The sequence below is a fragment of the Pseudomonas sp. GM102 genome, from assembly GCF_000282555.1.
Classification (GTDB): Bacteria; Pseudomonadota; Gammaproteobacteria; order Pseudomonadales; family Pseudomonadaceae; genus Aquipseudomonas.
On sequence record NZ_AKJB01000057.1, the window covers coordinates 1 to 56,807 of the forward strand.

Annotated in this window: 53 protein-coding genes, 2 tRNA genes and 2 pseudogenes (1 of these 57 running past the window's edge); 28 read left to right on the forward strand and 29 right to left on the reverse strand. The window is 54.6% G+C overall.

Annotation, left to right across the window (positions count from 1 at the left end):
• Window positions 1–58: 58 nt before the first annotated feature.
• Entirely contained in the window at window positions 59–1,369 is a 1,311-nt protein-coding gene (locus tag PMI18_RS16570) for an ABC transporter substrate-binding protein (protein ID WP_007899966.1), read from the reverse strand.
• A gap of 323 nt (window positions 1,370–1,692) precedes the next feature.
• Between PMI18_RS16570 and PMI18_RS16565 the strand changes: the two genes are divergently transcribed.
• The 11 genes from PMI18_RS16565 to PMI18_RS16515 all read left to right on the forward strand — a co-directional run bounded on the left by PMI18_RS16565 (window position 1,693) and on the right by PMI18_RS16515 (window position 11,340).
• Window positions 1,693–2,598, forward strand: coding sequence for a helix-turn-helix domain-containing protein (locus tag PMI18_RS16565; RefSeq protein ID WP_007899967.1), 906 nt, complete (start codon window positions 1,693–1,695; stop codon window positions 2,596–2,598).
• 354 nt (window positions 2,599–2,952) lie between these two features.
• A tRNA-Cys gene (locus PMI18_RS16560) sits at window positions 2,953–3,026 on the forward strand.
• A gap of 195 nt (window positions 3,027–3,221) precedes the next feature.
• Window positions 3,222–3,308, forward strand: a tRNA-Leu gene (locus PMI18_RS16555).
• Window positions 3,309–3,468: 160 nt separating this feature from the next.
• Complete coding sequence (locus PMI18_RS16550; RefSeq protein WP_007899970.1) at window positions 3,469–4,782, forward strand: tyrosine-type recombinase/integrase; 1,314 nt, start codon at window positions 3,469–3,471, stop codon at window positions 4,780–4,782.
• Entirely contained in the window at window positions 4,779–5,441 is a 663-nt protein-coding gene (locus tag PMI18_RS16545) for a hypothetical protein (protein ID WP_007899972.1), read from the forward strand. The genes PMI18_RS16550 and PMI18_RS16545 overlap by 4 nt, the downstream gene beginning before the upstream one ends.
• 72 nt (window positions 5,442–5,513) lie before the next feature.
• Window positions 5,514–5,735, forward strand: a complete 222-nt coding sequence (locus PMI18_RS16540) for a helix-turn-helix transcriptional regulator (protein WP_007899974.1) — start codon at window positions 5,514–5,516, stop codon at window positions 5,733–5,735.
• Between the two features lie 122 nt (window positions 5,736–5,857).
• Entirely contained in the window at window positions 5,858–8,332 is a 2,475-nt protein-coding gene (locus tag PMI18_RS16535; RefSeq protein WP_007899976.1) for a toprim domain-containing protein, read from the forward strand.
• On the forward strand, window positions 8,332–8,622 hold the full coding sequence (locus PMI18_RS16530; protein WP_007899978.1) for a hypothetical protein: 291 nt from the start codon (window positions 8,332–8,334) through the stop codon (window positions 8,620–8,622). Before PMI18_RS16535 ends, PMI18_RS16530 begins: the two co-directional genes overlap by 1 nt.
• 255 nt (window positions 8,623–8,877) lie before the next feature.
• The gene (locus PMI18_RS16525; RefSeq protein WP_007899980.1) at window positions 8,878–9,222 is read left to right on the forward strand and encodes an HNH endonuclease; all 345 of its coding nucleotides are present in this window, start codon (window positions 8,878–8,880) and stop codon (window positions 9,220–9,222) included.
• A gap of 43 nt (window positions 9,223–9,265) precedes the next feature.
• Window positions 9,266–10,060 (forward strand): GIY-YIG nuclease family protein, encoded by a 795-nt coding sequence (locus tag PMI18_RS16520; protein ID WP_007899982.1) that lies wholly within the window; start codon window positions 9,266–9,268, stop codon window positions 10,058–10,060.
• A gap of 284 nt (window positions 10,061–10,344) precedes the next feature.
• Window positions 10,345–11,340: a GIY-YIG nuclease family protein gene (locus PMI18_RS16515; protein ID WP_007899984.1), complete on the forward strand. Its 996-nt coding sequence runs from the start codon at window positions 10,345–10,347 to the stop codon at window positions 11,338–11,340.
• A gap of 418 nt (window positions 11,341–11,758) precedes the next feature.
• Here the strand turns inward: PMI18_RS16515 and PMI18_RS16510 are convergent, their stop codons facing one another.
• Window positions 11,759–12,991, reverse strand: a complete 1,233-nt coding sequence (locus PMI18_RS16510; RefSeq protein WP_007899986.1) for a hypothetical protein — start codon at window positions 12,989–12,991, stop codon at window positions 11,759–11,761.
• 1,169 nt (window positions 12,992–14,160) lie between these two features.
• Between PMI18_RS16510 and PMI18_RS0129520 the strand changes: the two genes are divergently transcribed.
• Window positions 14,161–15,162, forward strand: coding sequence for an SEC-C metal-binding domain-containing protein (locus PMI18_RS0129520; protein WP_007899988.1), 1,002 nt, complete (start codon window positions 14,161–14,163; stop codon window positions 15,160–15,162).
• 369 nt (window positions 15,163–15,531) lie between these two features.
• Here PMI18_RS0129520 and PMI18_RS16505 read toward each other — a convergent pair whose 3' ends face one another.
• Window positions 15,532–16,158 (reverse strand): hypothetical protein, encoded by a 627-nt coding sequence (locus PMI18_RS16505; protein ID WP_007899991.1) that lies wholly within the window; start codon window positions 16,156–16,158, stop codon window positions 15,532–15,534.
• Window positions 16,159–17,305: 1,147 nt separating this feature from the next.
• Between PMI18_RS16505 and PMI18_RS16500 the strand changes: the two genes are divergently transcribed.
• Window positions 17,306–18,235, forward strand: a complete 930-nt coding sequence (locus PMI18_RS16500) for a DUF4365 domain-containing protein (RefSeq protein ID WP_007899993.1) — start codon at window positions 17,306–17,308, stop codon at window positions 18,233–18,235.
• Window positions 18,236–18,554: 319 nt separating this feature from the next.
• Here PMI18_RS16500 and PMI18_RS16495 read toward each other — a convergent pair whose 3' ends face one another.
• The 3 genes and pseudogenes from PMI18_RS16495 to PMI18_RS31530 form a co-directional block, all read right to left on the reverse strand.
• On the reverse strand, window positions 18,555–20,381 hold the full coding sequence (locus PMI18_RS16495; protein ID WP_007899994.1) for an ATP-dependent nuclease: 1,827 nt from the start codon (window positions 20,379–20,381) through the stop codon (window positions 18,555–18,557).
• Between the two features lie 317 nt (window positions 20,382–20,698).
• Window positions 20,699–21,628, reverse strand: a complete 930-nt coding sequence (locus tag PMI18_RS16490; protein WP_007899995.1) for a hypothetical protein — start codon at window positions 21,626–21,628, stop codon at window positions 20,699–20,701.
• Between the two features lie 270 nt (window positions 21,629–21,898).
• Window positions 21,899–22,441, reverse strand: a pseudogene (locus tag PMI18_RS31530) (tyrosine-type recombinase/integrase).
• Window positions 22,442–23,183: 742 nt separating this feature from the next.
• On the opposite strand from PMI18_RS31530, the gene PMI18_RS31060 reads away from it, so the two are divergent.
• Together PMI18_RS31060 and PMI18_RS16485 are read left to right on the forward strand one after the other, a co-directional pair.
• The gene (locus tag PMI18_RS31060) at window positions 23,184–23,435 is read left to right on the forward strand and encodes a hypothetical protein (protein ID WP_007899997.1); all 252 of its coding nucleotides are present in this window, start codon (window positions 23,184–23,186) and stop codon (window positions 23,433–23,435) included.
• A 483-nt stretch (window positions 23,436–23,918) separates the two neighbouring features.
• Window positions 23,919–25,268, forward strand: a complete 1,350-nt coding sequence (locus PMI18_RS16485) for a hypothetical protein (protein WP_007899999.1) — start codon at window positions 23,919–23,921, stop codon at window positions 25,266–25,268.
• Between the two features lie 284 nt (window positions 25,269–25,552).
• Here the strand turns inward: PMI18_RS16485 and PMI18_RS16480 are convergent, their stop codons facing one another.
• A complete protein-coding gene (locus tag PMI18_RS16480) occupies window positions 25,553–28,123 on the reverse strand; it encodes a sialidase family protein (protein ID WP_007900001.1) in 2,571 nt (856 codons plus the stop codon).
• A gap of 259 nt (window positions 28,124–28,382) precedes the next feature.
• The gene (locus PMI18_RS16475) at window positions 28,383–29,459 is read right to left on the reverse strand and encodes a nucleoside hydrolase (protein ID WP_007900003.1); all 1,077 of its coding nucleotides are present in this window, start codon (window positions 29,457–29,459) and stop codon (window positions 28,383–28,385) included.
• Window positions 29,460–29,852: 393 nt separating this feature from the next.
• Here PMI18_RS16475 and PMI18_RS31890 point away from each other — a divergent pair.
• Window positions 29,853–29,974 (forward strand): annotated as a pseudogene (locus PMI18_RS31890) (inositol monophosphatase family protein); the annotation flags it as partial.
• Window positions 29,975–30,095: 121 nt separating this feature from the next.
• On the opposite strand, the gene PMI18_RS16470 reads toward PMI18_RS31890, so the two are convergent.
• A complete protein-coding gene (locus tag PMI18_RS16470) occupies window positions 30,096–30,932 on the reverse strand; it encodes an NAD(P)H-binding protein (RefSeq protein ID WP_007900014.1) in 837 nt (278 codons plus the stop codon).
• A 180-nt stretch (window positions 30,933–31,112) separates the two neighbouring features.
• Between PMI18_RS16470 and PMI18_RS16465 the strand changes: the two genes are divergently transcribed.
• Window positions 31,113–31,778 carry a TetR/AcrR family transcriptional regulator gene (locus PMI18_RS16465; RefSeq protein ID WP_007900015.1) on the forward strand — a complete coding sequence of 222 codons (666 nt, stop codon included), beginning with the start codon at window positions 31,113–31,115 and terminating at the stop codon, window positions 31,776–31,778.
• Window positions 31,779–31,802: 24 nt separating this feature from the next.
• Here the strand turns inward: PMI18_RS16465 and PMI18_RS16460 are convergent, their stop codons facing one another.
• From PMI18_RS16460 to PMI18_RS16425, 8 genes are all read right to left on the reverse strand, one after another.
• The gene (locus tag PMI18_RS16460; protein ID WP_007900016.1) at window positions 31,803–32,087 is read right to left on the reverse strand and encodes a hypothetical protein; all 285 of its coding nucleotides are present in this window, start codon (window positions 32,085–32,087) and stop codon (window positions 31,803–31,805) included.
• Between the two features lie 304 nt (window positions 32,088–32,391).
• Window positions 32,392–32,622: a hypothetical protein gene (locus PMI18_RS16455; protein WP_007900017.1), complete on the reverse strand. Its 231-nt coding sequence runs from the start codon at window positions 32,620–32,622 to the stop codon at window positions 32,392–32,394.
• Window positions 32,623–32,752: 130 nt separating this feature from the next.
• Window positions 32,753–33,010, reverse strand: a complete 258-nt coding sequence (locus tag PMI18_RS16450) for a hypothetical protein (RefSeq protein ID WP_007900018.1) — start codon at window positions 33,008–33,010, stop codon at window positions 32,753–32,755.
• 68 nt (window positions 33,011–33,078) lie between these two features.
• Window positions 33,079–34,116, reverse strand: a complete 1,038-nt coding sequence (locus PMI18_RS16445; RefSeq protein WP_007900019.1) for a DNA topoisomerase IB — start codon at window positions 34,114–34,116, stop codon at window positions 33,079–33,081.
• Between the two features lie 75 nt (window positions 34,117–34,191).
• Window positions 34,192–35,271 (reverse strand): molybdenum ABC transporter ATP-binding protein, encoded by a 1,080-nt coding sequence (modC, locus tag PMI18_RS16440; protein ID WP_007900020.1) that lies wholly within the window; start codon window positions 35,269–35,271, stop codon window positions 34,192–34,194.
• Between the two features lie 3 nt (window positions 35,272–35,274).
• A complete protein-coding gene (gene modB / locus PMI18_RS16435) occupies window positions 35,275–35,955 on the reverse strand; it encodes a molybdate ABC transporter permease subunit (protein WP_007900021.1) in 681 nt (226 codons plus the stop codon).
• A complete protein-coding gene (gene modA, locus PMI18_RS16430; protein WP_007900022.1) occupies window positions 35,956–36,714 on the reverse strand; it encodes a molybdate ABC transporter substrate-binding protein in 759 nt (252 codons plus the stop codon).
• 294 nt (window positions 36,715–37,008) lie between these two features.
• Window positions 37,009–38,070 carry an NAD(P)H-dependent flavin oxidoreductase gene (locus PMI18_RS16425; protein WP_007900023.1) on the reverse strand — a complete coding sequence of 354 codons (1,062 nt, stop codon included), beginning with the start codon at window positions 38,068–38,070 and terminating at the stop codon, window positions 37,009–37,011.
• A 160-nt stretch (window positions 38,071–38,230) separates the two neighbouring features.
• Between PMI18_RS16425 and acuI the strand changes: the two genes are divergently transcribed.
• Together acuI and PMI18_RS16415 are read left to right on the forward strand one after the other, a co-directional pair.
• Window positions 38,231–39,214, forward strand: a complete 984-nt coding sequence (acuI, locus tag PMI18_RS16420; protein WP_007900024.1) for an acrylyl-CoA reductase (NADPH) — start codon at window positions 38,231–38,233, stop codon at window positions 39,212–39,214.
• 53 nt (window positions 39,215–39,267) lie between these two features.
• Window positions 39,268–39,756, forward strand: coding sequence for a GyrI-like domain-containing protein (locus PMI18_RS16415; protein ID WP_007900025.1), 489 nt, complete (start codon window positions 39,268–39,270; stop codon window positions 39,754–39,756).
• On the opposite strand, the gene ada is transcribed toward PMI18_RS16415, so the two are convergent.
• The 5 genes from ada to PMI18_RS16395 all read right to left on the reverse strand — a co-directional run bounded on the left by ada (window position 39,720) and on the right by PMI18_RS16395 (window position 42,891).
• Window positions 39,720–40,793 carry a bifunctional DNA-binding transcriptional regulator/O6-methylguanine-DNA methyltransferase Ada gene (ada, locus tag PMI18_RS16410; RefSeq protein WP_007900029.1) on the reverse strand — a complete coding sequence of 358 codons (1,074 nt, stop codon included), beginning with the start codon at window positions 40,791–40,793 and terminating at the stop codon, window positions 39,720–39,722. The two genes, PMI18_RS16415 and ada, sit on opposite strands and share 37 nt — an antisense overlap.
• 87 nt (window positions 40,794–40,880) lie before the next feature.
• A complete protein-coding gene (gene alkB / locus PMI18_RS16405; RefSeq protein ID WP_007900030.1) occupies window positions 40,881–41,561 on the reverse strand; it encodes a DNA oxidative demethylase AlkB in 681 nt (226 codons plus the stop codon).
• Window positions 41,551–42,261, reverse strand: coding sequence for a 2OG-Fe(II) oxygenase (locus PMI18_RS16400; RefSeq protein WP_007900031.1), 711 nt, complete (start codon window positions 42,259–42,261; stop codon window positions 41,551–41,553). The genes alkB and PMI18_RS16400 overlap by 11 nt, the downstream gene beginning before the upstream one ends.
• 128 nt (window positions 42,262–42,389) lie before the next feature.
• On the reverse strand, window positions 42,390–42,560 hold the full coding sequence (locus PMI18_RS31170; RefSeq protein ID WP_162131372.1) for a hypothetical protein: 171 nt from the start codon (window positions 42,558–42,560) through the stop codon (window positions 42,390–42,392).
• Window positions 42,561–42,588: 28 nt separating this feature from the next.
• Complete coding sequence (locus tag PMI18_RS16395; RefSeq protein WP_007900033.1) at window positions 42,589–42,891, reverse strand: DUF1883 domain-containing protein; 303 nt, start codon at window positions 42,889–42,891, stop codon at window positions 42,589–42,591.
• 212 nt (window positions 42,892–43,103) lie between these two features.
• Here PMI18_RS16395 and PMI18_RS16390 point away from each other — a divergent pair, with 212 nt between their 5' ends.
• Both PMI18_RS16390 and PMI18_RS16385 read left to right on the forward strand, forming a co-directional pair.
• A complete protein-coding gene (locus PMI18_RS16390; RefSeq protein ID WP_007900034.1) occupies window positions 43,104–43,460 on the forward strand; it encodes a hypothetical protein in 357 nt (118 codons plus the stop codon).
• A gap of 71 nt (window positions 43,461–43,531) precedes the next feature.
• The gene (locus PMI18_RS16385; protein ID WP_007900036.1) at window positions 43,532–43,762 is read left to right on the forward strand and encodes a hypothetical protein; all 231 of its coding nucleotides are present in this window, start codon (window positions 43,532–43,534) and stop codon (window positions 43,760–43,762) included.
• Between the two features lie 141 nt (window positions 43,763–43,903).
• Here PMI18_RS16385 and PMI18_RS16380 read toward each other — a convergent pair whose 3' ends face one another.
• Together PMI18_RS16380 and PMI18_RS16375 are read right to left on the reverse strand one after the other, a co-directional pair.
• Complete coding sequence (locus PMI18_RS16380) at window positions 43,904–44,182, reverse strand: hypothetical protein (RefSeq protein WP_007900037.1); 279 nt, start codon at window positions 44,180–44,182, stop codon at window positions 43,904–43,906.
• Between the two features lie 138 nt (window positions 44,183–44,320).
• Window positions 44,321–44,509 (reverse strand): hypothetical protein, encoded by a 189-nt coding sequence (locus PMI18_RS16375; RefSeq protein WP_007900038.1) that lies wholly within the window; start codon window positions 44,507–44,509, stop codon window positions 44,321–44,323.
• Window positions 44,510–44,790: 281 nt separating this feature from the next.
• On the opposite strand from PMI18_RS16375, the gene galU reads away from it, so the two are divergent.
• Together galU and gorA are read left to right on the forward strand one after the other, a co-directional pair.
• The gene (galU, locus tag PMI18_RS16370) at window positions 44,791–45,630 is read left to right on the forward strand and encodes a UTP--glucose-1-phosphate uridylyltransferase GalU (RefSeq protein WP_007900040.1); all 840 of its coding nucleotides are present in this window, start codon (window positions 44,791–44,793) and stop codon (window positions 45,628–45,630) included.
• Between the two features lie 129 nt (window positions 45,631–45,759).
• Window positions 45,760–47,118: a glutathione-disulfide reductase gene (gene gorA, locus PMI18_RS16365; protein WP_007900041.1), complete on the forward strand. Its 1,359-nt coding sequence runs from the start codon at window positions 45,760–45,762 to the stop codon at window positions 47,116–47,118.
• Here the strand turns inward: gorA and PMI18_RS16360 are convergent.
• Entirely contained in the window at window positions 47,115–48,134 is a 1,020-nt protein-coding gene (locus PMI18_RS16360; protein ID WP_007900045.1) for a DNA-binding protein, read from the reverse strand. The two genes, gorA and PMI18_RS16360, sit on opposite strands and share 4 nt — an antisense overlap.
• 177 nt (window positions 48,135–48,311) lie before the next feature.
• On the opposite strand from PMI18_RS16360, the gene PMI18_RS16355 reads away from it, so the two are divergent.
• The 3 genes from PMI18_RS16355 (at window position 48,312) to ahpF (ending at window position 51,640) form a co-directional block, all read left to right on the forward strand.
• Window positions 48,312–49,250, forward strand: coding sequence for a site-specific integrase (locus tag PMI18_RS16355; RefSeq protein WP_007900046.1), 939 nt, complete (start codon window positions 48,312–48,314; stop codon window positions 49,248–49,250).
• Between the two features lie 138 nt (window positions 49,251–49,388).
• Window positions 49,389–49,952: an alkyl hydroperoxide reductase subunit C gene (gene ahpC, locus PMI18_RS16350; protein WP_007900047.1), complete on the forward strand. Its 564-nt coding sequence runs from the start codon at window positions 49,389–49,391 to the stop codon at window positions 49,950–49,952.
• Window positions 49,953–50,077: 125 nt separating this feature from the next.
• A complete protein-coding gene (ahpF, locus tag PMI18_RS16345; RefSeq protein ID WP_007900048.1) occupies window positions 50,078–51,640 on the forward strand; it encodes an alkyl hydroperoxide reductase subunit F in 1,563 nt (520 codons plus the stop codon).
• Window positions 51,641–51,826: 186 nt separating this feature from the next.
• On the opposite strand, the gene gloA is transcribed toward ahpF, so the two are convergent.
• Window positions 51,827–52,348: a lactoylglutathione lyase gene (gene gloA, locus PMI18_RS16340; RefSeq protein ID WP_007900049.1), complete on the reverse strand. Its 522-nt coding sequence runs from the start codon at window positions 52,346–52,348 to the stop codon at window positions 51,827–51,829.
• 156 nt (window positions 52,349–52,504) lie between these two features.
• On the opposite strand from gloA, the gene PMI18_RS16335 reads away from it, so the two are divergent.
• The gene (locus PMI18_RS16335) at window positions 52,505–53,008 is read left to right on the forward strand and encodes a DUF4946 domain-containing protein (protein ID WP_443200869.1); all 504 of its coding nucleotides are present in this window, start codon (window positions 52,505–52,507) and stop codon (window positions 53,006–53,008) included.
• A 174-nt stretch (window positions 53,009–53,182) separates the two neighbouring features.
• Here the strand turns inward: PMI18_RS16335 and PMI18_RS16330 are convergent, their stop codons facing one another.
• The 3 genes from PMI18_RS16330 to PMI18_RS16320 form a co-directional block, all read right to left on the reverse strand.
• Window positions 53,183–53,548 carry a histone-like nucleoid-structuring protein, MvaT/MvaU family gene (locus PMI18_RS16330; RefSeq protein ID WP_007900052.1) on the reverse strand — a complete coding sequence of 122 codons (366 nt, stop codon included), beginning with the start codon at window positions 53,546–53,548 and terminating at the stop codon, window positions 53,183–53,185.
• Window positions 53,549–53,781: 233 nt separating this feature from the next.
• Entirely contained in the window at window positions 53,782–55,317 is a 1,536-nt protein-coding gene (locus PMI18_RS16325; RefSeq protein ID WP_007900054.1) for an EAL domain-containing protein, read from the reverse strand.
• 99 nt (window positions 55,318–55,416) lie between these two features.
• Window positions 55,417–56,289, reverse strand: coding sequence for a LysR family transcriptional regulator (locus PMI18_RS16320; RefSeq protein ID WP_007900056.1), 873 nt, complete (start codon window positions 56,287–56,289; stop codon window positions 55,417–55,419).
• Window positions 56,290–56,367: 78 nt separating this feature from the next.
• Here PMI18_RS16320 and PMI18_RS16315 point away from each other — a divergent pair, with 78 nt between their 5' ends.
• Window positions 56,368–56,807 carry the start of a DMT family transporter gene (locus PMI18_RS16315; RefSeq protein ID WP_007900059.1) on the forward strand. Its footprint extends 508 nt past the window's final position, so 440 of the gene's 948 nt are visible here — the first part of the coding sequence; it begins with the start codon at window positions 56,368–56,370; the stop codon falls past the right edge of the window.

Genomic DNA, 56,807 nt, shown 5'->3' on the forward strand with positions numbered 1-56,807 from the left:
AAGCCTCGCTCCTACAGGTTCTCCCACTGGTTCTGCGTCTTGATTTATCGGTATGTTGCTATTTGGGATAACCAGCGCGTTTCATCTCGCGTTCGGTGGTTTGCTGGGCCGAGGCCAGGGCCTGCTCAACCGGCATCTGCCCGGTGAGCGCCGCAGACAGCAGCTTGCCGACCGACGTGCCGATGGCCTGGAATTCAGGAATGGTCACGTACTGGATGCCGACGTAAGGCACGGGTTGGACTGACGGGTGTGCAGGGTCGGCGTGCTGCATCATTTTCAGCGTGACACTGGCGAAGGGCGCGGCCTGCAAGTAGGCGTCGCTGTAGGTGGACATGCGAGTGCCCGGCGGTACGTTGGTGATGCCATCCTTCTCGGCGACCAGTTGGATGTATTCCTTGGAGGTCGCCCAGGTCACAAAGGCTTTGGCGGCTTCCTTGTGTTTGGACGTCGCAGGGATGGCCAGCGACCAGGCATAGAGCCAGGACGAACCCTTGTCGGTGACCTGCGTGGGTGCCGCGACGAAGCCGACCTTATCGGCGACCTTGCTTTGAGTTGTATCGGTGATGAAGGAGCCTGCGACGCTGGCATCGACCCAGATCGCGCATTTGCCGCTGTTGAACAGGGCCAGTGTCTCGTTGAAGCCATTGCTCGAAACACCCGGCGGGCCGTACTGCTTGAGGGTGTTGACGTAGAAGTTCGCGGCGGCGGTCCATTCCGGCCCGGTGAGTTGCGGCTGCCACTGCTCGTTGAACCAGCGTGCACCGAAGGCGTTGGACATGGTGGTCAACAGCGCCATGTTTTCACCCCAACCAGCCTTGCCGCGCAGGCACATTCCGTACTGCTCTTTGTCCGGCTGGTGCAACTTGCCGGCGAACTCGCCGAGCTGCGTCCAGGTCGGGTGCTCGGGCATGCTCAGGCTGGCGTTCTTGAACAGGTCGGTTCGGTAATAGGTGATGGTACTTTCGCCATAAAACGGCAGGGCATAGAGCGTGTCGTTGACTGACAGTCCCTGGCGAACCGAGGGGAAAATATCCTCGAGGTCATAGCTGGCGGGCAGATCCTTTATCGGCTCCAGCCAATGCTTGGCGCCCCACAGCGGTGTTTCGTAGGTGCCGATGGTGAGCACGTCGAATTGACCGCCCTGAGTGGCAATGTCAGTGGTCAGGCGCTGACGCAACACGTTCTCTTCGAGGACCACCCAGTTGAGCTTCACATCAGGGTGCAGCTGTTCGAACGTTTTGGACAACCGCTGCATGCGGATCATGTCGTTGTTGTTCACCGTGGCGATGGTCACCGTTTCGGCCGCCTGGCAGAGCAGGGCGGAGGACAATCCGGCGGACAGAAAAAGTACTGTTGGAATGATCTTCATTGTGTTCTCCGCTCTGCGCCTTGGGCGGCAGAGGCTCTTATTGTTGTTGTAGTCCGCGGTGCGAGTCATCGCCGCAACGGGATGACCACAGGATTACAGCAACCCAAGCGGTGAACAAATGAACGGCATACGCGACACTGATACTTTTTTAACCGTGGCACTCGTGGAAAAAAAGTATCAGTGGCCGCCCTGTAGCGCGCTAGGCTTGCTGCCTGCTTAGTGTGAATCTGATAACCGCGCCTTGGCGTTTCGAATCAGCTTCGACTCGTCCCGGGCTTCGCGGTAGCCTTGATAAAACCAACAAAAACGGGATCGCCAGAGTGATGAACCATCACGTAACCGCAGACAAGCCGCCGGCGCTTGAAGTCATTCTGAACGAGCCGCAGCACAGCTTTCGTTGGTATGAACACGACTATCCCTTCGACCTTGCTCGCTGGAACCATCATCCGGAATTCGAGATCCACCTGATCCGCGAAGGCAGTGGACGGCTGTTGGCCGGTGACTATATCGGCGTGTTCGAGGCCGGCCATGTCGCCCTGATCGGCCCTGGCCTGCCTCACGACTGGATCAGCGATCTGGGCAAAGGCGAGGTGATTGAGGGACGCGACGTGGTGTTGCAGTTCGACGGTCAGATGCTGATGCAACTGCGCGACAAGGTTCCCGAACTCAGCGAGTTGCAAAACCTGTTTCGCCAGGCGGCACAGGGCATCGAATTTCATGGCGATACCCGCAAGAAAGCGGCCCGCCTGCTGGAAGACATCGGCCAGTGCCACGGATTGCAGCGACTGTGCCTGTTCCTGTCATTGCTGCAATTGCTGGCATCGGCCCCCGACAACGAGAAACAGACACTTGCCAGCCTGCAATATGCGCCGATGCTCGACGCGTTGACGGCCCAGCGCATGAGTATCGTCTTCGACTACATCCTCAACGACCTTGCGGATGAGTTGCGGATGTCCGTCATCGCCCAGCGCCTGGACATGAACGAACCGGCCTTCTCCAAATTCTTCAAGCGCGCCACTGGCCATACCTTCGTCGACCTGACGCGCAAACTGCGCGTCCAGCGCGCCTGCCGTTTGCTGGCGCAAAGCAGCTTCAGCGTTGCAGATATCTGCTTTGAAGTGGGTTACGCCAACTTGTCGAATTTCAATCGGCACTTCCGTCATGAAATGCAGGAGACACCCAGCCAGTATCGGCAGCGGTTGCAACGGGTGGTGGCGGTCAGTCATTGAAGAGGGACATATAAGCAAGATCAAAAGATCGCAGCCTTCGGCGACGCCCACAGGCGCGTAGGAGTTGCCGAAAGCTGCGATCTTTTTAGCCGACACTCATCTTGCGATAGGTAGCGTTTTTTGTGGCGCTGAAGTGTTAGGCTCCAAAGCGACCGGGTAGTGGCGATCGCGCATCTCGAATTATTTTTCTCCAGTTCTTGACATGCCTTTCGAACCAGTCCAGAATTGCGTCCATTCCTGCTTAGGGAACACGAAAACCCCTTAGATTTCAAAGGGTTGGATACTAGATTAGAATCTTGTTTCCAGATACGAGTTTACACGTTTGGTGTTGTGCTACTGACATCAGATGTTTGAGGCCGAATAGCAAAATGGTTATGCAGTGGATTGCAAATCCACCTACGCCGGTTCGATTCCGACTTCGGCCTCCACTTTAAACGAGCTCCGTAGATCCATGATCTACGGAGCTTTTTTATTTTCGCAGTCCTGCAAGATTTAGTCTTGAAAAGGGGATTTGCGAACTTGCTTCACCGGAGCGGGATGTATATATTTCCCCCTCTGTTGCACAAGCGTCAGAACTGCCAGATCGTTATTGGCCAGTCTTCAGACTGCTTTACCGCGCTACCGCCCGAATGGCGAAACTGGTAGACGCATGGGACTTAAAATCCCCCGCTCGTAAGGGCGTGCCGGTTCGATTCCGGCTTCGGGCACCAATAGTATGATTTCAGATGTTCCCGTAGACACCTGAAACCTAGAGAAACCGGCCTTATAGCCGGTTTTTTTGTGTCTGAATATCCCCGTATGTTCCTGTACAGCCCCACGATTTAGGTATACGTTTAGGTATATATCGGTTCGATATCGAGGCGTATACCTATGGCGCGCACCGTAACTCCTCTGACAGACCCCAAATGTGAAGCTGCCAAGTCCCGCGAAAAGGATTACACCCTGTTCGACGGGCAGGGGCTTTTTTTGCTTGTAAAGGCTACCGGCACCAAGGTCTGGCGCTTCAAGTATAAAAAGCCAAGCGGTAAGCCCGGTCTGGCTACGTTCGGCAACTACCCGGCTCTCGGTCTGAAAGCCGCCCGCGCACGTCGAGCCGATGCACTCGAGTTGTTGGCGCATGGCCAAGACCCCATCGAGAGCGCTAAGCAAGCAAAGATCGAGGCGGCCAGTGAGGCGGGGAACACCTTTGAGGTGCTGGCCCTGGAATGGCACGCCAGCATGTCCGGAAAATGGTCGAAGGATCACGCGGTCAGGGTGTTGAAAGAGATCGAGGTCGATCTTTTCCCCATGCTGGGCAAACGCCCCGTATCCGACCTGAAAACCCGCGACCTGCTGGCCTGTCTGAAGGCGGTAGAGAAGCGTGGCGCGCTTGATGTGGTTGGGCGACTGCGCCAGCGCATCGCCGGAATCATGCGAATCGCCGTTCAGCGCGATTTCATCGAATACAACCCGGCGCTTGATCTGGTGGGGGGGACTGCCACCCGCAAGACCAAACACCGCCCGGCCTTGCCCCTTGAGCGGTTGCCGGAGTTGTTGCAACGCTGCGAGGCTGACACCGGACGACCGCTTACCTGTCTTGCTGTAAGCCTCGCTCTACTGGTGTTCATTCGTTCCAGTGAGCTGCGCTTTGCCCGCTGGTCTGAGTTCGACTTTACCCGGAGCATGTGGACGATTCCCGGCGAACGTGCACCAATCGAGGGCGTCAAGAGGTCGCACCGAGGAGCCAAGATGGGGACTCCGCACCTTGTCCCGTTGTCACGTCAGACGCTTGAAGTGCTAGAGCAGATACGCCGGCTAAGCGGGCGTTTTGATCTGGTGTTGCCGGGCGATCACTACCACTGGCGGCCAATGTCGGAGAACACCGTAAACAAGTCACTGCGCCGTATGGGGTACGACACCAAGATAGAGGTTTGCGGGCACGGTTTCCGCACTATGGCCTGTTCCGCGTTGGTCGAGTCCGGTCTATGGTCGCGTGACGCGGTTGAGCGGCAAATGAGCCACCAAGAGCGCAACGGCGTGCGCGCGGCCTACACCCACAAGGCTGAGCACTTGGAAGAGCGCCGACGGATGATGACGTGGTGGGCTGACTACTTGGACGCTAACCGGGAAAAGCACATTACACCCTATGATTTTGCACACCGGGACACTGATGTTGTGAACATGAAACGGGGGTTACACGCATGACGAAACGAGGCAAGCGATCAAAGGCACTTCCAGTATTCGACAATCAACTCGAGTGGGGTACAGGTGATTTGGTCGATGAAAGCCTGTCTGATGCTGCGCAGGCAATTATCGCTGACTTGGCCGAACATCACGACGGCGATCTTCAGGAATGGTTAAAGCAAAGGCTTGGGTCCTACAGAGCAGTCACCCGCGAAACGGAAAAAGGACCAGCGCGCCACGAAGAAATTCGCGAAATACAGCAGGCACACCTGAGTCTTCGTGAAGCGCTACAGCGGCTAAGCAATTTCTCTCCTTTTGTCGAGGGTCTCATCAACGACGCCTGCTGGCGTAGCCATGGGTGCTTTTTCAGCGGTGGCTTGCTTTCTGACCTTGAGGCGAAGGCCACCATGGTGTCCGATGTGTTGGATATTACCGAGCAGAAGTTGGAGACCGCTCCAACTATTCGTGGCGTGAAGCCGAAGTTTCAGCGAGATGCTTTGCTGGCTGATACCGCAGACAAGCTACGGCAGTCATCCTTAGCGAAGATGACCAAACGCAGAGCTGCAGAACTCGCCCGAGAGCTTCTCGTTGCCGCAGGGGTCGAGGTGCCAGAGGATATTGTCGAAATCGAAAAACTGATCAGGCGTGTAAAAAAAGGGGGAAAAAAAGCCTCTAACTAATCTCTTTTGAGCACTGCGACAGCAATCGGGGGTTCAACAAAAATGGCTCCGTACCGATACGGAGGCGCTCAAATGCAACCAGTAACAATTCCCCCGAAAGCTCTCATCCGTCAGCCAGCGCTCTGTCAATGGCTGGACCTGTCCCGCTCCGGCCTAGACAAACTCCGCAAGAAAGACCCGACCTTCCCGAAGCCGATCAAAGACGGCGACACCCGCCAGGCTGCTGCGTATTACGTCGTGGCTGAGGTGGATGCATGGCTGCGCGCCAAGATCGAAGCGAGGGATGCAGTATGAGCCATTCACCACCGCTTACAGCGTCCTGGAAGTTTCGCGTAATGGCCGCCCTGCACGCTGATTCCTCCCAGTCTTCTTCTCTCTGGTCCTGGCGCAAAGCCAAGCAGCTCGGGGTGTAACCCATGAAAAGTCAAAACGGCGCCAATGCGCCGACGGGATCGGCTTGGCTGAAATCCATGATTGGGCCCGTGGCGCTCTACCTTCTTGGCGAGCCAAATGCCGCAATGAGCAAGCCGACCGAGTTTCGATTCGGAGCGCATGGCTCGTTATCCGTCGATCTGGAAAAGGGGGTATGGCACTCGCACGAAGACGGGTGCGGTGGCGGCGTATTGGATTTGATTGCCTGGAAAATCGGCATCACAAGTCGGGCCGAGCAAATGGGCTGGCTTGAGCAGCAAGGCTTAAAAGAAAACCAGCCGGTGCCATATCCTGAAAGTCCTGATGTCCTACCGGCCAGCCGTCGCATCTCGGCTTGTTATGACTACACCGACGAAGACGGCAACGATCTGTTTCAAGTTGTCCGCTACGAACCAAAGGACTTTCGCCAGCGCCGCCCGGACGGAAAAGGCGGCTGGATGTGGTCAGTGAAGGGCGTGCGTCAGGTTCCCTACCGTCTGCCGCAATTGCTGGACACGCCGTGGGATACGCCAGTGTTTGTCGTGGAGGGCGAGAAGGACGTATTGCGCTTGGAGTCACTGGGGTTGGTCGCAACCTGCAACGCCGGCGGCGCTGGCAAGTGGCCCAGTGCGCTCAACAAACATTTCGCGCGCCGCCACGTAGTGATTCTGGCGGATAACGACGAGCCGGGACGTCAACACGCCGACAAGGTTTGTCGGGCACTGAGTCAGGCCGAGGCAGAAGTTCGCGTACTGAGCCTTCCAGGGCTGCTGCCGAAGGGCGACGTATCCGACTGGCTGGACGCGGGCGGCACCGTCGAGCAACTGCTGCAAATGGTGGATGCTCCCTGCAATCACCAGTTCGAAGACAACGATCAGCAGTCAGTCGAGGACCACTTCGAGCTCGGTGATGATGCTGACGAAAAGCAGAGCCAAGCTTCTCTGCTGGTCAAGTTCGTGGAGCAACGCTTCGAGTTGTTCCACGATCAAAACAAGGACGTTTTCGCCAAGGACCGAACGACCGGCGAAGTGCGTGATCTAGCCTCGCTCCAGTTCCGAGATGCACTGGTTGCCGGTTTTTACTCCGACAGCGGAAAAGCACCCCGAGATCAATCGGTCCGCGAGGCGCTGAGCACTCTGGCCGGCCTCGGTCGATTCCATGGAGACCGCGAGGAGGTAAACCGGCGCACTGCTGGTGCCGCTGGAGATTATTTTCTCGACCTGGCTGTATCGGGCAGTAGCCGAGCGGTTCGCATACGGCTAGGTAAGTGGGAGATCGTCGAGTCACCTGAGGCGATGTTCGTTCGGCCTGAATCCATGCAGCCGATTCCGGCTCCAGTTCCAGGTGGATCGATCGAGCAACTTTGGCATGTGGCGAACATCCCGCGCGGCTCCCGTCTGCTGGCCCTGGCGTGGCTGATCGAATGCCTGCGTCCTGATACACCTTATCCAGTGCTGGAGCTGCTGGGCGAGCAGGGCAGCGCTAAGAGCACGACACAAACAGCGCTACGCCAGCTTATTGATCCGAATTCCTGCCCATTACGCAGCGCACCGAAGTCGGCGGAGGACCTATTCATTTCTGCTCGTGTGTGTGCGGTAGTGAGCCTGGAGAACATCTCGCACTTGCCCGCAGCAACTCAGGATGCCATGTGTGTATTGGCAACCGGAGGCGGCTTTGCCAAGCGCAAGCTGTACTCGGATGCCGAGGAAAGTGTTATCAGCGTGAAGCGCCCCGTCGTGCTGAATGGCATATCTGCGTCAGTCACGGCGCAAGATCTGGTGGACAGAACGATCACTATCGAGACGCCGGTTATCAGCGAGCGGCTGGAAGTGACAGACCTTTGGCGGGAGTACGAAGCCGAGCGTCCGTGTTTGCTGGGAGCGCTGCTGGATATTTTCGCCAAGGCGTTGGAGTTAGCGCCGCAGATGCACATCCCCGTTGACGAGCGTCCGCGGCTGGTTGAATTCGCTCGCCTCGGTATGGCTGTCGCCGCCGCAGCGGGACATGAGCCCGAGGATTTCCTGCACGAGTTCAATTCCAGTCGGCAGGAAAGTCTGGCTCGCACCATTGACGCTAGCCCGGTAGCTGCCGCCGTAGTGGAACTGGTCGAGGCGCGCCCGCAAGGAGTGACCGCATCAGTAAAAGAGATTCTGCTTATCCTGGAGCAGTACCGTCCAACTGGCTGCGATTCGTGGCCGCGTTCCGCGAAGGGGCTAGGGGACGCCCTGCGACGTGCCGCTCCCGCTCTTCGGCAGATAGGCATCGAGTGCAAGCCCCTAGGTAAATCTGGGGGGACGGTGAAGTGGGGAATCGGGAGAAAGTTATCGAAGCAATGTCCTGCAAGTCCTGATGTCCTGCCAGGCGATCACCCCGAGCAGGACATTGGGACTTGCAGGACTTCGAGTCGGCAACTATCCCCCGACACCACCATTACCTCACCGGACATGGCCTTCGATGAATCCGACGCGGAGGCCTTCTGATGGGAGTTATCGACTATCTCCATGACCGTGGGTTCAGTGCCGAGGTGGTGGGCAACCGCTTATGGGTCTCACCATCTAGCAGGCTGACACAGGAGGAGCGCCGCTATATCAAGTTGCACCGTTTGGAGCTGATGGTCGAAGTTGTGGCCAACGATGGTGAAGCCCGCAGCAGTCACTGGACAGTGCTCGTGACGGGGTACAGCCCCTTCACAATGATCGTTGAGCCGATGACCTATACCGAAGCCTTGGCTGAAGCCCGAATGCTGTGGCCTGAAGCGAATGTAGAGTGACGTTTAGCCCGGATAACTACCGGGCTTTATACTTTTACACAATTGATTGGTGATGATTTCGCTTGCATGGGTGTCAGGGAATACTTGACCAGTTCAGGTTGCCTCCAGACTACTTGATTGCTGCTTTTGTTTTGGCGTAGATTTGCTCTTGTCGTTCCCTTAAAGGGGCGATGTTGGGCCGGTTCGAGTGACTCGACTGGTACCGTTTCTCGCCTTTCGGCGCAGCGGACTTCCTTTTTCATACAGGAGGCCGCCATGGCCGATAAATCTGTTATCAAACATCGTTTCGCTGCGTTCGATCGCCAAGGTGGTCGCTGCTATTACTGCGGCTTCCAGATGTGGCGCGATACTCCTGAGGCCTTCGCCCGCCTCTATGGCCTTTCCCTTCGGCAGGCTAGGCACTTCCAGTGCACAGCCGAGCATCTAGTCGCCAGGCAGGATGGCGGAAGAGATACCCAGTCCAATATTGCTGCCGCCTGCCAGCGGTGCAATCAGGGCCGTCATAAGCGCAAGGAAGCGCCTGAGCCGCAGGAGTACAAGGCTTTAGTGGAGAAGCGGCTGAGCAAAGGTGGCTGGCACCCGCTTCCAGCAGGTACGTAAAAAAACGCCCGGTTCGCCGGCCCTTCAACGGGAAGGAATTCAAGTGGCCAACAACATCAAAACCGAAGTTCAGGAAAGCGGTGTGGCTGAACAAGTCCGAAACGTTGAACTCGCCGACCTGGCGGTCACTTTCGATCTGCCTGCGACGCGCTTCCAGCGAGAGTTGGCGCTCCTGGGCTGGAGCATGCTTGTTCAAGAGGCCACCCGTTTGGCGCACGCGGATGAGTTTGAGCGCAACGTTGGACAGCGGAGCATCGATCCAGCGAGCCTCGATGTGACGCCGACCTGGGCGCATTTCGTACAAGCTGCGAAAGAATTCCTCCCGCATCTCGCAGCGCGAGCGCCCGGCACTCCAACGAGCCCGGCTGACCGGCTGACCGGCTATGTATATGTCTTGTTTGATGGGATGACGGGGCTCAGCAAGATCGGGCATACCAAGACGGAGGGCCATCGCCAGCGCGCGCAGATGGGCGGCCATGGGAACGTGCTAGTCAATGCAGTCAATGCAGTCAATGCCAAGGTGCCTGACTGCCTTGCGGCCGAGGCGAAGTGTCACGAGCATTTTGCCCAGTACCGCACGAACGGTGAGTGGTTCAGTGCGAAACTTGAAGACATTCTTCAGTATATTCATGTGGAGCTGGATTGGCTGGAGATCGACTACGAGAATCAGGCGAGGCTTGTGCAATACATCCTTCATTGCCAATCCGGTGATAGAGAAGAGGCAAGGGCGGCGCTGATGGAGGGGCGAAGAAAACATTCACGCCTCAAGCCCACCAGCAGCGGTCTTGCTTTTAAAGCCAAATGTAATATTTTTGAAGAAACTCCAGAGATTCCATAAGCTTGGATTTCGTAACAAGTCGTTCAATTTCGCTTCGGCCACTATAATCGTGGTCTTGACTGGACTCGCTAATCGCACCCACTTTGAGTCGACTTCTGCCGGTCACGACCGGCAGATATCGGCCAGAAGAGGTCAACCACACCTTGGAGATAAGCGGCTAGCTCCGAGATCCAGAATGCGTGAGATTGAGCGGCCAGGCAGGTGACGGATACGGTGCAAACCGGTTGCTAGGCCTGCATGCGCTGCTATCCTATCGAGTTCAGCAATGAAAGCTGGAGAATAAGATGGCCTCGCACGTATACATTCTCAAAGACGCTTTTCACCAACGGTTCAAGATCGGTAAAGCCAACAACATCGTCGCCAGAGCACGTAGTTTCAGGTGGAAATCTATCGACTTTTCGAGCTCCCTGGGGTTGGTGGTTGCGTCGGAAGAGGATGCGTATGTGTTTGAAAAAATTCTGCACAGAACCTTTCGTTATGCGCGCCTTACTACAGACCAGGTCCTAGCTACTGGCGGGCTTTCTGATGGGGGAAGCGAATGGTTCGATACGAACTGCTGGCCTCGTTTATTGAAATACCTCGAGGACAATCACGACCTGCACCCGCATGAAATCGTAAGCGGTGAATCACTCGCACTGCTGGTTACCCAGATTACACAGTCTTCCGAGCTCGCTTTGGCACGTGCAAATTTGAAAGCGGAAAAGGAAGCTCACCGCATAGAGCGCCTAGAAGTTCAACTCGAACTCCGGCGTGAGCAGATGGGGGAAGTGAAGAAAATACTGCTTTCTGCTCAGCCTAAGTTGTTCCGAGAACTCGAACATCATCGCCAGGAAAGACAAATTGTCGGAGTCTGCAACGGTAGGTACGGGAACTCGTTGGTGTTGGCAGCGAGGCAGTCCTCGGAAGAGAAACGCTTTCTATGGCGGTTAGAGTTGCAAGACACTCAGTACCACTACAAACATGGTGGTGGGTCCGTCATCACTGGCGTGCGCCAGATGAGTCTGGCAGGGGGGGCAATCTGCACCGTCTCATTGCCCCGACTTGAATTGCAAGAGGACGGGCTGTTTGCCGACGTCAATCAACTAATTCATGAGGCGTTCGATCGAGAGCTTTCTTGGCTGCGATCACTACCCACTGTTAGTGAGGAGTGGCTTGATTTGATGCTTCCTGTTTTATGGGACGATCCTGATGAGAAAGACGAATCGGCTATTGAAGTCTGTATCCTCGAGGCTATCCGACACGCACAGAGCATAAAGCTTCCTCCACTAGCGTATGTTTGATTACAGCTTGCGGATTCTGAGCCGCGGGGTTGTACCCCCAAAAGATCTCCTCTAGATCCGCAGAGCTTGCCGGGCCGCTGCTGGCCGAGGCTGTGTGAAAACGTTTTAGAACAGGTTTGATGGTCAGAACCAGAACGAAAATCGCATTCCTACGCAAATTTCAGGTCCGCTGATTAACCAATCACTGGCAGATTTTACGTGGCAACGCAGACTTCAAAACAATGCCTGCATTTTTACGCAGCCTGGGCTGATAGCAGCCTGCCGCGAAGGGCTGCAATCGGCCAATAGGAGACATTCACAAGTCCGTCTAAATCAGAGTAACAGAGGTTGTAAAACGTTAAATAGCGAGCTTCAAAGGTGTATAAAAAGCCCGCAGCCGTACAGTTATAGTTAAATTTATATCTGATAGATCTTGATGCTACTTTATATTATGTAAGTTGTATGTTTTTACGAGTTGCCCGAACGGGCATAGTTGATCATCTAGACCGCGAATAATTGCATTATTATAGCAGTCATCATTGACGATGCCTTCATTGTTGGTCTCACAAATGGCGAGAAGAGGGCATGTTTTTCCTTCATGCGCAACAAAGTCTAAAAATCTTTGTGCAGCATAAAATTGAACAAACTGATCGCCATCATACTTTTCAGGTAGTAGCGTGATCATCTCATCATTATCATTGAGAATGATGGGCATGCCTATTCTACCAATTAGCATTGATATGGTAGAGGAGAATGAATCTTGATCCATTCGATAAAGTTGTGTAAAAAACAACTCTCCACAAAAATCGCTTTCCACCAACTCTAAAACTTCGTCAATCCAAGATGATACACTCTCGAAATTATTACGATGGAAACGTTCTTTTAGCATGGTTTTTAGCCCGCCAAGTCTGCGTTGAACTTTGCTTTTTATAGTTTCATTGAAACCGCCAGCAGAACTCCAACCCAAAGACTTTAACGTCGCGTCAATAGTGACGGAGTCAAATAATAGCTTTTGGTTCTCTCCGCTAAAAGCTAACTCTATTATTTTTAACATGTGATGAAACGGGTTATCGTTGTGCAGGGAGAACTCGACTAAGGCAATTCGGCAGTCGCCCGGCATTTTTGAAAGCCCTAAATGGTCGAAAACCTTATCCATTGCTCGATACGGGAATGCGGGTTCGGTTGTCATCCAGTGATTAGCCTCTATTTTGTGGGCTATATACTCCAGCATATCCCTAGCACCAATTGAATAGTTTTTGCCAGTGCTAAGTATGGCACTATACTCGAAGACCCGAATACTGGTATTAGGTATTATGAAATGACTATTAATAAGACACTCGATCGTTGCATCTTCCTCATCAAGGTGTTTAGTTCCTCCCCAGCTGTATTCATACTGCTTTTGGACTATTTCAGAGTCATCATCCCATTGGTCGAATGGCTTAATAAAGCCTACTTCGCTTGCTTTGCTAGCGACGAGTGCGAAACGCCTTAACTGACCCAAATTTAATCGAATATTATACGCAAGGAACAGATCTTGCAAAAAATGTATATATTCATGTGTAAACGTCTGGTTGTGAGCCAGTAAATTCATTTCCAACGAATCTTTTGTATGTATATGCATAATAAAGTATGACGTACTATAGGTTCCTTCCGATACATTGAGCCGCATCATTGATATTTCCTTGCGCGTTTGTTAGCAGTTTTTAATTTAAAATTGGCGGAGACATTATTTTTATTTGCCAATTATAATGCTTTGCACCATGGCGCTGCTGAAAATAATTTATCCAGTTTCAGCTGTTTATCGACTGAAAACTGCCTCACACTAGTCAACTGCTCCCACTCAGGGCCGAGTAGCAAGCATGGGGCATTAGATGCGCAAATTGCAATCCGCATTAGGTCGAATCCATACCAGTAGGCGATTCATTTGAACAAACACCAATAATCGATCACACCTTGGCATTCCTGCCTGAGTTATCAAATCCGTTAGCTCAAGCGGAGCTTCACGCAGCGATTCGCCACCGTTTTCTAGGTGCCGCGACCGACCGCTGTAGGTCGATAGCAGCCATTATGCCTATACGGATATAGCCGATGTATACACCTCCTGATCTCCTCCATCGATTTCGTGGCATCACACTAGGCGATCGTGGCGATAGACGAATGACCGCGAGTAAGGGTGACCTAGTGATTTGAAATAGGCTGTGAGAGGCGCTGAATGGTAGTGGTGAGCTGCTGAGCTGTTCCATTAAACAGTATCGGCAATGTCGACCGAAGGCTTTACGCTGAGCGGCATAGAGTTCGACAGTCAACGCTGGTACGCTCATTCTTGATGGTGTCGCCCTATACATTAAACATAACGAAAAAAGTCTAAGGATAGAAGTTCATGCTAGAACCAATTATAAAAGGAATAAGCGCCAATGAGAGCGAGCGAGTTCTAGATCAAGTAGCTACTAAAACTTTTTCAGCTTGTGGAGCTATCCCAGTCTGTACAGGGATGTTTCGGGCGGTAAAGAGGTTGCTGATCTCACAGTTTATTTTGACAACACACTCATACTATTTTCCGACAAGGGTGAGGTTGTTTTTCAGGATCACAAACCTACAGACGTCGCTTGGAAACGTTGGTACAGAGCAGCCATTAGTGAGTCGGCCAAACAACTACATGGTGCAGAATCTTTCATAAGGAATCACCCGTCTAGGGTTTTTCTGGACCGCCAATGTCAACGGCCATTCCCCTTTGATCTAAGTCTGCCCGACCTAAAAATCCACCTGATTTGCGTAACTAGAAACATTGGGGCTGCGGCCAAGAGTTATTTTGATTCTATAATGCCTGGGAGCGCAGGGACGTTGGCTTCATTTTACGCGCTCGATGAAAAGGAGATATTAGAGCGACCTTTTACCATCAACGACATTAACCCCAAAAAAACATTCGTACACGTCTTGGACGAAACAGGCGTTGATCTACTACTTGGAGAGCTTGCGACTCCAACTGATTTCATCTGCTACCTCAAGGCAAAAGAGCACGCGATTCGGAAGCTAAACTTATTATCTACTGGCGGCGAAGAAGATCTACTAGCTTACTATTTAGAAAATCGTCAAGAAGATGGCTATGGATCTATTCCCAACCCAAGGGATAGCCAGGGACCATTTATGATCCACGAATGGTACTGGAGAGAATTCATTAAAACAGTACCTTATTACCTGCATTGCGGCGAAAAGAAAGTAGGCGCGGGATGGGCATCAATTCTTCGAAATTTTTCCGATTGCATTGTCAATGCAACGGTCGGCGAAGGACATCATCTTTCACTAGTTGAACATTCCGACGCAATAAAGACTCTGGCTTCTGAGAACGTGGTATCCCGCGCACGATTAGCGAAGGAATTATTTGATAAGTATCACGCAGTACCGGAGTTCGTTCGCTCGGCTAGAGTGGTTCCGTCACTGTCGAATAAAAGAAGGCTATACGTACTACTTTTCTTTCCTTGGAGTGATGAATATGCATCCTATGAAGAGTATCGGAAAGATAGGTTGGACTGCATGGTCTTATACGCACACGTTGCAGCCTATAAATACCAAAAACCAAGAGAGATCGTAGTTTTTGGCTCCGCAACCAAAGGGGCGACACCTGGTTCAGAAACAATACTAGTCATCGACACCTCCACCCCGCTGAAAGCTGAAGATCGCGCAAACGCACAATATATAATGCGCTACCATGACATATTGAATGACATCACCGAGATTCGCTCGAGTAACGTCGAGGAAAAATCTCCGGGGCGCAATGAAAAATGTCCGTGCGGCTCTAGCAAGAAGTTTAAGAAATGCTGCGGAAACCTCAGCCTTGAGTGGTAAATGCCTTATTTTCCACAAAAGTTGACGGTGGGTATGGTATGCCTTCCTCAAAAGCAGTTGCTCTCGGGCTCGACTCTTGGTGTCGAGCTCTTCACAGTCTTAAAAAGAATGACCGAAAGGTTGGCCTATCTTCTGATTGACTACGTTTGACGCGAACGGCGGCATCGACCCAAAGCGGTCAATGAACTACCCGCGAAGACCGCACCAATGGCGGTGACGAGCGGCATAGTGAAGACAGTTCCTCCCATAGTTACAGGGCAAGACCTCATGGTCGGCGTAGTTCCCGTGGGAAACGGCTTGCCAGTGATGAGGTCAGCCCAGGCGACTCATCAATAATACCTCAGTGCAACAAATGGTCCTGCAAACTAGTCAGAAAGGTAACTCATCATCCATTAGTAAGGACATTTCGAACGCAGTAGCAGCTTCTTGCAGCAAATCTACAGTCCATACGTCAAGATTGAATCGATGGACAGATATACCAGTGACAACTTCAAAAAAAATACCGTCCAAACTTTTCAAATTCAAGTTTCGGACGCCACTCACAATTGGCTTAATCTCCAGGCCGCTCCAATCCAGTTTAAATGAATCTCCCGGATCGAGTTTAAAAGGGAAAACACCAGTGTTTTTTTCAGAGAGTTCATGTTTTAGCGATGTACGCTTTTTACCGTGGCATACCCTTAGGTCATTAACTGTACACCGCCTCATACCTTTACAACCAATGGTCAAGGTTAACCACGCCAGGCTTGGTTCTTGGATTAACATTAGCTGTTCGCTATCTCGCTCCAATTGAAATCTTTCACTACGCCTAGTCATATACAGACTAACGACAACAGCCAAAAGCGCACCAATACCGGATACCCAGTCCCCAACACTTCCCCAATCTGGAACAAATCGCACAGTCGACTGTGGATTGAGGTTAATCCCGGCGGTGAGGCCTGCGAAAGCAGAAAATGCACATAGGACGATACCCGCAAGAATTACAGCAACAACCTTCATTTACACTCACCTACGAACGGGAAGCTGCACATTATATGGCGGCGCTGCTTCGCTGGCACAGTTCATTAAGGGGAAGAGATTTTCCCTTATCGTTGTAGAAGGCGCTCAGAATCAGCCCTTCTAACCGCATCAGTCATGCCCTCTTCTGACCGAGAATCTCGTCTTAGCGCGCTGTTGATTGCTTGCTGAGCCAATCCACATAGATGACCGATTGCTGTCTGTCGCGAAGGGTAGCAACTGGGCTGTTTTCTGCCTGTCACGACGACCGTCAGAAAGCGACCGATTCTGTTGAAAAAGTCGGCCGTGGTTTTTAAGGCAGAAAAGTACGCATCGGAGATTGAAATCCTGAATGCCCGCAGAGCCTTTCAGGCTGAGATTTCAGGTAGAAGCGTGCTGAAGAGGCGCTTTCACTGACCCATCCTACTGCAACCGGAGAAACCCGACTTTTTCAACAGAATCGACCCAAAGCGGCCGTTGGCCAGAGGCTGAAATCGGCCAGAAGCAGTCATTCGGTAATGGCTGTTTTCGACCGATTGTGTTGAAAAAGTCGATCCTTCCAGACTGCCCGCATATTGGCTGCTGAAAACACCTTTTTTGCGTGCCGCTACGCGAAATCCGAGCACGGAATCCTCTGATAAAAGTAAAGATTTCAATCTCAAGCGCGTACTTTTCTGCCGAGGAAACCATGGCCGACTTTTTCAACAGAATTGACCCAAATCTGCCTTCCAGGGATAAACTGCTTCCTCAGGCAGCATGCGAAACCTAGAAGCGGGATTACCCGTGAGCTCGGGCGTAGCCCATGCCATACGTGTGGCGGCCCATCTGCTTTGGGTGGGCTCTGGGGCGCCCCCTGCGGCGGTGTGAGCTGAAAAGATTCGCGATCAACTCCCAGTCTGCATCAGAAAATTCGTACCGCTTGTTCATGGCAGAGGCCAGGCTGAAAGGGCCAGAATTCTGCGGAAACTCGGATTGCGAAGGGCTTTGGCAAGATTTCAGAACCTAGGACATTCAGGCAACGGTACGTGAAGTCGGGCATGTATAGACACCACATTAGACAATGAGCAAAAAAACCGGTCAAACTACATTCCTGACGATACCCATTCATCGATCGAACTAGTCGTGTCAAATTTGTTAAAGGGATTTTTCAATGCCTCAGTATCCAGCTAATGATGTAATAGGTGACATTGGCGTTGATCTCGTCTCCCTTAAGGTAAAAAGAGCGTTTTGTTGGGTTTTCAGAGAACAGATGAAAAACGACCTAGGTATTGATGGGCATATTGAAATTGTCAATGAGCAGCGAGAGGGGACAGGCCGTTTAATAGCTGTACAGATTAAGACAGGGGCATCCTACCTAAAGCACGAATCGGATGAGGGATTCAAATATTACGGTGAGGCAAAACACCTTAAATACTGGCTGCTCCACTCGCTCCCGGTGCTGGTGATCTTATGTGATGAAAAGTCTGAGGTTTGCTATTGGGTTGAAATCTCACGCAGCAACGTTAATCGGACTAAGTCGGGATGGAATGTTCTTGTGCCAAAAAAGCAGGTTCTAACAAAAAGGTTTAAAAAGGATTTGCTGTCAATAGCGGGTATGCCCCAGCATGCGGACATCGTAAGGCTGGCACTGTTCCGATTCCTGGCGGAGAAGTACCATAAACATTCCATGTTCGGGCGACTTGATATCTGTCCACTGCTGCACGAGCCTCGTGACTTCACGTATTTTACTTGTCTTGGGGAAATGGAGAGGGATGAGACATACGTTTACGTTGCGCATCATCATGATATATACGAGGAATTCTCAATCGAGGTGCTTGACAAGTTCATAAGCTGGCGCGAATTGAATATAAAGTCGTGTGGCCACAGCGATCCCGCCCCTAAATTGTTTGTTTATGCTATTTCCGAGGATAAAGGCGCGTTAAATGTGGTGCGAGAAAAGTTTGGCGCTGGAACGACTCCCCCGGGAGTAGAGATTTTTACTCTTCATTACAGTTACATGAGCATGGTTTGTCCTGAGGATGGAAAATTTTACCATTTGACTGAGATTGATGAAGCCGGTGAGGAAGTATATTTTTATTAACCTCTGCTTGGTCAGTTTCGATGATCGACTCGATCACTTGGTAAATCACTTGCTGACTTAGAGCAGTACCCATTAAACTGTGCCAGCTGAATAACATCATGATCACCTCCCTTCGTAAGCGCTCCATAAACCCCACCTAGCCAAAGATATGTCCGCTATGGGGCGGTAGCTACCATATACACCGCTTCGCCGCCAACGCTACCGATTCCCGCAGGAAGGAATCGGGCAGCGAGAATATACGGGATCGCCTAAAAAGCTGGCGATCTATTTAATTAAAATCAGGTTGCTGCTCAATATATGGCAGCAATCTGATCCCGGCCTAAACTTGACGTAAGTGATTCAGGTGTGGAGCAGCCAAGTCGATAAAAATATTACGCCAGCGCTCAGGCAAGCCTGCAAATTCTGCAGGCCAATTTTCCTGGATGTGTTTATAAGCCTTGAATGGTTTTTCAGATGCGGGAGAGGGATATCCCAAGATATCCTCAACGCATTCCTCTAGCATAATTCTTCGATTTGCTCCACAAGCAGCCAAAATGGGCTCATTCATGATTACTGCTCCGGGCGTATCTGCGTCTCTGTCATGCATGATGATGTAATTCATGCCAAGCGCATTCATATATTTAGCTATAGAAATCAACACGGGCTTACCACGAGCGCGGAGGACTTCACAGTTACCTATAAATCTAGATTTATCAACCATTCCCAGCCTCTTGACTGTCTCTCGAATGATTACCTCTTCAGTGTCGCCTTCAACAAATATGCATTTTTTAGTAAAGAAAATACGAGAAATATAATCATCTGTTTTTAAAAGCATTTTCAGATTTTGTTTTTCGTCCCCAACCAGCTCTTCGAATGCCCGCTCTAAATTAAAAGAGCTACATGTTGTAAACTCATCATTTGCAAATGAAAATTTTGTTAGACTCATGCTTTTCTCTGAGCCTAAATTAATCATAAACGGAGAGTGGGTTGTTGCTACTATCTGGAAGTTGGGGCCAGCCAATTCATAAAGTATATCGCGCATCTGGTTAGCAGCAGCAGGGTGCAGATATATTTCAGGCTCTTCAAAGCAGAAAATCGTAGCTCTCGGAGTATCCGTTCGACGATTCACAAACCCTTGTACATATCTTAGTAACTGGAAAGCTGTTGCGCGTATCATTCCATGCCCTTGGTACGCAACGGTTGTCCTCACGTTACTTTTCATTTCAATATTGAATTGAGGTTTTATAGCTTTTTCAGGCTGGTCGAGAGAAGCACTAAGATGAATGGAAGATTCAGGGAAAAGGCTGTGCGTCATAGTATTAAGATCAGTGATAAGCCTGCCGAAATCAGTTTCGCTATCGTTAGGATTTAACTCCTTAGCAAGTTCAGTTAGAAAAGCCTGAGCCTGGTTATAATTATCAGAGCCTTGGCGCACGGTATCAAACAACTCTCCAAGCGTCTTAAAAAGAGCACCAGAAGGATGAGTGAGTTGGGTAATGCATGACTCCGCAGGAATAATCACAATTTTTGGAAGTTTAGATAGGACGTTGCCGGGTATACCGCCGGGGTTCTCCACCCAAACAGGTTCTTGATCTGTAGCGGCGTCCCAATAACTAGGCAAATCGGTTAGAAGGTTCTTGACAGCCGCGTGACTCAACAGTTTGTTTAGGTTAGCTTCTCCAAAGTGATTGCGAAGAAAAACATCAGAAAAATCTTCTCCAACAAGATCCTCAACCTTCCTGCAATTAATGTAGCGTGCATTGACAGAGCGTGGATACTCCATAAGAAATACTTTAGGCTTGGTATGTTCAATGCTCCATTTTTTCTTATAGACTATTTTCTTATTTGTTTCTCCGGGCAGAGGAGCCTCATGAGTAATAACTCGCCCCTTGAAACCAAGCCACCCCTCCGAATCATCTGGAAGGTTTCTATATTCGGCGACAATTTCAATTTCAGTTTCCCGTCGGTAGTCTTCAGTCTCAGGAATAAAGGTTTTCGAATAATCCTCGAGGGTGACGTCGCCAGTTTTATGTAAATAGTCAAGAGCTGCAAACACACTGGACTTCCCAGCATTGTTAGGGCCTATCAGAAAAGTAGTATCCCTAAATTTTATTTTGCAATCTTTAAGCTTGCGAAAATTCTTGATATCGACTTCATGTAAGCGCATTTACAACTCCCTTTGTCTAACCATTAATTGCGACGATAAATTTTTCGTAACTAGACGATTTCGACGTCACTCCAAAAACCCATTAAACACTGCTTTTAGCCGATTTCTGCTTGTCGCCACCGTCAACTTTGGTCGGCCCGCTTGTCGTGACCGGCAGAAAGCGGCCAGTATCAGCAGCTTATCACCAACAAAACCGTGAGTGATTAATCACACTTAGCTCTAACCTTTTGGCGGGTTCGTATTAAGTGATTTTCTCCCAATCAAAAGGCGCAGATCAAAATCACCACAGAGAAATCGTGACATGACTTTGAGGTTTTCTATTTAAAATTGATCTCACCTTGCCCCTTAAGCAACTGACGAACTTTATAGTCCCATCGACCATCATGAATAATTCTATTGTGCTCGTATTCACCATTTATGATTTCATCCTTACTCAGAGACGAGAGTTCTTCCCAGTCATGACCGAAGATATATGTAGCGTTATTTAGATGTATACTTTCGAGAAAATATGCCTTTTTCTTGGCGAATCCATATACAAAATACCCTGAATAGCCGCCTCGACCAGTTGCCAAAAAATCCGGTTCATATTGAGAAAGCAGCCTCATTCGATGCTCGATTACACCTTTTGCAGACGGAGTTAATCGTTGAAGATGTGGTTCAACGTATCCTTTGGCTTCATTCCATGGGTACTTACCTGGCGGAAGCACTTCCCACTGAAGCTGGCGAATAGGCACGTCGGCTATTTTGTGGTCTGCGATGTCAAATATTTTGAAGTGACCAAAGCATTCTAGAAATAGATTTGCCAAGTGCAAGACAGCAGTTTCACCATCTGTATCAAAATCAATTTGGCGAGTTGCAAGATACAACTCGTCATCTATATTTTTTAGAATTATTCGTTCAATTGGTGCACGGATAAAATCTATAGGATAAACATCCATGACCCGATGTTGTACGCCAGAGTGTTCTTGGCCATGCCAGTCCTTCCAAGTCCGATATGTTGGTATGGCCTTTTTTATCATGGGAAGATCTTTCCTTTTAATCTCTTTCCCACTTATATTGAAATCACTTACCTTCCCTACATTACTAGGGAGAGCTGCATCACCATCCCGCCCAAGCTTGTCTAAGCCTAATTTATGAAGATTCTCGCCGACGACACTTTTAGCATCGACAACAAAATATACTTTCCTTGCACCTCTAGCTTCCGCGTAAATACGGGCTGCACTTTTTATAACCTTTGCTTCAATCATAACTACTCCCTGTGTGATCTCTGAGGCAGAGTCATGACGCTATCATTAGGCCACTAAAAATATCAACGACTATCCTCATCTACGGATGAGTCGTCTTGCTTCAGCAGGGTATTTCTAAAAATGTAGGCTGATAACTGCTGATGTAGAAGGGTCGCTTTCACCCGTTTTTATGGTTGCGCTACGTTGAGTGACGACCTTGATTTCATGGACGCTGAATGACTGCTTTTGGCCAGATAGCGACGGTCAAGCATCGACCGTCGCTATGGATGGTCAGACTTCCATCTGTTGCGCCATTTCCAAGGCATCATCGACCTCGATTCCCAGGTATCTGACGGTACTTTCAAGCTTCGTGTGTCCAAGCAGAAGCTGGACAGCTCTCAGGTCTTCGTCCTGCCAGGTCTTCGTCCTGCGATCGATCAGCGATGCTTTAGTTCGCCGTAGTGTGTGAGTACCGTACATGGTTGGGTCAAGACCAATTGCTGTCACCCACGCTTTGACTATCCGAGCGTATTACCTGGCGGAAAGGTGGTCTGAAGCGCGCAATCGGGTCGGAAACAAGAAGTCCTCGCTGCGGAGGTGCGCCTGATGCATCCACACTTCCAAAACCGTTCGGGTTTGCTCAGTGATTTCAAATTGCACTGGATGCTGAGTTTTCTGCTGCATCACGATGGCCCGTGACGAAACATGCTCCCCATGGGCGATGTCTCGAACTCGCAGCTTGGCTAAGTCATAGGCACGTAGCTTGCTGTCGATGGCCAAGTTGAAGAGTGCCAAATCACGTGTCTACTCCGCGAGCTGGAGTCTGACCCGAATGGCTCAGATATCTCTGACTCGGAGCGGGGCTTTTTGCCCCACAAGCTTTCCCTTGTTCCACGGCTGATGGCTGTATCTAGTAATAGTGTTCATGGCTGGTCCTCCACGTTGAGGGAAGACAAGGGTGGATCAGTCACAACGAGTGGTAGTCGCTAGGCATACGACGTTAGCCCTCGATAGAGGCATGTGCAGAGCCGTCTGATCAGTCACTTCAGTTGCTATTCGCCTCCAAGCGTCAGACGGACTGGATGCGGGTGAGCGGCCTGCTGCTTGATAAAGTCATTAGGGGGAGGGGGGGCAAAAGTCTGGAGCGCTCACCCCATGGACCGTTCTCTGCCCGTTTCAATCATTAATTCGTAGTTTTTTAGGAAATCGCCGTCTTGGGCGAATTTGGGGGGAATGCTGGAGGTGCTGCGTCTAAAGTATTAGCGTTCGCAGTATCGGCGCCCCCACGCCCAAACTGTTTTTCCATCTCTTCCATCCAAAAACGGGGAGAGTAATGATGATCACAAGCGTCACCCGGCGACGGCAAAACGGGGGAGGGTGTCGGCACGACCGGCGACCGGCGGGAGGCGGGAGGCGGGAGGCGGAGAAGATAAGGGTACTTCCCGTTTTAGGTATACGTTTAGGTATATATGCTGAGATTAATAATAGATAAATCCAGTAAAATAGCGGCCTTTAGGCGGTATGTTCGATCCCGGCTTCGGCACCATGAATATCAAGGGCTTGCGTGAGATACCTCATGCAAGCCCTTATTTTTTTCCGCGATAATAAAATCCTTTCCGCAATTCGCCGCCGTCGATCACTTTGTCGGGGTTACCTTCATGCCTTTGCGCATTCGAATGTACTGCTCAGTCATGCCGACGATTGTGTGTTTCCGGTTGATCGCGCGCTGCACGAATATTGCCTGTTGATTTCCTCCTTGTCCGTCGCAGCCTTCGCCTGTAAATCGCCGCATTTGAAAGCCTTGGGGATGCAGTTTTTCGCGCCATGACTGGATCAATTACCAGTTCGCCGATGATCTCGATTCTGTGCTTTGCCCCTGCCTTTCCTTGCTGAACGAAAAGTTTTCCATCTTTTATGTCATGTTCGTCCGTCTTCGATGCATCGGCCGCCCTGGGGTCTTCGGCGGTCGCAAAAGTATTGATGTGAAAAGGATGGCACTTTTCTGGAAATGGCCTACACCTGAAAGCAAGGAAGAACGGTAAGAGATCGACAGGAGTCGATAGGCAGTATCCCTCGCATCCCCTGCGCACAATCCGTTTCCTCTCTTTTTATCATTCCGGGCAAATCGGCGGGGGGGATTGAGCGCATTCCTCCGGCGCTGCCGAGGAGGTAGACCACCCAATACCCAGTTCACCCGTGAAGCCGGTCTCGGCTATCAAACCGAGACCCTGAACAAGAATAAAGGAAGCCCCGCATTGACGGGCAAAAGCCCAAACGATGCCAGGCGTTTTCGCTATCAAGGAGATCATCGATGAACCAGCCCCAAGGAAAGCTCACAGCATTCGCGGTGACAGCCACGTTGTTCAGCGTCGCAGCCCAGGCCGGAACCTACCCTGACTATGGCTACGCACCACCCGACAGCTATACCGGCGCCAAATTCGTACTCAGCCAGAGCTATCCCACCACACCGCCCAAAGGCCAGCTACCGGCGTTCTTCAAGAACCTGCCGGCCAAGCAGGACAATAATTTTGAAACCTGGCGTGCCTACATGGACGAAGTGAAAAACTATTGTCTGGAAGGTAACGTCGACGTCAATTGGGACGTCCAGAAAAACAAGGTTCGTCATTGGTATCATATGCCGTGGCAGCACTATGGCCCACTTGGGCGTGAGGGCATTCATGGCTTGACCAAGGAAGCACAGATTCAGAAGCAGCAACTGGCGCCTACCCAAACCGCCACCGGCCAGACTTATGCCGTGGGTATTTACAACGACATTGGCGCCTACACCATCGGCCAGGTCTGGAAAGACCCACAGAACCCTGATCCGAGCTACACCTCACAGCCCAAAAGCTTCGCCAACGGTACAGTCGTGTGCAAGGCACTGTTTGCCGACATCGACCGCAACACCGTGCCGTTTCTGGTCAATCCGGTTTTGTGGCAGGGCTATATCACGGAGACCTTCACGTCCGCCAAGCGCCAGGTGAAGGAAGTCGCCCTGATCCAGATGGACATCGCCGTGCGTGATACCCGCATGAGCGCTACCGGCTGGATCTTCGGGACCTTCCAGTACAACGGCGCCATGACCGGCAAGGCCGGTTGGGACAACCTGATACCGGTGGGGATCATGTGGGGCAACGATCCGAAAGAAACCGGCAATGACTTCACAAACCCGACACCGACCATCACCAAGATCAACACGGCGCTGCAACAGACAGCCATCAACGCTAACACCAAGGAACTGCCGCCGACCCACCTGGGCTGGAACGGTCGCCTCAACGGTCCTGTGGACAATCCCAACAGCTCCTGCCAGAGCTGCCACATGACGGCCGAGTCACCGCAAGTGGCGATCATGAATCCGCTGTTCCAGAAAAATCCGCCAGCGGTGGGCTCGTCTAAATGGATGGAGTGGTTCCAGAACATCCCGGCAGGCCATCCGTTCACCCCAGGCAGCCAGAGCACGGATTTCAGCCTCCAGATGTCGGGCGGACTGGTGAACTTCTATCAGTGGAAGTGTGACATGAGCGGGATCTACGAGGACGGCTTCAACGCTTGTACGAAAATTGCCAGCATGAAGTCGAAGATGATGAAGTCCGGCAATGCGGCGCCGCAGCCAGTGCAGCGAGTGATGCGGGATCCAAGCCTGGAACAACTGCTCGAGTAATATGCGACAACCTCCGGGCACTTGTTGCCCGGAGGCTGACTCACGCCATCAGCAGCAGTTGCTGCGTTCATGCCGCGCCTCCTCGCCGAAGCAAGTTGACTGCATGAACTAGCCAGGCAATGCCATCCCTTCGCCCCATGCCCATCACAAGCGCTTACTCACTACTACGAATGGCTCCGCCTCTTGCCTTTGCATCGGGATTCTTGCGGTGTGGGCCGCTTGTCATTTCCCTTGGCATCAAAGGCAAGAAGGGTTAATTCGCCGATATAACGCTATCGGCCGATTTAATTTTCCCCTTTATCCTTCGAGGTATTTGGCTGCTGCGTGCCCGTCTTCTCAACTGCACCTTCATCCTCAAGGCTGAGAGAGTATTTCATGGCCCGTTTCTGCATGGTGCCAGCATCTGGATAACCTACGGTCTCCGGATTCCTGAAGCCGGTGGGGACAACGAAGTTGATCGTATGAGGTTTGGCCGTAGGAGGTTTGATCGCATCAAACAGGAAACTGAAACCTTGTTTCAGTACGGACTGGGCGATGCCGTGACATCCCATACAGCCGCCCATGGTCTGGCTTTGAATGTTGTGATCATAATCAGGCACCCTGATGTTCTTCATGTCGCGCGTATTGGTCAGGATGTGGTCTTTCGGAATGGGGAATGAGTTCCCCCCGCGAAACAGTTGAATCCCCGGCTGGCTGCTTTCGACCATTATATTGGCCAGGTAATAATCCGGGTCGGTTTCAGTGCTCGACGGGATAGCCTGCACCCCTTTAAGCCGGTAGTACTTCCAGACCGAATTGTTGAATTCGCTGCTGTCGTTCATTAACTGCTTGACCTGGTTGTTGACCGCAGTGACTTCGGAATAGATGGTTTGTGGTTGCACTACGCGTATCGGGCCGGCCTGCCCTTCATGGATCCCGTTGCTGCCGGAGTAGACGGGCGGATTAAGGGTCGAATCTGCGACGTCACGCTTGGGCAGGGTAACCTTATGGATTGTGTTGCCGTCAGAGAAGGTAGCGACCGGTAGATTGTTGTTATCCGAATCGGGGTAGGCAATCTTGTCGTAGTTGGCGATATAGTAAAGTCCGGTTGGCGAGGTGCCGTCCGGCAATGTCAGCGCATCCTGCTGCTCGAAAGTGGCGAATATGAAGGTTGGGTAGTTGGGCGTCTTATGGATGATATGTAGGGCTACCAGAGCGTAGTCTTCATTGTGCGCCAACGGCGCATCATCGCTGCCCTGATAGGTCACCACCGTCGCCGTATGGTAGCGCTTGCGCTGCATTTCCGGAATGTCTGCCAGCTTGCGCCATGCTGCCTTGACCTCCACCGCGCCGTCGGGCAGAACGATATGATCCGGATAACTGCCGAGGCTTTTCGCATACTCGTAAACGACGTGATTCGCCTTGGCCTCAAACAGGATCTGGCTGTCTTTTGAAGGGGTATAGTCGGTCCCTGTCATTGTCATTGCCGCTTTCGGAGGATTGACCGGGAAAAATATAGCGTTTTGCCCTATTTGGGTCGCCTCGTCCAGATTGTTGTAATGAGCATAGCTGGCGCCTGATGCCAAAGGCGCACCGTTGGGGAACTTGATATAGCTGTATTGCGGGTCAGAAGCAAACGGACGCGTAGGGCCGCCTACGGGGTTTTGCTGTTTTTTATCCCCTGGAAACAACTCGGTGCGGTGGGCGAAGGTTTGCCACAACAAGGGGATGGAAGACGCCAAGGGGCTGGACGCCTTGCCCGAATCGGCAAAGCTGCTGCCTGGATTGCCGACGCCGCGGTTAGCTGGTAACGGAGTGTTGGCCGCATTGTTCAGTGCGATAAAACTCCGCCAGGCGAAGGTTGCATAGTCGGTATGGCTAAGGCCCGAAGCCAGATCCGCAGGCAGCTGCGGGTTGTCTGCGGTTAAATCGTTTGCGGTAATGGCATAGGAAACGCCCAGTCCCGACGGGTAGGCAGAATGCCCGGGGAAACTCTTGGAGAAATACGGACTCCAGTTAAGCCCATCCTTTGAATAAAAAGTATTGGAGCTGCTACTGATGAACACGCGCTCGCCGATCATCGTTGCACTGTTCAGAAACGTCTTGCTGGTTATACCCGCCAGGTCTTTCTTCACGCCCCATTGGCGGGCCCGGTCGTAAGTGCGTGCGAATTGGCCGCCATTATAAAGAGAGTAATAGACCCATAAATTACCGTTATAGACGACGGGAACCAAATTCAGAATCGTGTCGGCGCCTTCCTGGAACGCTACATTTTCCCGGTCCCACAGAACGCCGTCATTCGAGGTGACATAGTAAACAGCTTTACCTGCGTTTTCGTTATAAAAGACAAACAATTGCCCGTTATACACGACAGGTTTGTTATTGATGGCCCTATGGAGGGCGGTATCGACAAGGTTAACCTTGGACCAAGCGACGCCGTCTTCGGAGCTGATGGTCTTTAAGTGACGACTCTGGGCATCGGCAAAGGTCAATACCAGTTTTTGCTTGAATACGGTAACGGAGACATCACCCAAGATGCTATCCACTGCGAGGGGTTTTGGGGCGGACCAGCTTTTTCCCTCCGCTGAAGTGGAAAAATAGATATGACTTTGATCATTGTTGTTGGACCAAAACATATAAATTTTGCCCTTGAACGACTGCACCACGGGTGTATATAACCCTGTGGGGCGGAATGGCACCATGCTCGTCGAAGAAGGCTTATCGCCTGGGGTATCTGGACTGTCAAAGACATCGACTGCGATCCCCACACCTTGTTGGGGCGTCGCGATGATCACGCTCTCCGCATAAGCCGATGAGACTGCCAATAAACCCCATAGGCACAGCATCAGACGGCTAAGTATCGCTTTAACGTTCATATATCCATTCCTTTGAATGATTTGCTACTACGGGCCGTCGGTGCGCCCTGACAGATGTAGTTGTTCCATTGCTGAAGCGCGATCTGCATTCGCAGCGAGATGTCCGGGTTCAATAGGTTTGCATTCCCCTCCGTTGTAATTCATGGGATAGCGTGTGAACTGGAAGTCATTGACTGCGTTGCGATAGGCAAGCTTCCTCGGAATGGCGACGTCATCGGCAAAGGCCGATGACGTCAATCACGCCAAGAATAGAGGGTATTCACTCATCTGCCGCTACCGCCGTTGCGTTGGCCATGTTTTCGGCCGTGGCTTCGGCCGAGTTCCCTGCAATGGTGTTTAGATAAAGTGCCCTGACGAACCCGGGTGCGGTCCCCAGGGCAACGTCGACCGGAGCGCCAGACTTATCCGGCACCAACTTCCCGCTTGTATCCTGTTCTTCGTTTAGCTCCTGTTCTACCTGCAGGCCATAGCGGGTAAATTGGATAAACTGAGGGTCGGTTACCGCGATGGCCGCCAATGGATCCCAAAAATACAGATAGGCGCCGATACCGGGCGCGATGGTCGAGCTTTGCAGCACTTGTGTGAGGAATTGAGCAATCGGGTTGGAAATGCGGGAGAGTTGGCGCAGGAAATCCTGCGTAATAGGGATCTGGTTACATGCGTTTAGCGCAACCAATTGCACTGGGATCCCGCCATTAAAAACATATTGAGCAGCAAGCGGATCCAGGAAGATGTTCCATTCGGCAACATTGTTGGTGTAGTAGGGGGTGTCACCCAGAGCGTCAATAATATTGCCGGCCGCCCCGGGCTGGGCGTATTGCGGCAACAAATTGCCCCCCATCATAACGATGCGGTCTATTTTGGTGAGCAACAAGTCTTGCAATGCGTCGTCGGTTTCAGCTTGCTGGAACAAATGCCCCCACGTCGTACCGCCACCTATCATTAATACGGTAAAATTATGATCGGTATTTTCCAATGCTTCCCTTAAGAAAGCGACCGCATCTGTTCGCGTGGGATTCAGGTTTGTTCGCGGAAACGGGGCGTCGTAATGTTGATCCGATGCCTGGCGTGTTTCAAAGGGAAAGGTATTGCTGTACACCATGGGGCGCTGAAAACCAGCGGCGACGGGGATGCGCTCTATCTCAGGGTCATCGAACAGCGTGAGGAAGTTACTGATGTTTTCAACGCCGTGAGTTAAGTGAACAGCGCCCACACCCGTCACTGTGATGCCTTCGACCTTTACCGCGTGATGCTTTAGCAAATACGAGATGGCCATGTAGTCGTCGAAATCGACATCGGTATCTATGAGTAGGTGTGTGAGGGGTTGTACAGACATATAGTCAGCCTCCTGGCTAATGAAGAATTTACGTCCGATGTCAAGTATAGGAAAAATCACCCAGTTCGCCCAAAGCCAGCGGTAGTTTGCCGCCAGCGGTCGCCACTCCGCCACTGGGCTCCCTTGCTTTTGCCCTGAATATCTGCGCTTGAAACCACCCCGATTCTTACGCTCTGGCGGCCCCCATCCTGACCATCACACTAACTTGAGTTTTGAATACTTATGCATTGCCGAGCCCCCCAGCTTTTGCAGGTACAGATGTAGCAGTAGCATCGTCCATAGTAGACGCCTGTTTAATATCGTCTAGTGGTCTGAGCAATTAATCTATTTATTTACTTATAACGATCTGCTATGGATTCAGTGTGATGGATTTATTATGTGCATCACTATTGAGTTGTGGACTCTAACGATGGCACAAGTGATTTTCTGAAGGGATTGAAGGGGTCTGCTTTATCGGTGGGGCTACTGCATAAAGCGATCCCGGTGCTGGGGTTGTATATGCACCTGCCACGCCAACTGACAGACAAACCCTTGGTGCTTACTCACCATATCTATCAAAGGCCCGCATGAGAAAACTCATGCAGGCCTTTGTCGTTTCTGCCTCGTAATTTCTCCCAGGCTCCACCCGCTGCGATCTCAACCCTCACCGCCCCAAACACCCGTAGCCGCCGTGCGCCGAACATAATCGGTGAAGTCCCGCGCGGGCCGGCCCAGTGCGCGCTGTACACCGTCGGCAATCGGGGTGTTGCGACCATCGAGCACCGTTGTGAAGAGATACAGCACCAGGTCGATCAACTGAGCGGGCAGTTGCGCCTGTTCCAGCGCCTCGCGATAGGCTTGCGGCGGTACGGCGATGAACTGGATATCGCGTTGGGTCTCGCGGGCGATTTCATTGACGGCTTCGGCAAACGTCAACGCTCGCGGCCCCGTCAGTTCATAGAGTTGGCCTGAATGGCCGGGTTTGGTCAGCGCCTCGACGGCGATTTCGGCGATGTCTTCTGCATCGATGAAGGGCTCTGCGATATTGCCGACGGGCAGTACCAGTTCGCCCTGAAGAATCGGCTCCAGAAAGTGTGCCTCGCTGAAGTTCTGGCTGAACCAGCTGGCGCGCAGGATGGTCCAGTCAACGCCGCTGTTTTGTATGACACGCTCCGCTTGTTCCGCTTCGACTTCACCGCGTCCGGACAGCAGGACCAGTTTGCTGACGCCGCTTTTGACTGCCAGATCGGTGAACGCCTGAACGGTTTCGACAGCGCCTGGGACGGCGAGGTCTGGCTGATAGGCGATGTAAACGGCGTGGATTCCATCCAGCGCGGCATCCCACGTGGATCGATCCTCCCAGTCGAAAGGTGGATTGGCCGCGCGTGATCCCTCGCGCACGGGACGTCCGGTGGCTTTGAGTCGCTGGGTAATCCGGCGCCCGGTTTTGCCGGTGGCGCCGAGGATCAGGATTGTCTCTTGGGTGGCTGTCATCGCGTTCATCTCCATCGTTTAATGTGAGTGATACTCACGTTTAAAAGATGATAAACGCTCATGTTCTGCCGTCAACCGACAACATCGAAGAAGCCGACGTATGGCTACTGCCTATTGGGCGCGGTGGTAGGCGGTGCTAAGGTGAGTCCTTGTCATGTTTATTAATCGGGAAATCCGCCAGTGCAAAAGAAAGCAGCCGCTGGGCTCGAACAATCTGTTTCAGAGCCGACCCGACGCAACCCCACGCAGCAACGCAGCCGCGAGCGTCAGGAGCGAATCCTGGGCGTGGCGACCCAACTGATCGCGACCAAGGGCAGCGATCAGGTGAAGATGAGCGAAATCGCCGAACGTTCGGAGATTTCGATCGGCTCTCTGTATCAATATTTTCCCGATAAGAGTTCGATCATCCGCACGCTGGCCGAGCGCTATAACGCCGAGAGTCGTCGCTGTATCGAAGGGGCATTGGCTGCGGTCGAGGATGCGCAAGGGCTGCGCGAAGCCTATTCGGACTTGCTCGATCAGTATTACGAGATCGTTCTGGCTACGCCTGCGATGCGTGATATCTGGTCTGGCATGCAGGCGGACAAGCAGCTTTTGGCACTGGAGCTGGAGGAGAGTCGTGTCGCCGGCGGCTTGTTGGCCGATGCGATGCTGCGGGTGTTTCCCGGCAGCGATGCGCAGCAAGTCACCGATGCAGCCTTTTTGATCTGGCATCTGGGTGAGGCGACCATGCGATTGGCCATCTCTTGCGCGCCCGACGAGGGCCGGCGCCTGGTCGAAGCGTTCAAGCGCATGTCGCTGGGTGAAATCATGGCACCGGCGACCATGTGTACGTCCGAGTCATAAGCCGGGCGGGGCCAAGCGTGTCAGCTACACAAATGGCTGGCCGGTAAAACCACGTGGCAGTCTTTGCAGCCCGGGCATGTCGATCAGCCGCTGGGTCCAGGCTGCGCGCCAGTCATTGGCGGTGTGGGCGGCTTTGGCCTTGCGTGCGGCCCGACGTGCAGCGTTGCGTTCGGCTTTGCGCGCTTCTTTGAACGCATCGGTGTTGCGGCAGCTTCTGCATTTCACGCGGGTCAGTATGCTGCTTGAAGTCAGGTTGCTGCCTTTGTGTCCGCAGGCCAGGTGCCCGCCGACTTTGAAGTGAGTGACCATGGGGTATCTCCTTCGTGATGTGTAATCGTTCGACAGACGGGCGAGGGCGTTCGTTCGCTATACAGCAGGCAAAAAAAGGCCCGCATGCGGGCGGGCCAATGGGCATTCTTGAAAAGGAGTGGGTGCACTGTAAGGGGGGAGTTGTGAAGGCGGTGTGAAATGGGAAAGGGCTTGAACAAAAAAAGCCCGGCAAACCTGGCCGGGTGGGTGTGTAACGCAGACAGGGATAAGCCTGGTGACGATGATGTCACCGATCAGGCGTCCTGACTCAGGCTCTGTCCCTGGTTTGAGTACCGTGGTCGACTCATCTGAACCGAGGCAGCGGCGGCTCTACAGGTTTGAGTGCAGACAACGCGCTGCGAATCTGCGGCGTGTCTTTCTCGATGTCGTTCAGACGATCGCGAATCCTGAGGGCTGTCGGATGCCCCCCTTGATTATCAACCCAATCGGCGATTTCCTTGCAGGCAGCGGCAAGGCGCGCCTGACGGGAGTCAAGCAGGGTGAGCAGGGTGGTGATGGACTCTTTCTCGGACATGACATACACCTCCGTTCAAAGAAATCGGGTAAAGGGCAACAAAAAGCCCGCGAGGAGCGAGCTTTCTGCCAATGGGTCGCTGATCCTTCAGCTCCTTTGAGTATAGACCCGGAAACAAAACAGGTCAGCTTCAGGCTTGCCGGGACTTCGGCGAGCTGACCGCGTTAAGCCGCCGACATTCGCGCGCGGCGTCCTCTTCAAGATCGAAGCCGTCACCGATGAAGCCACGGGTGCGGGTATCGGTAATGCGATACCAGACAGCAGCATCGGGTGGCGGGTGATCGGGTTCTCCGGCCCGGCGGCCATGAATGATGATCTTGTTGCAGCGTTTCACAACGAAAATGTCTTCCATGGCGTCACCGAAGCTATTCGTATTCAGATCAAGCATAGAAGCCCTTTGAAATCACGCCAAAAAAGGGCAGGTCAGTTCGTCGGTTAGTTCGCCTCGAAGAGGTCTTACGGTGTTTCGGCCGTCTCGATAAGCTTCTCGAGAAGCACAGCCAGCGCGACTTCTTCGGCCCTGAGCCTTTTACGTCTGCTCGATCGCGGCAGTTCGGCCAACGCCCCCTGCATAAACCCATCAACGACGGCCGGGTGGATGTAGCACTTGCGGCAGACCGCCGGGGTATTGCCCAACTGCCGGGCGACATTCTTGACCATTTCCACCACATGTCGCTTCGCGTCGGCTTCCGATTCCCAATGCAACTCGCGCAACACCGCCAATGCCAGTGCACTGCCGGCCCAGGTGCGGTAATCCTTGGCGGTGAAATCGGCGCCGGTCAGCGTCTGCAAGTAGGCGTTGACGTCGGAGGAACTGATGGTGTGCCGCTCGCCGTTTTCGTCCAGATACTGAAAGAGGTTTTGCCCGGGGATTTCCAGGCAACGCTTGATGATCCGCGCCAGGCGCCGGTCTTTGACGGTGATCTGGTGCTCGATGCCGCTCTTGCCGCGAAACTGGAACAGGATTGCGCTGCCGTTGACCTCGACGTGACGACTGCGCAGGGTCGTCAGGCCGTAGGAGCGATTATCCCGGGCGTATTGCGTGTTGCCGACCCGGATCAGCGTCGCATCGAGCAAGGTAATCACCGTGGCCATGACCTTGTCGCGGCTGAAACCGGGCGCGGCCAGCAGCGTTTCCAGTTGTTTGCGCAGTTTCGGCAGGGCCAGGCCGAAGTCCCGCAAACGCGAATATTTGTCGGCATCGCGCACTTCCCGCCAACGCGGGTGATAACGGTATTGCTTGCGACCGCGAGCGTCGCGGCCGGTGGCTTGCAGATGGCCGCGCGGGTCGGGGCAAATCCACACATCGGTGTAGGCGGGCGGCACCGCGAGTGCATTGATGCGTTTGATTTCATCCGGATCGGTGATGCGCTGGCCCGCCGAGTCGAAGTAGCAAAACTTGCCGCGCAGGAGCTTGCGGGTGATGCCGGGCTGGCTGTCATCGACGTAATGCAGGTCGGGCGGCAATCCGTCGGGCAATGCAGTGTCTGGCATGGCGGCTCATCCTGGGCAGCGAATCATGGGGCGTTAAGCCATTGACCTCGCGTCATCGTCGGGGTGCCGACGGATTCAGGCCAGCACCGCCACCGCTTTGATTTGCGCCCAGAGTTGCTGTCCGGGGTGCACGCCCAATTGATCCCGGGAATAGCGGGTGATCCGCGCCAGTAGCGGTGTACCAGCCGCGCTCAGGCGGATCAGTACATGAGCGGCGTTGTCGGCACCGATTTCACTGATCACCGTGACCGGCAGACGATTGAGAATGCTGCTTTGTTCGACGCCTTGCAGGCTCAGGCTGACATCCCGCGCCTGGACCTTGCAGCGCAGTGCCAGGCCCTCGGCCATCGGCGAATGGGCGACCCGAATGCTCAGCTCCGTGTTGGGCAGTTGCAAGGTCAACAGCTGATAGTCGGCGTCATAGGCGCTAACATGCCCTTCGATCACCACACCAGCCTCGTCGCCCAGCGCCAGCGGCAGATCGAGCCGGGCCAGGGTTTCGCCGATGGGGCCGCTGGCCAGAGCCTTGCCGTTGCTAAACAGGACGAGGTGGTCGGCGAGCCGCGCGACTTCACCCTGGGAATGACTGACGTACAGCACGGGGATGTCTAGCTCATCGTGCAGCCGTTGCAGATACGGCAGGATTTCGTTTTTACGCTGGGTATCGAGTGCCGCCAGCGGTTCGTCCATCAGCAATAGTTTCGGGCTGGTGAGCAGGGCGCGAGCGATGCCGATCCGCTGGCGCTCACCGCCAGAAAGGTTCTGCGGATCGCGGCCCAGCAAATGACCAATCCCCAGCAACTCAGTGGCATGAGCCATGTCGACCCGGCGCTGTTGGCGGGGAATACGCCTGAGGCCGAACTCCAGATTGGCCCGCACCGATAAATGTGGGAACAGGCTGGCTTCCTGGAAAACGTAACCCAGAGCGCGTTTATGCGGCGGTACGAAAATCCCCTTGTCGCTGTCTTCCCAGACTTCATCGTTGACCTGAATAAAACCCTGCTCGGCCTGTTCCAGGCCGGCGATGCAGCGCAGGCACGTGGTTTTTCCCGAGCCGGAATGGCCGTAAAGCGCGGTCACTCCGCGGCCGGGCAGTTGCAGGTCCACATCCAGGGAGAATCCCGAATAATTCAGTTTCAAGCGCGCATGAATCATCGATCAGCTCCAGACCGCTTTGGTTTTACGGCTGGAGTAGAGCGCCAGCAATACTGCAAACGAGAACACCAGCATTGCCCCGGCCAGCCAATGAGCCTGGGCGTATTCCATGGCTTCGACGTGATCGTAGATCTGCACCGAGACCACTCGGGTTTTGTCGGGAATGTTGCCGCCGATCATCAGTACTACACCGAACTCGCCGACGGTGTGGGCGAAACCGAGAATGGCCGCGGTGATGAAACCGGGACGGGCCAGCGGCAGAACGACACTGAAGAACGTGTCCCAAGGATTGGCACGCAAGGTTGCAGCCACTTCCAGTGGACGAGTGCCAATGGCAGAAAAAGCATTTTGCAGCGGCTGGACCACGAACGGCATCGAGTACAGCACCGAACCGATCACTAACCCCGCAAAACTGAAGGTCAAGGTGCCGAGCCCTAGCGATTGGGTGAACTGGCCGACCCACCCGTTAGGACCGAGCGCCAGCAACAAATAAAAGCCAATCACCGTGGGCGGCAGCACCAAGGGCAGGGCGACAATCGCCCCGATCGGGCCGCGCAGCCAGGACTGGGTACGAGACAGCCATAACGCAATCGGAGTGCCGATGACCAACAGGATCACGGTCGTCAGGGACGCCAGTTTGAGAGTCAGCCAGATGGCGGAATAATCGGCACTCGATAGCGTCATTTAGAGTTGGTAACCGTAGGATTTGATGACAGCGGCGGCTTTCGGACCTTTGAGGTAGTCAACCAGCGCCTTGGCGGCTGGGTTGTCCTTGCCCTTATTGAGGATCACCGCGTCTTGTTTGATCGGGTCATGCAGATCGGCCGGCACGATCCAGGCCGAACCGCTGGTGACTTTGCCGTCTTTGTAGATCTGCGACAAGGCCACAAAACCGAGTTCGGCATTACCAGTGGATACGAACTGGTAGGCCTGGGTGATGTTCTGGCCTTCAACGATCTTGTCTTTGACCTTGTCGGTCAGGCCTTGCTTGGCCAGTACCTGAGTGGCGGCCAGGCCATACGGGGCAGCTTTCGGGTTGGCGATGGACAAATGCTGATACTGATTGTCGCTCAGCACGTTGCCCTTGGCGTCGACATAACCGTCCTTGGCCGACCACAGCGCCAAGGTGCCGACAGCGTAGGTGAAGCGCGAGCCTTTGACTGTGTCGCCTTCGGTTTCGAGTTTTTTCGGGGTGATGTCGTCTGCCGAGAGGAACACTTCGAACGGCGCACCGTTTTTGATCTGGGTGTAGAACTGGCCGGTTGCACCAAAGGAGGTGACCAGTTTGTGCCCGGTGTCTTTCTCGAAATCGGCCGCGATGGCCTGGATCGGCGCGGTGAAGTTGGCAGCAACGGCGACCTGGACTTCATCCGCCTGGGCTGACCCGAAAGCGAACACGGTGAACAGGCACGCGAGGGCAAAACGTGAGGCACGAATGGTCATGAAACGGCTCCGTGGTAGGCGAGATGAAACGCTATATAGCGGAATATATAGCGAATTGCCTGTAAACGGAACTTTCTAGCAGCGTGAAGAGAGTTCAACTGTGATGAAGGGGCTCCTGTGGCGAGGGGGCTTGCCTGTGGCGAGGGAGCTTGCTCCCGTTCGGCTGCGAAGCAGTCGTGAAGCTTTTGGGGCCGCTTCGCGACCCAGCGGGAGCAAGCTCCCTCGCCACAGGAAAGCCCCTTCATCACAGGAAGCGCCCTCACCACAGGAAGCCCGCTCCCACAGGTTTTGTGCCTAGCGAGTCAATTTGGCCAACGCCTCATCCGCCAACCGCTTGGTCAGCTCTGCCGAAGTCATTTCAACCCCCAACGTGAACGCCTGCCCGGCCCAAAGGCTGCTGAAATCCGCTTCCCCTTTGGCCCGCAACGGCATCAACGCACCGCCCGCCAGAGGGAACGCCGGCGCCTTGGCACTCATCGGCCCCAGCTCACGCATCACCCGATTGAGAATCCCGCGTGCCGGGCGCCCAGTGAAAATGTTGGTGACTGCCGTCTCGCTTTCCTTGGCCGTGCGTAACGCCTTCTGGTGAGAAGCGCTGATCTTGGCCTCCGGCGTGAACAAATAAGCCGTACCCACCTGGACCGCCGAAGCGCCCAGCAGAAACGCCGCCGCCACGCCCCGCACATCTCCAATCCCGCCTGCGGCAATCACCGGCACTTTCACCGTATCGACGATTTGTGGCACCAGGGCAAATGTCCCTACCTGGCTACTCAGGTCATCACTGAGGAACATCCCCCGGTGACCGCCGGCCTCGTAACCCATGGCGATGATCGCGTCGCAACCATGCTGTTCCAGCCAGATGGCCTCTTCGACGGTAGTCGCCGAAGAGAGAATTTTCGCCCCGGTCGCTTTTACCCGATCCAACAGAGGTTTTTCCGGCAGGCCAAAATGAAAACTCACCACTGCAGGACGAAACTCTTCGATCACTTCGCAGGCCGCGTTATCGAACGGAGCGCGATTGGACACCGGTGTCGGTGCATCGAAATCGACCCCCAATTCCCGGTAATACGGTTCCAGCAGATTTTTCCAGTCCCGGGCGCGTTGCTCATCGGGTGCCGGAGGTTGATGGCAGAAGAAATTGACGCTGAACGGGCGCTGGGTGTGTTGGCGAATCGTTTTCAGCTCCTCGCGCAGCTGCTCGATGCTCAGCATCGCGGCGGGCATCGAGCCCAGGCCGCCAGCGTTGCTCACCGCAATCACCATGGCCGACGTCGTCGCGCCGGCCAAGGGGCCCTGGATGATCGGCAGTTCGATCCCGAGCAGGTCAAGAATGCGGGTGTCTGGCCATTGACTCATGTGCAGTGTTCTCCGACGTCGGTAGAAGCGAATTTGTATCAGTAATGACTGACCCAAGGCCAGTCGTGTTTGAGGATTGGCTTAAAGTCGGCTACGGCGATGTGTTTTCATGTGTTATTTCAACAGCACGACAACTGAGCGATTCCATCGGGAGGCAGTGATGTTCAAAGGCATTTTGATCGACAAGGACGACAGCGGTTACCGGGCGACGTTGCAAGAGATCAGTGACGATCAATTGCCTGAAGGCGATGTGACCGTGCGCGTGGCGTACAGCACGCTGAACTTCAAGGATGGCCTGGCGATCACCGGCAGCAGCCCGGTGGTGCGCAAATTCCCGATGGTGCCGGGGATCGATCTGGCGGGCACTGTCGAAGTCAGCGGTCATCCGGACTACAAGGTCGGTGATCAAGTCCTGCTCAACGGCTGGGGTGTGGGCGAAGGACATTGGGGCGGATTGGCGCAGAAAGCTCGCCTGAATGGCGACTGGCTGATCCCGTTGCCCAAAGCATTCACCGCCGCGCAAGCGATGGCCATCGGCACGGCCGGTTACACGGCGATGCTGAGCATCCTGGCGCTGGAGCACAACGGAGTGACCCCCGATCAAGGCGAAGTGCTGGTGACGGGCGCCAATGGTGGCGTCGGCAGTTTCGCCATCGCGCTGCTGAGCAAACTCGGCTATCGCGTGGTGGCGTCCACCGGCCGCACCGCCGAGCACGACTACCTCAAGCAATTGGGTGCCAGTGAAATCATCGAACGCGCCACGTTGTCGGAGCCGGGCAAACCATTGGCCAAGGAACGTTGGGCGGCGGTGATCGACTCGGTCGGCAGCCACACGCTGGCCAATGCTTGCGCAAGCACTCGGGCCAACGGCACTGTCGCTGCCTGCGGCCTGGCACAAGGCATGGACTTTCCAGCCTCCGTCGCGCCGTTCATTTTGCGCGGTGTGACCCTGGCCGGCATCAACAGCGTGACCCAACCCAAAGCCAGGCGGATACTGGCCTGGAATCGCCTGGCCAAGGATCTGGACTTCGCCTTGCTGCCGCTGATCAGTCACGAAATCGGCTTGAGCGAAGCCATCGACGCCGCGCCGCGCTTGCTCGCCGGCCAATTGCGCGGGCGGGTGGTGGTCGACGTCAATCGTTGATCGTCTCGGTGCCAATCAAACAGACAAACTGTAGAAACAAGGAAATAGCGACAATGGATGTAAAGCTGCGTGAAGTGCTGCCCTTTAGCGTCTCTGGGTTGCAGGTTCGAACCCTTAATGCCGCAGAACAGCAGCCAGATACCGCGCGTATCGGCCCTATGTGGGAACAATTCTTCGTTGAGGACGTTTTCGACAAGATCGCCCATAAACAGCCGGATTCCTTTATGTACGGCGTCTATTCCAACTACGAGTCCGACGCTTCGGGCCACTTCGATGTAACTGCGGGTGCAGCGGTCACCGCACCCTCCGAGGACTTTGCGCAGATTCAGGTTGAGGGCGGCGATTACCTGGTGTTTAGCGCCAAAGGGCCGATGCCCGACAGCGTCATTCAGACGTGGGGCCTGATCTGGGCTTATTTCGAGGATAACCCGCAGGTTCGCCGCAAGTTCGCCACGGACTTCGAGGTCTACACCGGTCCGGAGTCCGTGGCGGTCTACATCGGCATTCAGGACTCAGCCGCGTTTTCGCGTTCCAGCAACTGACGCTTGCGCTCCACGCCCCAGCGATAGCCCGACAGGTTGCCGTCGCTGCGCACCACGCGATGGCAAGGGATCGCCACCGCCAGGCTGTTCGCGCCGCAGGCCTGAGCCACGGCGCGTACTGCTTTGGGCGCGCCGATGCGCTGAGCGATATCGGCATAACTGGCGGTGCTGCCGGCGGGAATCTCCCGCAGGGCTTGCCACACCCGCTCCTGAAACGCCGTGCCGCGTACGTCCAGTGGCAAGTCCAGGCCGAGGGCCGGAGCTTCGATAAAGCCGACGACCTTGGCAATCAACTGCTCGAATTCATGATCGGCACCAATCAGGTTGGCGCGCCGAAACTTGTCCTGCAGGTCACAGACCAATTGATGCGGGTCGTCCCCCAGCAGAATCGCGCAGACGCCGCGCTCACTTTGCGCCACCAGAATCGCTCCCAGAGAACACTGGCCGACGGCAAAACGAATGTCGTTGTTCTGCCCGGCCGCACGGTAATCGCCAGGTTTCATGCCCAGCAGTTGATCGGCGGCCTCATAGAAACGGCTGTTGGAGTTGAATCCGGCGTCATACAGCGCATCGGTGACCGTGCCGCCGTCTGCCAGGCGTTCGCGAACCTTGCGTGAACGATGGGCAGTGGCGTAACCCTTGGGCGTCAGGCCGGTGATGGCCTTGAACACGCGATGGAAGTGGAAACTGCTCAGGCCGGCAGCGTCCGCCAGTTCATTCAACGCCGGTAGCGTCTCGGCGGATTCGATGTGACGGCATGCGGCGGCCACGGTTGTGGCGTGCTGTGCGGCGACGTCGCTTTGATCCTTCGCGGCCCGTTTGCTGGGGCGATAACCCGCCGCCTGGGCTTGCTCGGCGGTGTCGAAGAATTCGACATTCTGCGGCTTCGGCAAACGCGCCAGGCTGCTGGGACGGCAGTAGATGCCGGTGGTTTTCACCGCATACACAAACTGCCCGTCGGCGCGGGGATCGCGCGCTACCACGGCAGCCCAGCGAGGATCGTTTTCGGTGGCGATTTTTGTCGATTGAGTTGTCATGGCTTCATCTCCGTTGACCCGTTTCGTGCAGATTAACCAGCCGGCAGAGACGCCACACTCCGGGTCTTGCGGTTGAATTCAACGGCTTCATCCCGCGGTACGAAAGGTGAAGTTGATCCGTTGTTCGCCCAACTGCGGGTGATAACCCTCCTTGATCGGCAACACGCCGTGATAACGCAAACGGTCCACGCCGCCCCACACCACGATATCGCCGTGCAACAGCGGCACTCGCTGGCTCTTGGCGCTTCGTTCGAAGCCACCGAACAGGAACGTCGCCGGCAATCCCAGGGACACCGAAACAATGGGCGCCGCGTAGGAATCTTCGTTTTTGTCCTGATGCAACGACATCCTGGCACCGGGAATATAGCGGTTGATCAGGCAGGAATCCGGTACGAAATCCATAAACCCTGCCTCTCGCGCCGCCGCTTGCGCCAACTCGAAAAACACCTCGGGCATTTCCGGCCAAGGGTTGCCAGTCTGCGGATCATTGCGGGTGTATTGATAGCCGCTGCGGTCGGTGGTCCAGCCCCAGGTGCCGCAACTGCTCAGCGCCACTGACATGGTAAAGCCGCCGGGCGTGACCATCTGCCGAAAGGGCGCGGCCGCCAGAACCGACTCCAGCGCCGGCAGCAACCGGTCGAGCCAAGGCAGGGCGAAGGCTCTGAGAACGTAGGATTGTTCGCCGATTTGCTCGCGCCTGGGTTGTTGCTCGGGTTCGGTGTTGGCAAACAGATCGAAGTTGATCGGGCTCATGGGGTCATAGCGCATCGTGAAAGATGATTCCAAGGGTATGCCGTTTTCCACTGTGCAGGCGACTCACGCCGTGACGCATGGTCACTCGGTAATAGCCGCGAACGCCTTTTACCGGGCGCTGATTCACGGCAAAAATCAACGCGTCGCCTTTCTTCAGATCGATAACTTGCGGGCGCGACTGCATCCGTGGGCGTTGTTCAGTCAGCACAAACTCACCGCCGGTAAAGTCTTCCCCCGGTTCTGACAGAAGAATCGCCACTTGCAGCGGGAAGACGTGTTCGCCGTACAGATCCTGATGCAAACAGTTGTAGTCCTGCGGCCCATATTGCAGCAACAAAGGTGTCGGGCGTTCCTGACCGGCGGCATGACAGCGCTGCAAAAATGCTTCGTGGGATTCGGGGAAACGGGTCGGCAGGTCCATGGATTCGTGCCAGCGATTGGCAATTGGAACCAGTCGAGGGTAGAGCGCGCTACGCAACCGGGCCACCGGATCCGGCAACGGGTACTTGAAGTACTTGTACTCACCACGGCCAAAACCGTGGCGAGCCATCACCACTTTCGAGCGAAAGGGTTCGGGCCGGTCGTACAGGGCGCTTATTTCATCGCAGGCCTCAGGGCTTAAAAACCACCTGATGACTGCGCAGCCATCCTGATCGAGTTGCTGCACAAGTGCGCCCCAGTCGAGGGCGTCGTGGTGAATCGGGTCGGTAAACAAGGGTTCTGACTCCTTGACCAAAAGGTCGAGGCGGCCAGTTTAGTGAGCGTTGCGGGAGTGGACACTCCGGCACTTGCGGTCGAATTCGAAAGGGGAGCAGACGTCCATGTTGTCGCTCCAGATCGCATTTACAGCGCTTTGCTCACGCTGATCTCGCTGATGACATCTTCAGTCTGGCCATGAATAACATTCAGTGCCGCCCTGGCTTCTTCTTCGGTGCCGTTTTCCAGCTGGGCGAATTCGAAGCGGCGCTCGCCGTTGAGTTTGTATTTGATGACGTATTTGGTCGTCTGGGCCACGGTCATACCTGCCTGTTTTGGTGTGGGCTCAGCTCAGTTTCGAGCTGGAGCGGCGGATGATTTTGATCGAGTGCGTCAGGGTCGGTTTGCGGGTCACGCTGATCGGCCGGCGATTGACCGTGTCAATGGTGATGTTCCAGAAACCGGTGCTCGGTGCAGTGATGCGAGCCGGGAAGGTGTCGAATGCGCCGCCGTGGTAAGTATGACGGCCGCCATTCTTGAAGCTGCGGAAGTTGGCGTCGTTCATCAAGCGGATGTTGCACATTTGGGAGCACTGGATGACGACGATGTCGTCTTCATTGAGGTGCTCGCGCTGGTGGATAAATTTCATGAGGCGCCTCCAGAAGGGCTTTTTCTACAAAATCAAAACGATAGCATGGGCGATTGGCGCAGTTTATCAGCCCGAACAGGTTATTATCCGGCTGTCGGGGTCCGCTTTGACAATTAAAAACAGTTATTCGGAATTCTATGAGCGATAAAAGCAATGAGCCTCGGAGAAAAACAGTATTTGTGCTGTCGGAGGGTCTTTATCGGAGGTTTTGTATGAAGTGGGGAGTTCTGGTCGTGCCGTTGGCATTGGCAGTGGGTGGATGTGCGACTGTCTCGGACATCAATGAGTCGCTGCCCACTATGAGCGTGATTTCAGGCAAGAAACCCCAAGAGTACGCGCAGTGCCTGGTCGAGAAACTGGCCGATAGCCGTGGAGCCCTGCAAGTCGAGCCGCATAAGGAAGGCGTGCGGGTTATCGTGCCGCAGAAGTTCTCGTCGGGCCCGGCAGCGGTGTTTGAAATCGAAGATCGCTCCGGCGGCAGCAGTATCAAGCTGCATGAACGCATCTCTAATGTGCCATTGCGCCCATGGGATGTGCGCAATGCCGCCACCGCGTGCATATCCGGCTGATAAACTACCCCGGTCAGCATCGATGCCGTCAAAGTCGCGCTTTGACGGCATTGTCATTTCTGGAGTCAAGCATGAAGCGAGAGCAGGTGCGGGAGCGCCACGCAGGGGGTCATATCTCTGCCACCCACGTAATTCAGAACCCGGCAAATCCGGGGGAGTGGATCGTGTTTTTCAAGAAAAGCGCCGGGCGCAGTTTTTTCCTGGTGGATGACAACGATGAAGTCGAGTCCTTCAGTCGCCTCGACGATTTAATCGAGACCGTGCGCGGGCTCGGGATCAAGTTCGCCGAAATCCACATGTAGGGGTAGCGAGAAACCTGTAGGAGCGAGGCTTGCCCGCGAAGAACGATGACGCGTAATACCTGAAAAAAGCAGTACATTCTTCGCGGGCAAGCCTCGCTCCTACAGGATTTGTGTAGCTCAAGTTTCTCAACAGGGGGAGAGCTACTTGCAGACCACCACCACGCTGCGGTTTTTGTAGTTCCCGACGTCGGCCCCCAGGGTCTTGTCGCTTTCCTTGGTCGAAGGTGTGCCGTCGGTACCGACAATTCGATAGCCGGTGCCGGCGCACGAGGCATCGGCTTTTTCGTAGCAACTGGCCCAGGCGTTGGCTTCCCCGGAGCAATCGATGCTCAGGCCTTGCTCGCCATTTTTCAGGTAAGTCGTTTCGGACGTGGCGCAGCCGCTCAAGGCCAGGACTGCAATCAGCAAAAATTTATTCATGTCGGGTGGTCGTCAGTGATGGTGGCTAAAAGCTGTGACCGCGGCGGCATCGAAAGGTTATAGCCAATGGCCATTTCTTTGCAGGCAATCACAAAAAAGCCCTGCGCAAAGGCAGGGCTGCGTCATGTCAGGCTCAGCTCAAGGCTTGTCCTTGCCGCGCCGCTTCGGGCCTGCGGGTTGATCCTGCAACACCGATGCCACTTCAATCGCCAACGCTTCGGTAGGGAACGGTCCGGCAATATTTTCGCCGCCGACGCTGTCTACCCACCACTGGCCGTCTTTTGCCTGATTGATCAGGTACCCGTTAACGCTTTTTGCTGCCGACATCTATCTGCCTCGTTGGCTGGTTCAATTGCACAATGATAGCGCCAAATGCCCTCAACGGGTGCCGATGGGTGTAGGGTGGGGCAGATTGCCTTTCGGCTGATGGTCATGCAGATCTGTCGATCTCTGCTATCTATAAGAGGTTGTGCAATGTATCTGCGGAACTATCTATCAGAATATTTCTCTATGATGGCATCGGTTAGCCAGTGCGGGGCATTGTAAGGTGCTCGCCGCCTGATTAGACTGCGCCGAAACTCGAACACACAGCCCTTTCAAGGACTTATATGATCAAGAAATGCTTGTTCCCAGCAGCCGGTTACGGTACTCGCTTCCTGCCAGCGACTAAAGCCATGCCCAAAGAAATGCTGCCGGTGGTAAACAAGCCACTGATCCAGTACGGCGTCGAAGAAGCACTGGACGCCGGGTTGACCGAAATCTCCATCGTCACTGGTCGCGGCAAGCGTGCCTTGGAAGACCACTTCGACATCAGCTACGAGCTGGAAAACCAGATCAAGGGCACCGACAAAGAGAAATACCTGGTCGGTATCCGCAAGCTGCTCGACGAGTGCTCCTTCTCCTACACTCGCCAGACCGAAATGAAAGGCCTGGGCCACGCGATTCTGACGGGTCGTCCGCTGATCGGCGACGAACCGTTCGCCGTGGTACTGGCGGATGACTTGTGCGTAAACCTGGAAGGCGACGGCGTACTGACCCAGATGGTCAAGCTGTACAAGCAGTTCCGCTGCTCGATCGTAGCCATTCAGGAAGTCGACCCGCAAGAAACTCACAAGTACGGCGTGATTGCCGGTGAGATGATCCGCGACGACATCTACCGCGTTCACAGCATGGTTGAAAAACCAAAGCCTGAAGATGCGCCGTCGAACCTGGCGATCATCGGTCGCTACATCCTGACCCCGGACATCTTCGACCTGATCGAACAAACCGAGCCAGGCAAGGGCGGCGAAATCCAGATCACCGACGCCCTGATGAAGCAGGCACAAAACGGCTGCGTCATGGCCTACAAGTTCAAAGGCAAGCGTTTCGACTGCGGTGGCGCCGAAGGCTACATCGACGCGACCAACTTCTGCTTCGAGAACTTCTACAAGACTGGCAAGGCTTACTGATAGCGCCTGAGCTGCTTGTATTGAAAAGCCACCTTCGGGTGGCTTTTTCATTTTCCGGCCCCACATAGTTTGCAAAGCTTGCCCAAAGGCCGCCCGCAGGTATGCTGGTGGCCTGCCGAGGAGATAGAAATGGCCTACGATTTTGACCTATATGTGATTGGTGCCGGTTCCGGTGGTGTGCGGGCTGCGCGGTTTGCGGCCGGTTTTGGCGCGAAAGTCGCCGTGGCCGAGAGCCGTTATCTGGGCGGTACGTGTGTGAACGTCGGCTGCGTGCCAAAAAAATTGCTGGTCTATGGCGCGCACTTCGCCGAAGACTTCGAGCAGTCGCAAGGCTTCGGCTGGACCCCGGGTGAGGCGAAATTCGACTGGGCGACGCTGATCGCCAACAAGGATCGCGAGATCAATCGCCTGAACGGCATCTACCGCAATCTGCTGGTCAACAGCGGCGTGACCTTGCATGAAGGCCACGCGAAAATCGTCGATCTGCATACCGTCGAGTTCGATGGCAAACGCTACACCGCCAAAAACATCCTGATCGCTACCGGTGGCTGGCCGCAGATTCCTGAGATTCCGGGGCACGAGCACGCGATCAGTTCCAACCAGGCGTTCTTCCTTAAAGAGTTGCCAAAGCGCGTTCTGGTGGTCGGCGGTGGTTACATTGCGGTGGAGTTTGCCGGGATTTTCCACGGGCTGGGTGCCGAGACCACGCTGTTGTATCGCGGTGATCTGTTCCTGCGTGGCTTCGATGGTGCGGTGCGCAAGCATCTGCAGGAAGAGCTGACCAAGCGCGGCATGAACCTGCAATTCAATGCCGACATCGAACGCATCGAAAAGCAAGCCGATGGCAGCCTGAAAGCCACTCTCAAGGATGGTCGTGTACTGGAGGCGGACTGCGTGTTCTACGCTACCGGTCGGCGTCCGATGCTCGACAATCTGGGGCTGGAAAACACCGGCGTCAAACTCGACAAGAAAGGTTTTGTCGAGGTCGATGAGCAGTATCAAACCGCAGAGCCATCGATCCTGGCCCTTGGCGATGTGATCGGTCGGGTACAGCTCACGCCGGTTGCGTTGGCCGAAGGCATGGCCGTGGCGCGGCGTTTGTTCAAGCCTGAGCAATATCGCCCGGTGGATTACAAGATGATCCCGACCGCCGTATTCAGCCTGCCGAACATCGGCACTGTCGGCCTGACTGAAGAAGAGGCGCGGGAGGCCGGGCACGATGTGGTGATCTTCGAAAGCCGTTTCCGGCCGATGAAGCTGACCCTGACCGAATGCCAGGAACGCACCTTGATGAAGCTGGTGGTGGACGCCAAGACCGACAAGGTCCTGGGCTGCCATATGGTTGGTCCGGAGGCTGGCGAGATCGTTCAGGGACTGGCAATCGCGTTGAAGGCAGGCGCGACCAAACGTGACTTCGACGAAACCATCGGCGTGCATCCGACGGCCGCCGAAGAGTTCGTCACCATGCGCACGCCAGTCGCGAGTTAATCGTCCTTGCGCGAGGCTGATGCGTCTGGCGCTGTCGCAACGACAGCCGCCAGGCGCACGCTGTCATCCAGGCTTGCCTGCAACTTGATCAGTTCAACTTCCAACGCTTTGTTGATGTGCGACTGCTCGTCGATGTTCTGCTTGAGTGACTGACTTTCCAGCAGGGCAATGCGCAAGCGTTCCTGGAGGAGGGTGCGCTCGCTGTCGATACGGTTGACCTGTTCCAGCAGCTGGTCCTGTCGGCTGTTGGTGTGCTTCAGTTGCTCTTGCGACAGGCTCAACTCCCGCAGTGTTCCACGGTTCTCCGTCAGTAAGCGCTCGTTGTCACGATGCAGCTGGGTGATTTCATCCTGACGAACCAGTGCGCTCTGCTGCGCCTGACGCAATTCCATTTGAATCTGCTGCACCTGACCTTCGTGACGGCGCTGTTCCTGCTCGCGCTGGTCTTTGACGGCGTTGCGGTAGTGTTCCAGCGCCTCACGGGCGTGCAGGTGCTTTTCTTCCAGCGAGCGGATCTGCTCATCCTTGTCCTGCAAACGTAATTCGAAATCTGCCAGCGCCTGATTCAGTCCGGCGTTACGGGTTTGCTCGGTCTGCAGCATGGAGCGGGTGTCTTGCAGTTCTGCCGACTCCTGGGTCAGCGCCAGGCTTTGAATTTCGTATTGCTGGTGCAATTCGGTATTGGCCTCACGGGCCTCGTGCAGTTGGGTTTCCAGCTCTTTTCGTTGTTGCTCGAACTGCGCGCGTGCCTGGTCGATGGGCTCTTGCGCCTGTTCTTTCAGGCGTTGCGCCAGGCGCGACACGAGGCTTGTCAGCTCATCGTCTATAGGCTCGGAAGGTGCTTGTACGGGCTCGACACCGTCATCGAGTTCCTTCAGGTAGCGATGGATCGTGGTTTTTGAACCGGTATTGCCCATCTCGATCCGCACCGCATCGATGCTCGGGTGTTCGCCCCGGGCGAGGATTGCCAAGCGTGCCGCCTGCACCAGTGCCTTGTTTACGCCGCCACGTGCCATGTGTTCTCCTACGATTTAATACTGTGGTACGTACCACTAATAATCGTAATGTACCACGACACAAATAAAGTTAAAATCTTGAGATTTATCATGCGGGATATACTGGTATTACCCTGTGTGATGCGCTGTAATCCGGGTTTGACCCGCTACAGCGGTACATTTTCGAGAACTGAGCCCATGACCGATCTGGATCGCTACCTGCAAGCCGCCACCCGCGACAACACCCGTCGCAGCTATCGCGCGGCCATTGAGCACTTCGAGGTCAGTTGGGGTGGGTTCCTGCCGGCGACCAGTGACAGCGTGGCGCGCTATCTCGTGGCTCATGCGGGCGTGCTGTCGATCAATACCTTGAAGTTACGTTTGTCCGCGCTGGCGCAGTGGCACAACAGTCAGGGTTTCGCCGATCCCACCAAGGCACCCGTGGTGCGCAAAGTGTTCAAGGGCATTCGCGCGCTGCACCCGGCGCAGGAAAAACAGGCCGAGCCGTTGCAGCTTCAGCATCTGGAGCAAGTGGTGGCCTGGCTGGAGCAGGAAGCGCAAATCGCCAAGGTGCAGGGCGATCAACCGGGATTGTTGCGGGCCAGGCGCGACACGGCGCTGATTCTGCTGGGCTTTTGGCGCGGTTTCCGTAGCGATGAATTGTGTCGCGTGCAGATTGAGCATGTGCAGGCCAGCGCCGGCTCAGGCATTACCCTCTACTTGCCTCGCAGCAAGAGCGACCGCGAGAACCTCGGTCAGACGTACCAGACGCCAGCCTTGCAGCGTTTGTGTCCGGTGCAGGCCTATATCCAATGGATCACTGACGCCGCGTTGGTCCGCGGGCCGGTGTTCCGAGGTATCGACCGCTGGGGCCATTTGAGCGAGGAGGGCTTGCATGCCAACAGCGTGATCCCGTTGTTGCGCCAGGCCCTGGAGCGCGCCGGCATTGCGGCCGAGCACTACACCAGTCACTCCTTGCGGCGTGGATTTGCCACCTGGGCTCATCAGAGCGGTTGGGATTTGAAGTCGTTGATGAGTTACGTGGGCTGGAAGGATATGAAGTCCGCCATGCGCTATGTTGAAGCCAGCCCGTTTCTCGGGATGACCCGCATCGCTGAACAGCCATTGGCGCTGTAGATCACGTTTTCTTCTATTAATACTGTCGGCTAATAGCGAAAACCAATCAGCAGCATCAGGTTTGCCAATGAGCCAGCCGGCGATCGACTGGGTAGGATTCACCCATCAACTTCTTAACCCCCTGACGGAGAGTCATCGATGCCTATCATCAACAGCCAAGTTAAACCGTTCAAAGCTGACGCCTTTAAAAATGGCGACTTCGTAAAAGTGTCGGACGCTGACCTGAAAGGCAAGTGGTCTGTCGTGTTCTTCTACCCAGCCGACTTCACCTTCGTCTGCCCGACCGAACTGGAAGACCTGGCTGACAACTACGCCGAGTTCCAGAAGCTGGGCGTCGAGATCTACAGCGTTTCCACCGATACCCACTTTGCCCACGCTGCCTGGCACAACACTTCGCCAGCCATCGGCAAAATCCAGTACACCATGATCGGCGACCCGACTCACGCTATCTCCCGCAACTTCGACGTGCTGATCGAAGAAGCTGGCTTGGCTGATCGTGGCACCTTCGTGATCAACCCGGAAGGCCAGGTCAAAATCGTTGAGCTGAACGACGGCGGTGTTGGTCGTGACGCTTCCGAGCTGCTGCGCAAAATCAAGGCTGCTCAGTACGTTGCTGCTCACCCGGGCCAGGTTTGCCCAGCCAAGTGGAAAGAAGGCGAGGCCACTCTGGCTCCGTCCCTGGACCTGGTCGGCAAGATCTAAGTCTGTGACGCGCTTCACCAGGGCGGAACTCCGCACCTCCTAAGTAAGCTGCACCGCCCTCAAAAACGCCCGGGCGAGATTCGCTCGGGCGTTTTTTTTCGACACGAATAAAGGAAATCGCCCGTATGTTGGACGCCAATCTTAAAGCCCAGTTGAAATCGTACCTGGAACGGGTCACCCAGCCGATCGAGATCGTTGCATCCCTCGATGACGGTGCGAAATCCCAGGAAATGCTCGCATTACTCAAAGACGTTGCCAGTCTTTCTACCCAGATTACTTTGCTCGACAACGGTGACGACGCACGCAAACCATCGTTCTCGATCAACCGCCCGGGAGCCGACATCAGCCTGCGTTTCGCCGGTATCCCGATGGGCCACGAATTCACGTCCTTGGTGCTGGCTCTGCTGCAAGTTGGCGGCCACCCATCGAAGGCCAGCGTTGAAGTGATCGAACAGATACGATCGCTCAAAGGCGAGTTCAACTTCGAAACTTACTTCTCGCTGTCCTGCCAGAACTGCCCGGACGTGGTCCAGGCATTGAACCTGATGGCTGTGCTGAACCCGAACATCCGCCACGTCGCCATCGATGGCGCGCTGTTTCAGGCTGAAGTCGACGAGCGCCAGATCATGGCCGTGCCAAGCGTTTACCTGAACGGCGTCAACTTCGGCCAAGGCCGTATGGGCCTGGAAGAGATCCTCGCCAAGATCGACACCAGTGGCATCGAGCGTCAGGCCGAGAAAATCAGCGCCAAAGAAGCTTTTGACGTGTTGGTCGTCGGCGGTGGCCCGGCCGGTGCTTCGGCGGCAATCTACGCTGCTCGTAAAGGCATTCGCACCGGTGTGGCTGCGGAACGTTTTGGTGGTCAGGTGCTCGACACCATGGCCATCGAGAACTTCATCTCCGTGCAGGAAACCGAAGGGCCGAAACTGGCCGTGGCGCTGGAAGAACACGTCAAGCAGTACGACGTGGACATCATGAACCTGCAACGCGCCGACAAGCTGGTGCCGGGCAAAAATGGCGAACTGCACGAAATCCATTTCGCCAGCGGCGCCTCCTTGAAAGCCAAGACCGTGATTTTGGCGACCGGTGCCCGGTGGCGTGAAATGAACGTTCCCGGTGAGCAGCAATACCGCAACAAGGGCGTGGCGTACTGCCCGCACTGTGACGGTCCGCTGTTCAAAGGCAAGCGTGTGGCAGTGATTGGTGGCGGTAACTCCGGCGTCGAAGCGGCTATCGACCTGGCTGGTATCGTGTCCCATGTGACCCTGCTGGAGTTCGACGTACAACTGCGCGCCGATGCGGTGTTGCAGCGCAAGTTGCACAGCCTGCCGAACGTTACGGTGATCACCAGTGCGCAAACCACTGAAGTGACCGGCGATGGCCAAAAGGTCAACGGCCTGCGCTACAAGGATCGTCAGTCGGACGAGTTGCGCACTGTCGAGCTGGAAGGGATCTTTGTGCAGATCGGTCTGTTGCCTAACACCGATTGGCTCAAAGGCACCATCGAGCTGTCACCACGCGGCGAGATCATCGTCGATGCCCGCGGTGAAACGTCGATGCCCGGCGTGTTCGCGGCCGGTGACGTGACCACCGTGCCTTACAAGCAGATCGTGATTGCGGTGGGCGAGGGCGCCAAGGCTTCCCTGAGCGCATTCGATCACTTGATCCGCACCTCGGCGCCTGCATAAACGCCGACGCTGAAAACACAAAACCCCATGAGTGATCATGGGGTTTTTTTGTGTCTCGCACTGATCGTTCCCACGCTCTGCGTGGGAATGCAGCCCGGGACGCTCCGCGTCCCAAAGCGTGACGCAGAGCGTCACAGGAGGCGTTACCACGCAGAGCGTGGGAACGATCATTTCTGTGTGTGGTGCTTACAGCGGTGCCGGCTGAATGATTTCGACCCAGTAACCATCCGGGTCCTTGATGAAGGCCAGGCTCTTCATGCGACCGTCGTTCAGGCGTTTCTGGAAATCGCAGCCCAGCGCTTCGAAGCGCTCGCACGCGGCGCGGATGTCCGGCACCGAAATGCAGATATGGCCAAAGCCGCGTGGGTCGGTGTTGCCATTGTGATAGGCGAAATCCACGTCGTTTTCGGTGCCGTGGTTGTGAGTCAGTTCGAGAATGCCGGGGATCGACTTCATCCACTCGGTACGAGCCGCGGCATCGGCCGGGATCTGATTTTTATCGACCAGCGCCAGGAAATACAGGCTGAACTCGGCTTCCGGGAAATCGCGTTTCTCCACCAGCGAGAAACCCAGGACGCGGGTGTAGAAATCCAGGGACTTGGCGATGTCCTTGACCCGCAGCATGGTGTGGTTGAAGACGAACTTCTGGGTGGCGGTGTCGGGTTGGGCGGTCACACCGGGAAATGTATTGAGTTCGTGCAGGCTCATGGGGCCCTCCGGAAAATCCAAGAATGGTCACAATGATACGCAAGGGCTCTGGCATCGCCAAACCAAAACCGCAGGCTTGCCTGACAGACGGGTGAGGCTCAGACTTTACGGCTCAATTCGTGAGTGTTCATTGCAATGACCCGATTCTGTCAAACGATGTTCGTCCTGATGTGTCTGCTTTCAGGTGTTACCACTGCTCATGCAGAGGCTCCGGTCGTGACCTGGCCAAACGGATGGACCGTCGAGGTCGTCTCGCAAGACGAGGCCAACCCACAGGTTTCCCGGCAGCGCGCGGTAAAAAACGACCAGGACGGTACACCGGTGATGGTGATGGAGTTGACCATGACTCAGGTAGAAAGTGGTCACCAGGTGAATCTGGAAGGCGTGCTGCTGGAAATGCGCAAGTCGGTGCAAAAGGACTTTTTTCAGGGTGGGTATCAGAGCGTTTGCACTAAAATTCACCCGACTACCTTGAGCCGGCTATCGGCGCTGGAAACTACCTGCACGATTACGCAGAACGGTCGACATGTGCTGTCTCAAACATTGGTCGCGGCGGTAGACGCCGATAAGGCCTATGTTCTTTCCTATGCGGGGCAGGCAGAGGTTTATAAGGCAAGTCAGGACGACATAGCGGCTGCTCGAAACAGCTTGAAACTTTAGTTTAAGGTTTGCGTATCAGTAGGTTTCTGCGTGTTCGGCATTTTTTAGATAGCCAAAGGGATTAAGCATAAAGTTGATCAGCATGTAACGAGTTGATCGGCGACTATCGTTGCATTTAGACGCCATCCATAAAAAAGCCCTGCATTGGCAGGGCTTTTTTATGACCGCGAGTGCTTAGCCACGCAGCCAGGAATCAACGGTGGCGGCACCGTATTGTTCCTTCCAGGCTTTCAGGCCGCGATGGTTGCCACCCTTGGTTTCAATCAGTTCACCGGTGTGCGGGTTCTGATAGACCTTGACCACGCGAGCGCGGCGGGTTTTAGGCGCTGTTGCCTGCTGCAGGCCGGATTTCGCCGGGTTCGGATCGAGGATGGCGATGATGTCGCGCAAGCTCTTGCCGTAGGTTTTCATCAGCCCCTGGAGCTTTTCTTCGAATTCGATTTCTTTCTTGAGCCCGGCATCGTTCTTCAGCGATTCCAACTGCTTGAGCTGTTCTTGAAGGGCCTTTTCAGCTGCACGAAATTCAGCGAGTCTGGACAATATCTTTACTCCAATAGTGTGTTTGGCTGATACCAACCGCAAACAAAGCTATAAGCCAAGAGCCTTGAAGCGACTCGGTGATAATGACTCACCTGCCAGTTCTGCACAGGTATGAAAAATTGTAGTAGTTAATTGGCCAAGAGTAAATCCTGACTTTTTCTTCATGTAACAAGAGTAGTCTTTTGATTCAATTTGGTGCGTATCATCATGATCTCGGTGCTTAAGGTGGTTAGTTAATGATCGCTTAATGCACTAATGAAGTCTGCACCGGGCATCGGTCGGCCGAACAGATAACCTTGCAGGAAGTTCACGCCGTGGGCGGTCAGATAGTCACTTTGCTCCTCGGTTTCCACGCCTTCGGCGACGATACCCAGATCGAGTTTGGCCGAGAGTTCGATGATGCTGTCCAGAATGTGTCGGGAGAGGGCATCGATACCGATCATGGCGACAAAGCTCTGGTCGATTTTCAGGAAGTCCACATTGAACTGACGCAAGTAATCCAGGCTTGAGTGACCGGTGCCAAAGTCATCGGTCGCGATCATCACGCCCAACCCGTGAAGCTGTTCGAACAATTGCAGGGTGATGTCTGTCGGCTCGATGAGTTCGCGTTCGGTCAGCTCCAGCACCAGGTTGATACTGCCCGGGGCGAAAGCGCTGAGGAACTCACGGCAGTCCTCGACCAGCTCCAGATCCCGGCAGTGGCTGGCGGTGATGTTGATGCCAATGTGAAACGGCCCCTCGAACGATGCCGACAAGGGGGCCAGTAATGCAGCGGTTTGTTGCATCAACGAGCGAGTCATCGGCACGATCAGCCCGGAATGTTCGGCAAACGGAATGAACAGATCAGGGCGTACCAAGCCTTCCTTGGGATGTTTCCAGCGCATCAATACTTCGGCACCGGACCACTGCTTATTGTCGCCATGCACCACGGGCTGAAAATACGGAATGAACTCTGCTGCCTCCAGCGCTCGCTGCATTTCACGACTAGGCGACGTCGAACGCTTCTGCAGGACATGCCCGATCGAGCCTGACACCACGCCGAAGAACATCAACAGACCGAACAGCGGCGGGTATTCACTGCGCATGTAACGCCAGGTTTCTCCTTCGGGGAAACCGGCGGCCACCGTAAAGGCATATCGCGCAGACATCAGCGTGTTTTGCGCCACCGGCAAAATGGGCAGGGCATCGTTGTGGACTTTGCCGTCGGCGGACAGCCAATCAGGGCCTACTCGCAGCAACAATAATGTTTTGCTACCAATCAGGCGCAGCGCGTTACTCAGGTGATAACCGTTCAGCGTGGTCAACGCGCCCTGGTTTCCTTCATTCAGCCGATACACCAACAACGCGGTATCGGGCGTAACCGAATTGCCGTTCATGAGCCATAGCTTGCCTTGGGTGTAGTCGCCGGGATTGATCTTTTCCTGATACTCACCGAACAACGAACTGCAATAGAGGTTGTTGTCCCACACAAGGTTGGCCGAGCGCACGAACGGCCGGCGGGTGACTTGTTCACGCAGGGCCAGTTTGACGTCGTTGCAGTTTTGGCCGGCCAGCGGCAATAGCTCTTGCGCCGCTTGGGCGGTATTGTCGAGCATCAACTCGAATTGGCGAATGGCTTCTTCGCCAGTCAGTTCAGTACTTTGCTTGAGGGTACGTTCAGCCTGCAGATAGAGAATGGCGAACCCCAGCAAAACCGGGAGTAGCCCGCTCAGAACAGTCACAATGATCCGGGTGCCACGTTTACGGCGGCTTTTGACGTTCAGTGGCATTCGCAAATCCATCGCGATAAAAGAGGGCTCTCAAGGCTGGCACGACACGCCTCCTTTAAGAGTTCAGCCATGATAGTTGGTCGTCGGCGCTTATGCTGCTCAACGATCATTCAAACTTGAGGCCAGTTTGATAAAGGCCAGCGTCGCAGGTGATGACTGACGCTGATCGAGCACCGCCAGCCCGACCTGGCGACTGATCGGTGGCGACAGCGGTTTTTTCACGTAGCGGCTGTCGTTGTCGTCAGGCAATGAGCCTTCGGCTACAACGGTCAGGGCATCGCCACGGCCTACGGTGTCCAGCGTGCTGAGCAACTGCGAGCAGCGATATCTTATGTTCGGTGTCAACCGCGCGGCATTAAATAGGCGCGACACCAGTTCCGAAGAGCCGGCTTCGGTCAGTACAAACGGGTCGTGGCATAAATCGCTCAAGCTCAAACTGTCGCGACCGGCCAGCGCATGGTCGGCCGGCAGCAGCGCGACCATCTGGTCCTCGATCAGCCTGAAAGTGTCGAAACGCTCCTGGGGCAACACCACGAAGCCGATATCGATACGCCGTTCTTCCAGCCACTGGATCACCTGGCGATCCGGCCCTTCGTCGATGTGAACCTCAATGCCCGGGTGTGCGGCGCGGTAGAACTGCAGGATCCTCGGTAGCAATTTGATCGATGAGGTCGGGCCGAACGAGCCGATGCGCAGGGTGCCGCGTTTCATCCCGCGAGCATCGGCCGCTTCCTGGCGCAACGTGTTGGCCAGCCCGAGCATCGCCCGAGCGCGCAGCAATAGCTGCTGGCCGATGTCACTCAGCTCGACCTGGGACTGATGCCGGCGCAGCAGTTCTACGCCCAGTTCCTGTTCCAGGGACTTGAGCGCGTGGGACACCGCGGATTGGGAAATCTCCAAACGATGTGCCGCCGCCGTGAAGCCGCGCAGTTCGGCCACCAGCGAGAAAATCTCGAGTTGCGTCAGGGTCATGAGTATTTACTCATTTTACGATGATCGGGCATTAGACGAATGATACGCCATGTGCCTGATTTCTGATGGTGGAGACTTATGACTGCGTGTGAACAGACCCTGGCGAATTCTTCGGATGTACCGGTTTATCTGAAGCTTGCCGCCGTCACCATGATTTGGGGCGGGACATTCGTCGCCGGGCGATTTCTGGCCGACAGCCTCAGTCCGTTGTTGGCCGCGAGCCTGCGGTTCTTGCTGGCGAGCGTGGCGTTGCTGCTGTTTTTATTGCTGGCGCGTGTGCCTTTGGTGCGTCCCAGCCCTCGGCAATGGCTGCAATTGGCGTTACTGGGATTCTTCGGAATTTTTTTCTACAACCTGTGCTTCTTTTACGGGCTGCACTACATCAACGCCTCACGGGCGTCCTTGATCGTGGCCTTGAATCCGGCCGTGATCGGCCTGGCGTCGTGGCTGCTGTTCAAGGAACGACTGAGCCGGGCGAAAGTGGCCGGTATTGCGATCTGCATAGCCGGAGCCAGTCT

Excerpts from the sequence above, each read along its gene's own strand:
- PMI18_RS16570 (WP_007899966.1), bottom strand. The coding sequence starts at position 1,369 with ATGAAGATCATTCCAACAGTACTTTTTCTGTCCGCCGGATTGTCCTCC.
- PMI18_RS16565 (WP_007899967.1), top strand. The coding sequence starts at position 1,693 with ATGAACCATCACGTAACCGCAGACAAGCCGCCGGCGCTTGAAGTCATT.
- PMI18_RS16550 (WP_007899970.1), top strand. The coding sequence starts at position 3,469 with ATGGCGCGCACCGTAACTCCTCTGACAGACCCCAAATGTGAAGCTGCC.
- PMI18_RS16545 (WP_007899972.1), top strand. The coding sequence starts at position 4,779 with ATGACGAAACGAGGCAAGCGATCAAAGGCACTTCCAGTATTCGACAAT.
- PMI18_RS16540 (WP_007899974.1), top strand. The coding sequence starts at position 5,514 with ATGCAACCAGTAACAATTCCCCCGAAAGCTCTCATCCGTCAGCCAGCG.
- PMI18_RS16535 (WP_007899976.1), top strand. The coding sequence starts at position 5,858 with ATGAAAAGTCAAAACGGCGCCAATGCGCCGACGGGATCGGCTTGGCTG.
- PMI18_RS16530 (WP_007899978.1), top strand. The coding sequence starts at position 8,332 with ATGGGAGTTATCGACTATCTCCATGACCGTGGGTTCAGTGCCGAGGTG.
- PMI18_RS16525 (WP_007899980.1), top strand. The coding sequence starts at position 8,878 with ATGGCCGATAAATCTGTTATCAAACATCGTTTCGCTGCGTTCGATCGC.
- PMI18_RS16515 (WP_007899984.1), top strand. The coding sequence starts at position 10,345 with ATGGCCTCGCACGTATACATTCTCAAAGACGCTTTTCACCAACGGTTC.
- PMI18_RS16510 (WP_007899986.1), bottom strand. The coding sequence starts at position 12,991 with ATGATGCGGCTCAATGTATCGGAAGGAACCTATAGTACGTCATACTTT.
- PMI18_RS16505 (WP_007899991.1), bottom strand. The coding sequence starts at position 16,158 with ATGAAGGTTGTTGCTGTAATTCTTGCGGGTATCGTCCTATGTGCATTT.
- PMI18_RS16500 (WP_007899993.1), top strand. The coding sequence starts at position 17,306 with ATGCCTCAGTATCCAGCTAATGATGTAATAGGTGACATTGGCGTTGAT.
- PMI18_RS16495 (WP_007899994.1), bottom strand. The coding sequence starts at position 20,381 with ATGCGCTTACATGAAGTCGATATCAAGAATTTTCGCAAGCTTAAAGAT.
- PMI18_RS16490 (WP_007899995.1), bottom strand. The coding sequence starts at position 21,628 with ATGATTGAAGCAAAGGTTATAAAAAGTGCAGCCCGTATTTACGCGGAA.
- PMI18_RS31060 (WP_007899997.1), top strand. The coding sequence starts at position 23,184 with ATGCAAGCCCTTATTTTTTTCCGCGATAATAAAATCCTTTCCGCAATT.
- PMI18_RS16485 (WP_007899999.1), top strand. The coding sequence starts at position 23,919 with ATGAACCAGCCCCAAGGAAAGCTCACAGCATTCGCGGTGACAGCCACG.
- PMI18_RS16480 (WP_007900001.1), bottom strand. The coding sequence starts at position 28,123 with ATGAACGTTAAAGCGATACTTAGCCGTCTGATGCTGTGCCTATGGGGT.
- PMI18_RS16475 (WP_007900003.1), bottom strand. The coding sequence starts at position 29,459 with ATGTCTGTACAACCCCTCACACACCTACTCATAGATACCGATGTCGAT.
- PMI18_RS16470 (WP_007900014.1), bottom strand. The coding sequence starts at position 30,932 with ATGACAGCCACCCAAGAGACAATCCTGATCCTCGGCGCCACCGGCAAA.
- PMI18_RS16460 (WP_007900016.1), bottom strand. The coding sequence starts at position 32,087 with ATGGTCACTCACTTCAAAGTCGGCGGGCACCTGGCCTGCGGACACAAA.
- PMI18_RS16455 (WP_007900017.1), bottom strand. The coding sequence starts at position 32,622 with ATGTCCGAGAAAGAGTCCATCACCACCCTGCTCACCCTGCTTGACTCC.
- PMI18_RS16450 (WP_007900018.1), bottom strand. The coding sequence starts at position 33,010 with ATGCTTGATCTGAATACGAATAGCTTCGGTGACGCCATGGAAGACATT.
- PMI18_RS16445 (WP_007900019.1), bottom strand. The coding sequence starts at position 34,116 with ATGCCAGACACTGCATTGCCCGACGGATTGCCGCCCGACCTGCATTAC.
- modC (WP_007900020.1), bottom strand. The coding sequence starts at position 35,271 with ATGATTCATGCGCGCTTGAAACTGAATTATTCGGGATTCTCCCTGGAT.
- modB (WP_007900021.1), bottom strand. The coding sequence starts at position 35,955 with ATGACGCTATCGAGTGCCGATTATTCCGCCATCTGGCTGACTCTCAAA.
- modA (WP_007900022.1), bottom strand. The coding sequence starts at position 36,714 with ATGACCATTCGTGCCTCACGTTTTGCCCTCGCGTGCCTGTTCACCGTG.
- PMI18_RS16425 (WP_007900023.1), bottom strand. The coding sequence starts at position 38,070 with ATGAGTCAATGGCCAGACACCCGCATTCTTGACCTGCTCGGGATCGAA.
- acuI (WP_007900024.1), top strand. The coding sequence starts at position 38,231 with ATGTTCAAAGGCATTTTGATCGACAAGGACGACAGCGGTTACCGGGCG.
- PMI18_RS16415 (WP_007900025.1), top strand. The coding sequence starts at position 39,268 with ATGGATGTAAAGCTGCGTGAAGTGCTGCCCTTTAGCGTCTCTGGGTTG.
- ada (WP_007900029.1), bottom strand. The coding sequence starts at position 40,793 with ATGACAACTCAATCGACAAAAATCGCCACCGAAAACGATCCTCGCTGG.
- alkB (WP_007900030.1), bottom strand. The coding sequence starts at position 41,561 with ATGCGCTATGACCCCATGAGCCCGATCAACTTCGATCTGTTTGCCAAC.
- PMI18_RS16395 (WP_007900033.1), bottom strand. The coding sequence starts at position 42,891 with ATGAAATTTATCCACCAGCGCGAGCACCTCAATGAAGACGACATCGTC.
- PMI18_RS16390 (WP_007900034.1), top strand. The coding sequence starts at position 43,104 with ATGAAGTGGGGAGTTCTGGTCGTGCCGTTGGCATTGGCAGTGGGTGGA.
- PMI18_RS16385 (WP_007900036.1), top strand. The coding sequence starts at position 43,532 with ATGAAGCGAGAGCAGGTGCGGGAGCGCCACGCAGGGGGTCATATCTCT.
- PMI18_RS16380 (WP_007900037.1), bottom strand. The coding sequence starts at position 44,182 with ATGAATAAATTTTTGCTGATTGCAGTCCTGGCCTTGAGCGGCTGCGCC.
- PMI18_RS16375 (WP_007900038.1), bottom strand. The coding sequence starts at position 44,509 with ATGTCGGCAGCAAAAAGCGTTAACGGGTACCTGATCAATCAGGCAAAA.
- galU (WP_007900040.1), top strand. The coding sequence starts at position 44,791 with ATGATCAAGAAATGCTTGTTCCCAGCAGCCGGTTACGGTACTCGCTTC.
- gorA (WP_007900041.1), top strand. The coding sequence starts at position 45,760 with ATGGCCTACGATTTTGACCTATATGTGATTGGTGCCGGTTCCGGTGGT.
- PMI18_RS16360 (WP_007900045.1), bottom strand. The coding sequence starts at position 48,134 with ATGGCACGTGGCGGCGTAAACAAGGCACTGGTGCAGGCGGCACGCTTG.
- PMI18_RS16355 (WP_007900046.1), top strand. The coding sequence starts at position 48,312 with ATGACCGATCTGGATCGCTACCTGCAAGCCGCCACCCGCGACAACACC.
- ahpC (WP_007900047.1), top strand. The coding sequence starts at position 49,389 with ATGCCTATCATCAACAGCCAAGTTAAACCGTTCAAAGCTGACGCCTTT.
- ahpF (WP_007900048.1), top strand. The coding sequence starts at position 50,078 with ATGTTGGACGCCAATCTTAAAGCCCAGTTGAAATCGTACCTGGAACGG.
- gloA (WP_007900049.1), bottom strand. The coding sequence starts at position 52,348 with ATGAGCCTGCACGAACTCAATACATTTCCCGGTGTGACCGCCCAACCC.
- PMI18_RS16335 (WP_443200869.1), top strand. The coding sequence starts at position 52,505 with ATGTTCGTCCTGATGTGTCTGCTTTCAGGTGTTACCACTGCTCATGCA.
- PMI18_RS16325 (WP_007900054.1), bottom strand. The coding sequence starts at position 55,317 with ATGCCACTGAACGTCAAAAGCCGCCGTAAACGTGGCACCCGGATCATT.
- PMI18_RS16320 (WP_007900056.1), bottom strand. The coding sequence starts at position 56,289 with ATGACCCTGACGCAACTCGAGATTTTCTCGCTGGTGGCCGAACTGCGC.